This is a genomic window from Acrocarpospora corrugata (assembly GCF_009687845.1).
Taxonomy (GTDB): Bacteria; Actinomycetota; Actinomycetes; order Streptosporangiales; family Streptosporangiaceae; genus Acrocarpospora; species Acrocarpospora corrugata.
Window position 1 is genome coordinate 1 of record NZ_BLAD01000071.1, and the last position, 56,408, is coordinate 56,408.

The following is a 56,408-nucleotide window of genomic DNA, read 5'->3' on the forward strand; positions in this document are numbered from 1 at the left end:
GGAAACCGGGTCGCCGAGGTTCTGGAGCCGGACGGAGGCGCCGAAGCCATTGCCGCCTTCCCAGGTCTTCGTGTACGTCACCTGACAGGCCACCGCGGCATTCGCTGCGGTGGGACTGGCGACGAGCCCGACCGCGGCGAGTAGCGTGACCGCTACTGCCGTGAGGGCTCTTCGCCAGGAACTCTTGTGGGGTCCCATAACTGTTTCTCCTTGACGAAACTGATGACGAACCTTGGGAGCGCTCCCAACATCCGTTCGTTTCGTCTGGATGTACAGCATGTTTCCTCGCACCGGCAGAACCCAAACGTCTCACCTGCGCCTGGACTGCTCAAAGTGGTCATCTGTCCGATTAATCCGATGAAAAATTCAGAACTCGGGGCGTGACCAGTTGGTCACGGATCGCACAAATCGGTCATGCGGCTCCTCACATCGGGCGATTCCGGGTCTTGCGGTGGGCGCTCCCGGGCCTGCTGGGCGAGGTCGCGTCGGCGCAGAACGCACTGGGCGCGGGGCAGACGGTCGGCCTCACCAGCGACCCGAACGGCGGGCGGCTGTCCAACCCGGGCAAGGGCGGCTCCTGGACCGGCACAGCGCTGCCGGCGCGTTCCGGCGTCGTCGCCGCGTCGAGCGCGTTCGACACCGGGTTCGGGTTCGGATACTTCCAGAACCAGCATGTCGGGCCACGAGCTGGTACCTGATGGCCGCACTCGGGGCCAACCCGTACCGGTTCTGACCGCAGCCGAGCCGGGGGTCGCGGCGCAGACCCCCGGCTCATGCGGCGCTCTCCAGCGCGGCGCGCAGCTCCGCGGCTGTGTCGCCGGCGTGATAGCGCTGCTCGCTCGGCTCGATGCCGTCCATGAACTCCTGGTAGCGGATGGCGTAGTACAGGTGTGCCAGGGGTTGGGCCAGCGTGAGCGCCCGCGCCGGGTCCGCCGCCGGCAGCGCCTCCGCCCAGGCCCGCACCCACGTGTCGGTCACCTGCGCCCGCCGTTCCTCGGGCGCGAACTCCCGCAGCCGCAGCCCGTCCAGCGCCGGATGCCCGAAATGACAATCCGCGTAGTCGACGGCCACCGCCCTCCGCCCGTCCCAGCGCCAGTTGCCGGGGTGAAAATCCCCGTGCGTCACGGTGTACGGCAGCCCGCACGCGGCCAACTCCGCGACCATCGCGGGCAGCCTGCCGACCAGAGTTCGCGCCGCCCGGATCTCGTCGGGGGTCAGCTCCCCCGCCATCCGGTCCAGCAGCGGGGTCGGCAGACCGGCGAGCCGTGGCGGCGTTCGATCCGCCAGAGCGGCAGGCCATGGCGGCGTGCCACCCGCCAGACCGGCCAGCCGAGGCGGCGTGCCACCCGTCCGGCCGGCCTGCAGAGGGGGCGTGCGATCCGCCAGACCGGGCAGCCGTGGCCGCGTGTGATCCGTTAGCCCCGCTGCCGCATCCGCCAGCCTGAGCTGGGCTGCGACCATGCGCGGGACCATGTGGTCGATCACTTCCGGGGGCGCGTCCCAGCAGTCCCGGCCGGGGAGATGGCCCAGCAGCACCCATCGCCGCTCCGGATCCGCCGCGACCAACCGGGGCACCAGCTCTGGATCGGCGCTTCCGAAGAGGCGGATGGCGGTGGACTCGCAGGCCGCGAACTCCGGCGTCGCCTTGAACCAGACCGCCTCGTCGGGACCTTCCACACGGATCCGGAAAAGTCCGGACAGATTCCACGTCTTGACCTGCTCGACCGCCGTCGGTGTCAGCCCGGCCGCGCGGGTCTCCCCCATCGCCCAGTCCAGCCCGGCCCGCACCCCGGCGGCCGTCGCCCACCCCGACCGTTTCGCCGCAGGTTCCAGGCTCGCCCGGCGGGCGGCATCGACAGGCCCGAACACCGAAATTCCGCCATTCGCGGAGTGCAGGACCTCCGCGTGGTAGACCACGTGTCCGCCTCTGGACCAGCCCCCGCCCGTGACATCGATCAGCCGCAGTACCACCACCGGTGCCCCGACCACCGTCGTCAGCCGCGCCGAAACCGCCTCGACGTCGGCCACCACGGACTTTCCACCGGAAAGGGGCCGACCTCGCCGAGGATCTTCCCGTCGGCGGTGATCACCGCACTTACCTGACGCTCCACTGCCTCAGTTTGCCGATGCGCTCATCCCGTTGTCGTGGCATTTATCAGGACACCCGCCGGAGCGTGACGATCTCGCTGCGGTAGTCGGAACCGAGGGGTGACCAGGTGGGGATGGCGAGACCGTGGGACATCAGCGTCTGGGCGTGCCATCGGCTTCCCGTCTGTGCCTCGTCGTCGCTGGAAGTGATCTCGTAGGTCGCCGCCATGTCCAGACCGGCCAGCCGGAGGCGCCGAGGGGACTGTTTGCGCAGAGCGAAGGGGTTGTAGGCGAAGAGCACTACTTCGTCGTCCCGCGTGTACTGCAGGGCCGAGGCGGTCACGCCCGGATCGCCGACCAGCCGGTGGAGTTGCCCGTGCTGGACGATCGGGCGGATTCGTTTGTACTGGGCGACCAGGTCGCGCGCCTGGGCGAGTTCCTCGGCCGTCCAACGGGTGAGATTCCCGCCGATGCCGAGCACGCCGGCCATGGCCACATGGAACCGGTAGCGCAGCGGGACCTCGCGGCGGGTCAGCGGGTTGGGGCTGTCGGTGACCCAGGCGGACATGATGTTCGCGGGGTACAGCTGGGAGAATCCGTGCTGAATCGCCTGGCGGTCGCGGGCGTCGGTGTTGTCGGAGGTCCAGACCTGGTCGGTTCTGCGGAGGATGCCGAGATCGACCCGCCCGCCGCCGCCCGAGCAGGATTCGAGCCGGAGTTCCGGGTTGCGGCGGCGCAGCTCGTCCATGATCCCGTAGACGCCCCGGACGTGCTCGATCCAGAGCAGGTCGGCGCGCTCCCCCGCCTCGGGCCAACCGGCCTGGCTGAGGCTGCGGTTCATGTCCCATTTGAGGTACGCCAGGCCGTAGTCCCGTACAAGATCGTCGAGCCAGCCGAGAGCCCACGCGCGGACGTCTGGGCGGGCGAAGTTGAGCACCAGTTGGTTGCGCATCGTGTCGCGGCGGCGGCCCCGATAGTGCAGCACCCAGTCGGAGTGGGCGCGGTATAGATCGCTGTCCGCGTTGACCATCTCGGGTTCGACCCAGAGCCCCGGGAGCATGCCGAGCGCGCGAACCCCGTCGAACAAGCCGGACAGGCCATCCGGGAAACGCTCCGGATTCGGCCACCAGTCGCCCAGCCCGCGAGTGTCATCCATCCGGTTCCCGAACCAGCCGTCGTCGACAACGAAGAGTTCGACACCGAGTTCTGCGGCTTCCCGGGCAAGGGCGAGCTGACCGGCCTCGGTGACGTGGAACGAAGTCGCCTCCCAGGAGTTGTAGAGCACCGGACGATCCTCGCTGCCCGCCGGAAGGACATACCGGCGCGCATAGTCGTGCCACGCCCTGCTCACCGCCCCGAACCCGCCGTCCTGATACAGACCCAGCGCCGACGGCGTCGTCAGCACCTCCCCGGGATCCAGCTGCCAGCCCACTCCCTCATGCCCGAACCCCGCGCCGACCGCCAGATCCCCTTCGGGCCGGCGCTGCGCGGTCATCCGCCACGACCCACTCCAGGCCAGCGCGACCGTCCAGACCTCCCCTGCCTCCTCGATCGCCTCCCCGGAATCCACCATGATCCACGGATTGGCGTGATGCCCGGTGGTCCCCGTCCGGCTCGTCCATGTGGTCTCCCCGACCGCCAGCTCGGTCCGCCGGAGCGCGGTCTCCGCACTCCACTCCCCCGACACACCACTCGCCCGATAGCCGTACATTTCGGGAATCACCCAACTCCCCGAGTCCAACCGCCCGACCTGTACGGCTTCCGCCCCCTCATTCCGCACCGTCACCCATCGCTCGACCACGTCGGTGCCTTCGGCACAGCGCAGATGCACCCCGACGCGCAGGCCATACCCGACGTCCCGCAGCACGATCTCAAGCGCGTCGGCCTCCTGCTCCACCCCGGCGAAGGCGAGTTCGACCGACCGGACCCCGCCCGGATAGCTCACCCGCAACGACGGCACGCCCCACCGCCGCCCCCCGTCCACGGGGAGAATCTCGTCGATGTCGTACGGATCGCGGAAGCTCGCCATGAGCCTGGGCGCGGGAAACCGTGTGGTCTCGGCCAGCGCGGCCACCGGCAGCCGTGGCCCCCAGTACCACTGAACCACCCGGACATCCCCGTCGGCCCGCTCCACCCCCACCACATAAGCGGATTTATCCGTAAGGATCGCCCAGGTGTCCGGGCGTTCCGCAACCGTCACGATTGGCATCGCGCATCCTTCGTCAAGGGGTGACCACCTTGATCACGACTACGCCCCCAGGAGGCACTTCGCCGGGGAAATCCGCGCCGGTGAGCAGATCGACACCGGCGACATCCAGGGGAACCGCCCCCTCCTCATCGTGATTTATCGCGAAAAGGTAGGTGCGGCCATCCGCGTGGCTCCTGCGGACGAGTTCCAGCGGCACCCCCGATCCCGCGACCCCCGCCTCCCCGGTGATCCGCCCGAGCAATCGCTCCAGCGACGGCGGGTCAAGACGCGTGGACACATACCAGGCGGTTCCATCGCCACGCGTGTTCCGGGTGATCGCCGGATGCCCGGCCAGCCAGCGTGACCACGCGTCCTCCCCGTCCGCATACGCGGCGATCACCTCCGCCGTGGTGACCCGGCCGAACTCCCGCCAGACCCGGCCCGCCGAACCGTCCGAGAGGGTGATCGTCTGGCCATCGAGCAACGGGACGAACTCCTCCATCCGCACCCCGAGAACCTCCCGGAGCGCACCCGGGTAACCGTCGAGCACGATGTGATCGCGCTCGTCCACAACCCCCGAGTAGGCGCCAACGACCAGGGTCCCGCCGCTCTCGACATACCTGGCCAGCACATCCCGATCCACCCCGCTGAGCAGATACAGCGACGGCAACATGACCACCCGATATCCCGAAATATCAGCACCCGGGGCGACGAAGTCCACGGTGATGCCGAGCCGCCACAGCGCCGCGTGCCAGGCGGCCAGCTCGTCGGTCGCGGTCATGTCGGCGCTCGGCTGACTCGGGCGTTCCTGCGCCCACACACTCTCCCAGCTGAGCACGATCGCCACCGTCGACGACACGACCGACCCCGTCACCTCCGCCAGTTTCCCCAGGTCGGAGCCGAGTTCGACGACCTCCCGCCAGATCCGCGAATCGGTCCCCGCATGCGGCAGCAGCGCCGAATGGTATTTCTCCGCCCCCGCCTTGGAAGCCCGCCACTGGAAGAACAGCGCCCCCTCCGACCCTCGCGCGACGTGCGTCAGCGAGTTGCGCCGCATCTGGCCGGGCGTCTTGGGCACGTTGCGCGGCTGCCAGTTGACCGCACTGGTCGAGTGCTCCATCAGCAGCCACGGTTCCCCACCGGCCAGCCCGCGCGTGACATCGGCGGAGAAGGCCAGGTTCACGTGCCCGTGCGGGTCGTGCACCCGGATGTAGTGATCGTTGGACACCAGATCGACCTCAGCCGCCCAGGCCCAGTAGTCCATCTCCCAGTGCATGCCGGCCATGAAGTTGGTGGTCACCGGCACGTCCGGGGTCAGCTCGCGCAGGACGTCACGCTCGCCCCGATAACAGTCGAGCAGCTCCGCCGAGCTGAACCTGGCGAAATCCAGCACCTGGGTGGGATTCGAGAAGGCCGGGGTCCGGCGCGGCGGCAGGACCTGATCGAACGAGGTGTACTCCTGGGACCAGAACCGGGTCCCCCAGGTCTCGTTCAGCGCGGCCAGGTCGTAGCGCTCGCGCAGCCAGGTCCTGAACGCCTCGGCGGAGACGTCGCAGTAGCAGCGGGGAACGTGGCAGCCGTACTCGTTGCCGACATGCCACATCCGCAGGGCGCGGTGGCCGCCGTAGCGTTCGGCCAGGGTCCGCGCCAGCCGTACCGACGCGGTCCGGTAGCGCGGCGAGGACGGGCAGTACGCCTGGCGGCTGCCCGGCCAGAGCCGGTGCCCGTCGGCGTCCACCGGCAGCGAGTCCGGATAGGCGACGGAGAGCCACGGGGGCGGGCTGGCGGTCGCCGTGGCCAGGTCCACGCCGATCCCCCCGTCGGCCAGCAGGTCGAGGATCCGGTCGAGCCAGCCGAATTCGTACCGGCCTTCGGCCGGTTCCAGCAGCGCCCAGGAGAACACCCCGACGGTGACCAGGTTGACCCCGGCCTCCCGCATTCGCGCCACATCGTCGGGCCAGCTCTGTTCCGGCCATTGCTCCGGGTTGTAATCCCCACCAAAGAACATGAGATCACCATAAATCAACATCGTTACGAAAACATCCGTTGACTTTCCCTGTGAAGGCTTCTTCCATGTGATGAAACATGAGCGAAATCGGGGGATGTTGAGCGTTCCGGTCAGGAGGAACCACCATGATCCAACGACTGTCCCGGCGAGACCTGATGCGCGGCTCGCTGCTCGGCGCGGCCGCCTTCGGCGTTCCGGCCATCCTGGCCGGCTGCGGCAACCCGGCGGAACGCGGCGCCGCCGCCCCCGCCACCGGAGCCGCGGCCCGGGGCGTCGTCACCCTCGGCTCCAACGCCTCCGACGAGGTCCCCAAGAAGGCCCTGGACACCGTCATCAAAGCGTTCACCTCAAACGACTTGAAGATCAACACGGTCGACCACAACACCTTCCAGGAGAACATCAACCGCTACCTGCGCGGCACCCCGGACGACGTCTTCACCTGGTTCGCCGGATACCGGATGCAGTTCTTCGCCGAGCAGGGCCTGGCCGTCGACATCTCCGACGTGTGGCAGGAGATCGGCGCCGACTACACCCCCGCCTTCAAGGCCGCCTCCACCGGGTCCGACGGCAAGCAGTACTTCCTGCCGTTCACCTACTACCCGTGGGCGGTCTTCTACCGGAAGAGCCTCTGGCAGGAGAAGGGCTACGAGGTCCCCGCCACCCTGGACGAGTTCACCGCGCTGGCCCGGAAGATGAAGGCCGACGGCCTGTCCCCCGTCGCGTTCGCCGACAAGGACGGCTGGCCGGCGATGGGCACCTTCGACATCCTCAACATGCGCGCCAACGGCTACGACTTCCACGTCTCGCTGATGGCGGGCAAGGAGACCTGGACCGACCCGAGGGTCAAGCAGGTATTCGATCTGTGGCGCGGGCTCCTGGAACACCACCAGGAGGCGCCGCTGGGCCGTACCTGGCAGGAGGCCGCGCAGTCGCTCCAGCAGAAGAAGACCGGCATGTATCTGCTGGGCATGTTCGTCGCGCAGCAGTTCCCCGAGAGCGACCGCGACGACCTCGACTTCTTCACCTTCCCGGAGATCAATCCGCAGTTCGGCACCGACTCCATCGACGCCCCCATCGACGGCTACATGGTCTCCGCCAAGGCCAAGAACGTGGCCGGCGCGAAGGCGCTGGTCAAACATTTCGCCCAGGCGGCCTCACAGAACGTGGCGACCTCCCTGGACCCCGGCACCCTGGCCGCCAGCTCGAAAGCCGACACCGGCGGCTACAGCGCGCTGCAGAAGCGCGGCGCGGAACTCGTCTCCGGCGCCGCGCACATCGCCCAGTTCCTCGACCGCGACACCCGCCCGGACTTCGCCTCCACGGTGATGATCCCGGCCTTCCAGCGCTTCATCGGGAAGCCCGACGACATCGACGCCCTCCTCAGGGACGTCGAAGCCCAGAAGGCGAACATCTTCCGTTGAGCCAGAAAGCCCGCAGGTACTCCGCCCGCGATCGGGCTCTCCTGATCGCGGGACTGGGCGTGGTGATCACGCTCAACGCGGCCCTGATCTGGGGGCCGACTCTGGCCTCCGTGGTGTTGTCGGCGACTGACTGGAACGGGATCTCAGAGATTCGCTGGCTGGGCGGTGAGAATTATCACGATCTCGCCGCGGAATATCCGCCGTTCTGGACGGCGGTCCGGAACAACGTGCTCTGGCTTGGATTTCTCGGATTGCTGGCGACGCCGTTCGGGCTGTTCTGCGCGGTGTTGCTGGATCGGCGGCTGGCGCTTTCCCGGGTTTACCAGAGCGCTTTGTATCTGCCGGTCGTGCTGTCACTCGCGGTGGTCGGGTTTATCGCGCAACTGGTCTACTCGGCGGATTACGGGGTGCTCAACGCGGTCACCGGGATGCGTACCGACTGGCTCGGGGACTCCTCGATCAACATCTGGGTGGTGATGGTCGCCGCGGGCTGGCGGCACGTCGGGTACGTCATGATCATCTACCTGGCGGGGCTGAAAGCGGTCGATCCCGCCCTCAAGGAGGCCGCCGCGATCGACGGGGCCACCGAGACCCAGGCGTTCTTCCGGGTGGTCTTCCCAACCCTCCGGCCGGTCAACGTGATCGTCCTGGTCATCACCGTGATCGAGGCCCTGCGCGCCTTCGACATCGTGTACGCGATCAACAAGGGCCGCAACGGGCTGGAACTCCTGTCCGTCCTGGTCACCGAGAACATCGTCGGCGAGGCCAGCCGGATCGGCTTCGGCTCCGCCATCGCGGTCGTGCTGCTGGTCATCGCGCTGGGCTTCATCGTCACCTACCTCACCCAGATCTTCCGGGAGGACCGGTGACCCGCCCCCGGCGCCCGCTCCGTCCGCTCCGGGCGCTCCTACACCTGTTCCTGGGCGTGGTGGCCCTCGGCTGGCTCATCCCGCTCGTGCTCGCCGTGTACGCCTCGCTCCGCCCGTACGACGAGACGGCCCGCCTGGGGTACTTCTCGCTGCCGGAATCGCTGACCTTCGGCTACTACGCCGAAGCCTGGACCCAGGCCGAACTGCCCAGGTACTACCTGAACACCCTGATCATCGTCGTCCCCGGCGTCACGATCACCCTGCTGCTCGCCTCCTTCACCGCGTTCGCGATCGCCCGCCTGCGCATCCCCGGCCGCAAGGTCCTGCTGGTGGTGTTCACCGCCGGGAACCTGCTCCCGCCGCAGGTGCTGATCACCCCGCTGTACACCATGTACACCTGGATCGAGCTGCCCGCCTGGCTCTCGGACTCCCTCTCCCTGTACGACTCCTACCTGGGCCTGATCCTCATCCACGTCGGCTTCCAGTTCGGATTCTGCACGTTCGTGCTGGCCAACTTCATGCGGACGATCCCGGTGGAGATCGGCGAGGCCGCGCTGGTGGACGGCGCGAGCGTCTGGCGGCGCTACTGGCAGCTCACCCTGCCGCTGTGCCGCCCGGCCCTGGCCGCGCTCGGCACGCTGCAGTTCACCTGGATGTACAACGACTTCCTGTGGGCCCTGGTGCTGATGTCCTCCGGCGACAAGCTGCCGGTCACCTCGGCGCTGAACAATCTGCGCGGTCAGTTCTTCACCGACTACAACCTGCTGGCGGCGGGTTCCGTGCTGGTCGCCCTGCCGACGCTGATCGTCTTCCAGCTGCTGCACAAACACTTCGTGGCCGGGCTCACACTCGGCTCCACAAAAGGCTGAAGGGCACCCGCCCCTGGTCGGATGCCCTTCATTCTCGCTGGTCAGGCGTTTGGCGCACGCCACATCGGATACATCACCGGTCCATCCGGCAGCCGGAGCAGTTCCGGCATGTCCACATACCCGTGCCGGAGGTAGAGCCGCCGGCTCGCCTCGCTGCTGGCCTCCAGGTAGGCGGGCATGCCCTCGGCGTCCAGCCGCTGGTGGTGCTCCCGGAGCAGCCGGCTGCCGAGCCCCCGGCCCATCCGCCCGTTCACCAGCGCGATGAACGCCAGGTAGTGGTGCGGCTCGTGCGGGTGCAGCTTCTCCATCTGCTCGCCGAGGATGCCGAAGCGCCCGGCGTGCTCCCCCGCGAACGAGGCCACCGCCTCATCATGTCCGGGAATATCGGGAAAAGGTGCGGTGAACCAGACCGCGACTCCGGCCAGCTCCCCCGACTCGTAGATGCCGTAGACATCGCCGTGTTCGAGGGCGTGAGCCGCGTGCAGGGTGAAGAAGGCCCGCTGGATCGGCGGGCGGTCCTCCACCCGCGGGATCATCCAGGTCGAGATGGCGTCCATCCGGAAGGTGTCGGCGATGACGCCGCCGACCACGGCCGCGTCCGTCATCCGGGTGATCTCGGCGGTCACTTGGTGGCTCCGGTGACCGCCCTGGCGCCCAGGCCGATGTTGGCGTACACCTCCGGCTTGGTGGCCTTGAGCACGCGCGCCCAGATGACCCCGAAGATGATGGCGACCACGAAGATACCCGGCAGCACCCAGCGGATCGGCTCGTCCGGCGCGACCCCGAGGACCGTGTCGAAGTTGACCAGCGTCAGGCCGATGATCGTGCACAGCGCCAGCGCCGCCAGCGCCGGAGCGATCTTCGTCCGCCAGGCCGTCTCGCCGCCAGGACGGCGGGCGAAGAACGCGATCACCGCGATCGAGGTGACCGTGAGCAGGGTCAGCAGGCCGAGGCCGCCGAACGCGCCGAAGGTGAAGAACAGCTTGGTCAGCGGGTCCAGGCCGAGCACCGCGTAGATCACGATCACGATCAGGCCCAGCGCCGTCTGCAGCAGCGAACCGGCCACCGGCGCGCTGGTCCTGGCCGACGTGCGGCCGAACAGCGACGGCAGCACGTTCTCCCGGCCCAGGGCGAAGATGTAGCGGGCGGTGGTGTTGTGGAAGGCGATCATGCAGGCGATGCTGCTGGTCACGAAGAGCACCGAGCCGACCGTGGCGACCGCCGAACCCATGTGGGTGGCCGCCTGGTTGAAGAAGAGCATGGTGCCCTGCTCGGTGGAGGCCTTGACGATCCCGTCCACGCCGGTCGGCACGGTCTGCGCCCAGGCCGAGAACGCGTACAGGATCGCGATGATCGCGATGCCCGCGTAGGTGGCGATGGGCACAGTCCTGTTGCGGTCCTTGGACTCCTCCGCGAAGACCACCGACGACTCGATGCCGGCGAACCCGGCGACCACCGTGGCCAGCGCGGCGCCGACACCAGGGACGATCAGGGCGCTCGGCGAGAAACCCTCGAAGCTGACGCCGCTGGGCCCCGCGTTGAACAGGTTGGCGATGTCGAAGACGAGGACGACCGCGATCTCAGCGACCAGCAGGACCGAGAGGACCCGGCCGTTGACATCCACCCGCAGCACGCCGAGCACGCCGGTCAGCGCCCAGGTCGCCAGCGCGATCACCCACCAGGCGGGCGAACTCCCGAACCAGTCGATCAGCAGCGGCTCGGCGGCCAGTCCGATGATCCCGTAGAGCCCCAGTTGCAGGGCGTTGTAGGCGAGCAGCGCCACCCAGGCGGTCGCCACCCCCGAAGTCCGGCCGAGCCCCTGCGCGGCGTAGGCGTAGAAGGCCCCCGCGTTCACCACGTGCCGGGCCATCGTCACGTACCCGACCGCGAAGAGCGCGAAGATCGCGCCCAGCAGCAGGAACGCCAGCGGCACGCCGATGACGCCCGTCACGGTGTACGCGGTCGGCACCGAGCCGGCCACCACCATCAGGGGCGCCGCCGCCGAGACGACGAAGAACACGACAGACGGCACACCGAGCCGGTCCTGGGCCAGTGCGGCGGATACCGCGCTCGGTCTTGACTGTGTGAGGGACATCCAGAACTCCGTGAATATTGGGGGGTAAGAGGCGATGTTTCTGGAGCGCCCGCGAATCGTGGGGGATGGTGGTTGACGCGGGATGGGGCACACGAGCCATGACGAAGAGCCGATCGTCAGCCGACGATCGGCGAAGAAGATCCTCTTCAGTCACGAACGGCGATGCTATAGGCGAAATGCTAAATTTGTCATTAGACACAGCAAATTCTATTTGCACGCCTATGTAGGGCCGCTGTACCGGAATGTGGTGGCCACGCACAAGAGAAACAGAGCGCCATCGCCCCGCGACACAATGTCATTCAGGCAGGGCGAGTACGCGCTGGGTTAGCAGATGCAGGTGTTTGCGGAAGCGGGCCAGTTCCTCCACCGAGTCCGGTCCCACCCGCTCGCCCTCGCCGTCCAGGACGCCGCCCTGCACGAAACCGTGCACGCACCAGACGAGGGTCCACACGCAGTACTCCAGATCGACGCCCTCGCTGATGAAGCCCGCGCTCATCGACTGCTCCAGGACCCGCGTGGTCATGATGATCAGCGGCTGGGAGAACTGGCGCTCCAGGCCGGTGAGGTCGGCGGCGTCGTAGAGCCAGCGGTGGATCCACAGGGCCGGGAACTCGGGGTGGGCGACGCAGAAGTCCAGATACCGGTCCACGATGGTGTGCACGCCCGCCGACGCCTCGGCCGCGTCGCCGATCACGAGCCCCCTGATCGCGGGGGTCATGGCCTCGCACTCGATCCGGTAGGCGCGCTCGATGACCGCGAGGTAGAGGTCGCGCTTGTCCCCCGTGAAACCGACCGAGACCGGGTCGATGCCGAGCGCGTCGTAGATCTGCCTGAGGGTGGTCGAGTCGTACCCGAGCGCGGCGAACAGTCTCGTCGCGCCCTGTAGAAGCGTCTCCATTTGCGGCTCTTCGTCGATCATCCTGCCTCCAGTCCACCACCCAAGCGGTCACGCCACGGCAAACCGGCACCCTCCGGGTCATCAACCCTCGTTCCCCCGACCCGGCGTGGCCTCGATTCGGGGTTCCGCTTGGGAGTTCGCCGCTGCTCTTGGGGGACGAAGGGAGATCTTAAGGGCGTTTTGGGGTGTTTCATTTGCTCTGTCATGGTGTGGTGGGTAGAGTCCGTTTGTTACTGAGCGGTGACCTCCCCACGGGAGCCGCTTGGTGCCGAGTCCGGCAGAGCCGTACCAGCCCTGCCGGAGCCGGGACCCGCAGCCGGACGCGTCCGATGCGTCCTCGCGCGGCGAGGCCTCCCCGGTAGGCAAGCCCCGTGCCCCCTTGGCCCGATCGGAGCGCACGCGGCGACCCCTGTCGTCTCATGGAAGACCCCTTCATGAACCGCATCTCAGACCTGTTCAAGCACCCTGCCCTGCGCGAGTTCGCGGACAATGTCAAGAACGCGGACCTTCGCGAGCGGCTCCGCGACACCGATTGGCGTGAACTCGCCAACCGGCTCAGGACCGCCGACTGGCGCGCCATCGCCGACCGGCTCAAGACCGCCGATCCCCTCGGGATCGCCGACCCGCTCGCGAACCTCTCCCGCCCCCGGAACGCCCGCGGCACCGCCGCCATCGCCGCCGCCGCCGGCCTCGCCGTGATCGGCGTCTCCGCCCTCGGCGTCGCCGCCAACGTCCCGGCCTCCCATCCCGCGTACGCCAAGAGCTCCACCCACGTCGCGAAGACCGGAAAACTCGCCGAGGCCGCCAAGTCCGGCGCCGCCGTCAAGGCCCTGCACCAGGGCCGGACCATCGCGTCCTACTTCTGGGACGACGCCTCCGGCCGGGCCGGCGACACCGGCATGCCCGCCATCGGCAAGCCCATGCAGCGCGGCCTCGCCGCCAGCCCCAGCTGGCCCCTCGGCACCGAGGGCTACGTGACCTACAAGGGCAAGACGGCCAAGTTCTTCATCGGCGACCGCGGCCCCGGCAAGCCGTCCGAGCGCGGCATCATGCTCGACCTGGACGCCAAGACCTTCGCCGACCTGACCCAGGGCGACTTCGACCCGATCACCCTGATGGTCAAGAACAACGGCGGCCACGGGCACATCGACATCACGTACAAGATCACCAAATGGGGCCCCGGCGTGGGCAAGAAGGGCGCTCCCGTCCCGTTCTCCCACGGCGCCTGGAACGACTGACCCCACCCCACCGGCGATCCGCGCCGATGTGCGGCCACCTCCCGGGGCTGCTATCGTTACGGACGCAAGCGCCGCTAGCTCAGTTGGTTAGAGCAGCTGACTCTTAATCAGCGGGTCCGGGGTTCGAGTCCCTGGCGGCGCACCCAAGAAGAAACCCCAGCTCACCTGCCGTGAGCTGGGGTTTCTTTGTTTCGTGATCGACTTTGCCAGGCCAGATCGGGTTCCTGCGGGCGTTTTCGATCTTCGGTGTGCTCCGGGTGTGCTCGAGCGCATCGATGTCGCATTCCCGAGATCATTGATCTTCACGCCTCAGAGCAGCAGGTCGAAGACGCGTATCGTGCGCTCCCACTGCTCAGTCGCGGGGTTCTTCACATCCGGATCCACGATCTTGAAAGTCTGAGCCAGTGCCACTGACAGGCCGCCGACGATCTCGGGCAAGCGGCCGACGGTCTGCTCGCCGACCGACAGGTCGAGCGGAGGCAGCGCGGCGAGCTGCTCCAGAATGGGTTTCAGCTCGATATCCTCATCGAGGAGGCGGAACCGGTGGATGTTCTCCTGAAGGCCCTTGGTGAGGGGTAGATCCCAGGGTTCGATGATGTCGCGACGGTTCGCCTTGGCGTGGGCCTGGCCGATCACCAGAAGGTCGTAGACCTTGTCGTTCACGAAGCCGCTGTAGCGCCGGAGGTCGTTCTTGTCGACGTCGACACCTGCGGCGCTGCGGAAGAAGCGTTGGAATCTTGACACCGCCATGAGAACCATGGAGGTCTCCTTCCTTCCGGCCTGGAATCATTCTCCAGCCTGGAGGTAGTCGTGGATCAGCTGTACGGCCATGGCGCCCTCACCGACCGCCGAGGCCACCCGCTTGACCGACCCGCTCCGCACGTCCCCGGCCGCGAACACGCCCGCCCTGCTCGTCTCCAGCGGGTACGGCCGGCCGGCGGAGTCGGGCGCGCCTTGCTTGCCGGACCCGGTGGCGTCCGCGCCCGTCAGTATGTAGCTGTTCCTGGACAGCGCGTCCTCCCGCACGAGCAGCCGGACGCAGGCGGCGTGCCGGGCCAGGAATAGGCTGGCCTGGCCGGCCGAGTTGCCTCCTCCCACGACGATGATCGGGCCGCTCGCACATCTGGGCCTCGAACATGGTCGCCGCGTAGTAGACGCTCGTGGGCGCCAACCGTTCCAGGTTCTGGACGTCGAGCCTGCGGTAGCGGACGCCGGTCGCGATGATCAGGCTGCGGGCGTGGATCGTGCCGCCCTCTCCTACGGTGACGATGTGATCGCCCGCGTTCAGGTGCAGTCCGCATGCCTGTGCGGGGACGCAGAAACCGGGTCCCGAGATCCTCGACGCGCGGGAAGCCCAGCCGGGCGAGCACGGCCACCGCCTGGTCGCGGACGGCGCGGACGCCTTCGATGAGCCGCTGTTCCTGGCCATCCTGACCGTGTTCGCCCGTCCCCCGCTCGCCAAGCGCTCTTTGCCCTTCCATGACCGGCGCTTGGGCGGATCCCGGGAAGGGAGATGCCATGGACACAGTACGGGTGGGCCGCACGGAGCTCCAGGTCAGCCCGATCTGTTCCGGCACCTGGCAGTTCGGCGGCGACTGGGACGAGGTAGGCGAGTGCGCCACCGTCGCGGCCAGCGATCTGGGTATGCCGACGTACGGCCTCAGCGGCGGGTCCGATGAACACACCGCGTTCCCGGTCGGCCACTGGCGCTCGCGCAGCCCCGAGTTCACCGGCGTGGGCTTCCGCCGCGACCTCGCAATGGTGGCCGAGCTGAGCCGCTTCGCCGAACGACCCGGCACGACGATCGGTCGGTTCGCGGTGGCATGGGTGTCGTCCGAACCCGGCCGTCCAGGTCGCCACCGTGCTGCGGAGTTTGACGCCATCGTGTCCGGCACCGCGCCGGTGACCGGGCCCACGCCGGAGGGCGTGTGATGACGGCCGTCTCCGTACTCGGAACCGGCCTGATGGGCTCGGCGATGGCCCGGCACATGGCCGGACAGGGCCTGGACGTGCGCGCCTGGAACCGGACAGCGGACAAGGCGCTGGCTCTGCGTCCTGACGGGGTGCATCCGGCGGCGAGCGTCGAGGAGGCCGTGCGCGGCGCGGACGCGGTCATCACCATGGTGCCCACCGGTGACGTGGTCGCCTCGCTGGCGGCCCGATTCCTGCCCGCGATGCCCGCCGAGGCCGTCTGGCTGCAGATGAGCACGGTGGGCGGCGCCTGGACCGACCGGCTCCTCCGGCTGGCGGCGGACGCCGGCCGCAGGATGCTCGACGCACCGGTCTCGGGCAGCAGCCAACCGGCCGAGCAGGGCGAGCTGGTCCTGATCGTCTCGGGGGCGTCGCAGGTGCTGGAGCGGGCCAGGCCCGTCCTGGACGTGCTCGGCTCCCACGTGGCACACGTCGGGACGGCCGGGGAGGCGTCTCGGGTCAAGGTGATCGTCAACAGCTGGATGACGGCCTCGGTCGTGGCCATGGCCGACACGATGCTGGCTTGTGAGCAGCTGGACCTGGATCCCGTTCACGTCCTGCGGGTGCTGGAGGACGGGCCGCTGGGCATGCCGTACGCGCTGCAGAAGGCCGGCGAGATCCGCGCCCGCGCCTACCCGGCCGGGTTCCCGCTCAGCCTCGCGCTCAAGGACCTTGGCCTGCTGGCCGAGGAGCGCGACCGGCCATCCCGCCTGAGCGACACGGTGCGGGAGATGGTACGGCGGGCCGTCGAGGCCGGCCACGGCCGCGAGGACGTGGCCGCCGTGGCCGAACTCCTGCGCCGGGAACTACTCTGAAGCCTCCATCCGCGCCCGGTCCAAACGCTCTGAGGCCGCGGTGACCCGTGGGCGGTATCGGCTTTCAAGCACCGCTGAGCGCTCCGGCGAAGCGATCCACCTGGGCCACGTCCGAGGCCCAGCAGTAGAACATGATCTCGTCGGCGCCGATGTCCCCCATCCGGATGGCCGTGTCGCGGATCTGGCCGGAGGTGGTGAGCATGCTCGCCGCCGCGCCCTCCGCGAAACCCGCCGGCAGGTTCATGTAGTGGGGGCCGCTGTAGTAGTCGTACAGCCGGTCGCGTGCCTCCTTGATCAGGTGATCCGGCCCCAGGGCGGCGTTGAACTGGGCCACCAGCCGGGGACGGCCCGTGCGTCCCTGAGCCTGCCACTCGGTCTCGGTGGCCCGGAACAGACTCTCGGCGTCGGAGAGGTGCGCCGCGCACAGGAAGCCGTCGCCCAGGCGGGCGGCGCGACGGATCGCGGCCGGGCTGAAGGCGCCGAACAACATTTCCGGGCCGCCCCGGCGGCCGGGCTCGGGCCCGATCGGGCCGATCCCCTCGCCGTACGGCTCGCCCGACCAGACGCGGCGCATCACTTCCAGCATCTCCTCCAGCCGCGCCCCCCGCCGGTGCACGTCCACACCCACGGCCTCGTAGTCGTCCCGACGCGCTCCCAAGCCGATGCCGAGCGTGAAGCGCCCTCCCGACATGCGGTTCAGGGTCGCGCACTGCTTGGCCAGCAGCGCCGGCTCGCGCAGCGGAGCGAGCAGCACCTCGGTCTGCAGGCGGATTCTGGCGGTCGCTCCCGCGAGCATGGCCAGGGCCACCAGGGGCTCGGGATTGTCGTAGACGAGGCGGTCCAGCAGGCCGAGCGTGCTGAACGGGCCCTGGTCCGCGCCCCGAGCCCACTCCAGCAGGGCCCCAGGTTCGCTGATGGGCAGGCCGAGACCGACTTTCACGAGTCCCCCCGTGGTTCTCCCCCGTGGTTCTCACCGTCGGCGAGCCGCCGCCGGTTGCGCCGCGTTTCCCGGTGACCGTGCCCGCCACACCGCCGCTGACGCCCGTGTGGCGCATCTCTGGCCACAACCTTTGCGCCCCCTTGGAGCGGTGGTCACCGAGTCCGGCTCTGTTAGTTGGCGCCGACGACCTTGAAGTCCTGGTTGACGAAGATGTGGTGCGGCCAGTTGACGCCGACATTGTGGACCTGGTAGTCGCCGTTGCTCAACTCCACAACACGGTTGACCACGCCCCCCTGGTAGGTGGCCAGCGCGGCTTCCGCCGCCTTGATCGCTGTAGTTCCGCTGACGATCGTCCCTTCGCCCTCGGTGTAGTTCGCCGGGATCTGACCCTCCTGCTTCGCCGCGGACGGTGCGCCGCGCTGGAAGGCGACCACCTGTGCCGGGGAGTAGGTCGCAGATCCGCCCCCAATCGGTTGGACGATGACCTGCGTGGCCGTAATGGCCGTTCCATTGACCGTCCCAAGTACCAGGACGGGTTCACCTGTTGCGACGGCACTCGCCGAGGCCGAGTTCGTCCCCTTCTTGTACGTCGTGGAGGACGCCTCGGTGATGATCACCTGCTGATCCCCTGACGTCGACAATGTGAAGCCCGACGTGGACACACTGCTGACCGTACCGACTGCTCCCCCTGCCGCCGGTCCAGACCGAGCTTTGGATCCCCCGCCGCCGGATCGGGAACCGCCGCTGGGAGGCGCTTCGTGCCCTGCCGCTGGGGAGGAGGACGTGGCCGCTGTCGAGGGAGGCGTGGCTGTTACCGAGGGGGACGTGGCGCAACCGGCGGAAAGTCCGATCACCGCAGACATCAGCGCAGCGGCGAGTTTGCGGGAAAACATGGAGACCACTTCTTCCGTTCGATGGGAACACACCCAGCCTCGCAAGTCACGCTTCGGCTTCCCCAAGGAAAGGATGAAAGATTCCTGTATAAGAGACGGCCCTCCGCTCGGGTCGCTGTCACCCGGGGCAAGGGGGTCGAACAACATCTCCGCACCGTGCGCGACAAGGTGAGCGCGCTGAAGAAGGGCGCAGCGCCGCTTCTCCCAGTTCCGGGTGGATGGCGGCGACGCAGTCCTGGGCCACGCGGACATGGAACTCGTGGACGTAGGCGTCCAGGGCGCTGTACAGCACGCATTGTTCGGTCACCTGGCCCGCGAGGACAACGGTGCTGATCTCCTGACAATGAAGCAGATATTCCAGCGGCGTGCCGAAGAACGCGCTGTGCCGGACTTTCGCGAGGAAGGCGCAGTCGCCGGACGGGAGGAACGGCTCGACGAGATCGGGGCCGTCCATCAGCGCCGTGGAGGGGCCAGCTTTAATGATCGGCAAAGTTCTTTCAGTTTGTCGCATTCGTCGAATCACTCTCGCGACGCCGGGCACGCTCTCCGGCGAAACGTCCTCAAGCGACGGACGCTTTCGATTCGGCCGACGTGCGCCGGAGGATTCGCGGCCGAGTCTGTGGGCAGCCGACGGTCTCGCGTTCCGCCTAACGATCTTGGAGGGATCGTGGAAGAGACCAACCCCATCGCCAAAGCCGTCGACAAGGTCATCGACGCGGTAGCCGAACGAAACGGCGGCTCGGAGATCCCCGGCCGTCCCGGCGTCGAGCCGCCGACGATCGCCGAACCCGTCGAGCCGCGCGACCCTCTGCCGCCCAAGGCGGACCAGCGTGGCCCCGACCCGGTCACCGCCACCGGGCAGCCGTCGGGCGAGACGACGGAGACGCGCGGCCAGGGTGGCCCGTTCCTCACCACCGCGACCGGCACCCGCCTGCCCGACACGGACCACTCACTCAAAGCGGGCGCGCGTGGCCCCGTCCTGCTGCGCGACCACCATCTTCGCGAGAAGATCACCCATTTCGACCACGAGCGCATCCCCGAGCGGGTCGTCCACGCCCGTGGAGCCGCCGCGCACGGCGTCTTCCGCGCGTACGGCACCGCGGCCAACGTGACCAAGGCCGCGTTCCTCGTCAAGGACGTGGAGACCCCGGTCTTCGTACGCTTCTCCACCGTGCTCGGATCGCGGGGATCGGCTGATGCCGTACGCGACACGCGGGGATTCGCCACCAAGTTCTATACCTCCGAGGGCATCTTCGACCTGGTCGGCAACAACATCCCGGTGTTCTTCATCCAGGACGCGATCAAGTTCCCCGACGTCATCCACGCCGGCAAGCCGCACCCGGACCGGGAGATCCCGCAGGCCCAGAGCGCCCACGACACGTTCTGGGACTTCGTCTCCCTGCACACCGAGGCCACCCACCACACGCTCTGGAACATGTCCGACCGCGGCATCCCGCGCTCCTACCGGATGATGGAGGGCTTCGGCGTCCACACCTTCCGCCTGGTCGCCGCCGACGGCGCCACCACGCTGGTGAAGTTCCACTGGAAGCCCAAGCTGGGAGTGCACTCGCTGGTGTGGGAGGAGGCGCAGATCATCAACGGCGTCGACCCCGACTTCCACCGGCGCGACCTGGCCGACGCCATCGAGGCGGGCGCCTACCCCGCGTGGGAACTGGGCATTCAGATCTTCCCCGACTCCGGCGACCAGACATACGAGGGCATCGACCTGCTCGACCCGACCAAGATCGTTCCTGAGGAGCTGGCACCGGTGCAGCCGATCGGCCTGCTGACGCTCGACGCCAACCCGATCAACTTCTTCGCCGAGACCGAGCAGGTCGCCTTCCACGTGGGGCACCTGGTGCCCGGGATCGACGTGACCGACGACCCGCTGCTGGCCGGGCGGCTGTTCTCCTACCTGGACACGCAGATCACCCGCCTGGGCGGGCCGAACTTCGACCAGCTTCCGATCAACCGCACCCACGCTCCAGTCAACGACATGCTCCGCGACGGCATGCACCAGACGGCCGTGCACCCGGGAGCCGCGCCGTACCGGCCCAATTCATTGGACGGCGGCTGTCCCTTCCAGGCTCCCGACGGTTATGTGGAAGTTCCCTTCCCGGTCGAGGCGGGAGCCCGCGGCCGGGTCGCGCCGGCTTCCTATGACGACCACTTCAGCCAGCCGCGCATGTTCTGGCTGAGTCTGTCGCCGGTGGAGCAGGAGCACGTGATCGCCGCGTACACATTCGAACTGAGCAAAGTGTACGAGCCGGCGATCCGGGAACGGCAGCTCAAGGTGCTGGCCCAGATCGATCCTGTGCTCTGCGAGGAAGTGGCCGCCGGGCTCGGCCTGCCGGTGCCCGACGGCAAACCGGAGACGATCGTCGACCCCAGCCCCGCCTTGTCGCAGGTCGGCCGCACTTGGCCGGTGGCCGGGCGCGTCATCGGCCTCGTCGCCGGTTCCGACATCGACGAGATCCGCACGTTGCGGCAGGCGATCCTCGACGCGGGAATGGTGCCTCTGGTGATCGCACCCACCGGCGGGGTGCTGCCCGGTGAGGGCGACCAGGTGACCGTCCAGCGAACGTTCGCGGCGGCGCGCTCGGTGGAGTTCGACGCCATCCTCGTCGCGGGCGCACCGGCGCCCGGCGCCGACGCCGTGGGTGGCAGGGACGCCAAGGCGGGAGTGCCCGGACCAGTAGACCCCCGAGTGACGCTCATGATGAACGAGGCCTACCGGCATGCCAAGCCACTGGGCGGGTGGGGCGAGGCCGACGCGACGTTCACCGCGGCGGGGATTCCCGCCGACGCGCCCGGGGTGGTCTCGGGCACCGACCCCGCGACGGTGCTCAGCCAGGTCACCGACCTGCTGGGCGGGCACCGGGTGTGGGACCGATTCCCCAGTGGGCTGGCCTAGTTACGCTGCCGCACGTTCATGGCGCTCCGTCTTGCTCATGGACGATCTTCCGGGTACGTCCAGGCGCTCGCGACGTCATAGAGGTGCTGCTTGGAGGCGTTGGCGTCCACGCCCTCGGCGGTCTTGCCGGGCTTGGGGTGCTGCGGGCGGCCTGTGCGTCCGAGGGTCCTCGCTTGGCCTTGGGCTCCCAGTGATCGCCGACCTTCTCAAAGGAGTGCTTGAGCGCGGAATCGGCGGTCCGGTGGGCGCGTTCGCCCTCGCCGTACTGCTCGACGGCCGAGTCGTGCGCCTTGATCCACCTCTCCTGGGCCTCACGGTGAAGGGTCAGTCGGTAGTCAGTGCGTCCATCAGATCGCCGACCGAGGTGTCGGGCAGTGCCCGGGCCACGTCGGCCAGTGCGACCATGCCGACCAGGGTGTAGCCGTCGATCACGGGTAGCCGGCGAACCTTGTGGGAACCCATCGCGCAGGATCTCGCGGGCGTCGTCATCGGCTCCGAGGGCCCTGCGGTGGCGCGAGGCGTTCTTTCGTTCCTGGCGCGTGCGAGGAGGATCATTCCCCTGGGGGGATGGACGCCAGGGCCGTGGCCCGGCTGCTGTGGATCCGCATCCGGCTGTCCAGGTCCAGTAGCTGGAACAGCCGGGCCACCCGCGGGATGAGCCCGCACAGGGCGATCCGCTCGCCGTCCCATCCCAGGATTTGATGGACGCTGATGATGACCTTCAATCCGGAGCTGTCGAGGAACGTGAGGCTGGTCAGGTCCAGTAGCAGCCGGGCGCCAGGGTCGGTGAGCACCGTCTGGGTGATCGAGAGGAGATGGGCGCCGGTGAGCGCGTCAAGCTCGCCGGTCACCGTGATGACGGTGAGGGGCCCGTACCGTTCGGTGGTGACCTGGAAGTCTGCGGGCATTGAGCCACCCCCGTCTCCGACACGAAGCCGCCCAGGAAGAACAGGCTGAGCGCGGGGGACCGATGCAGGAACAGAGTGTCGCCCGCCAGTCGAACCTGGGCCTCATTCCCCCACACCACGACCTCCCCCGCCCTCCCTGCGCCGGGCAGCCGCAGCTCCAGCAACGCGCTGGCGCACGCACCCCCGGCCGGAGCCAGCGACTCGGCTGCTGACGCCGTCAGCAGCGCACACGCCTTGGTCCCGTCTCCGCCGCGCACGGCCGCGTAGAAATCGACAGCAGTCCAGCACGCCCGCGCGCCTGCTCATTTTCAGTCGAGCCTGTCCCCTGTCTCCGGGTAACCCGTGCTCATCTCAGCCGAGCGCAGGCTGAGCAGGTTCAGCAGGAACGCCATCCGTGGTGGGACCTCGCGCAGGTGGACGCGGGCGCGGTCATGGACGAGGGCGGTCAGTGCCCGGACGCCCGACAGGTCGACGAAGGTGACCCGGCTGACGTCGACGACGAGTCGGGCGTCCTGATGGCAGACGCGGGTGAGGGCGGCCAGAACGGCGGCGCTGTTGGAGGCGTCGAGTTCGCCGGCGAGCCGTACCAGCGACGAACCGGACGGCATCACGACGCAGGTGATGCGCAGGATGGAATCCCCGTAGAGGACCTGCACACCCATCGATTCCCCGGCGACGTGGGTCACGTCGGGGGTCTTCTGCCAGCTATCGAAGGCCATAACGCCCCCAAGCATCGGAAACGGATGATTCCTAGTCACGATGATCTCGGTGTGGTTCGCAACGAACCCGGGCACTTCACGATAACACCACACCTATATTACCGGAATAGTTTTTCGGTATAAGATCTGCCGCTATAGTGTGGATGCTGAGCCCATGGACCTGTCAGGTCCCAGCGAAAGGAGCACAGCCAGGTATGGGCGACACGGGCGATCGGCATTCCAGCTGGACTTTTCTCACCAACCACGCCCGGGTGCTGCTGATCATCACGGCGGACCCGCAGACACGGATCCGCGACATCGCCGCTGTCATCGGCATCACCGAACGTGCCGCCCAGGGCATCGTCACCGATCTGGAAGACGCCGGCTACATCCAGCGCGTGCGGTCCGGACGGCGTAACCATTACACGATCAAGTCCGGCCAGCACCTGCGTCACCCCACCCAGACCGACATCCCCGTGCAAACGCTGATCGACATCTTCACCACGCGCGACCTGCCGGCAAAGGATCCGGCTTCCCCGCCCTTCCCTGTCGGCGAGGGAGATCCGCAAACATGACATGCGGTCGGCGACGCCCCTTGAGGATGTCGCGCAACTAACCCCAGCTCACATGCATTTAGCTGGGGTTTCTTCATGGCCAGACCGTGACGGAGGAGTGACCGTTTGGCCGTCCGCGGCCGGGCAGTGGTCCGGTATGACTGTCACACGATTCCAGGACCTGCCGCTGGCCGACCGCTCCCGCGAATGGGACGGCGCCGCGGCTGAGAGCCGCGTGCGTGAATGGGCCGACGCGGAGGACGCCCCCGACTCGGCCTACCGCGACGCCCACCTCTGGTACGACGGCGACGAACCCCAGAACTTCGGCAGCTACAAGCTCCTCATCGCCGACGTGATCGACGGGAAACTGCACGTCGTTCCGCGCGCGGTGATGGCGGCCGGAGGGGTCATGCAGGGAGCCCGGGGCGGGGTCGACATCCCGAAGGATGATGTCGGCCGAGTCAAGGCGCACTTGGCCAAGTACTACGACAAGATGGGCGAAACCGCTCCGTGGGATCGTTAACCCAGCCCGACCGGTTACGGAGATGAAGGGCCGGCAGCTGACGCGGCCGGGGCAGTCACCGGGTGACCGCGCTGGCCAGCCAGGCCACCCCCGCCAGCCCCGCCGCCACCCCCACGGTCGCCAGGCGGCGATGCTGTGACAGCCACACCTGCGGGCTCACCCTGTGCGCCCGCGCGTCGAAACGTCCGTGCGCGCCGAAGTCATGGCCTTCCTCGTCGTCCACCGGCTCCCACAGATTCGCCGGTTCGCGCGGGTCGCGCTTCTCGCCGGTCTGCTGGGACGCGTACCCGGTGGCCGCCAGATACCGATCCACCAGCGCCGGAGCGAGGCGGTCGGCCAGCAGGGTGGCGACCGTCATCGCCCCGACCCAGAACTCCTTGCGCTCGGGATGATCGGCCGCGAACACGATGGCCCGCGCGGCCACCTCCGGCTGGTAGATCGGCGGCACCGGCTGCGGCCGCCTCGGCAGCCGCGACTTCACCCAGTCGAACTGCGGTGTGTTGAGCGCCGGCAACTGCACCATCGTCACCTTGACCCCACTGTCCTGATGCAGCAGTTCGCACCGCAGCGACTCGGTGAACCCCTTGATGGCATGCTTGGCCGCGCAGTACGCCGACTGCAGGGGTATCGCCCGATAGGCCAGCGCCGATCCCACCTGCACGATCGCGCCCTTCCCGCGCGCAAGCATTCGGGACAGGGCGGCCTGGGTGCCGTGCACGAACCCCAGATAGCTCACCTCCATGACCCGCCGATACTCGGCCGCGCTGATCTCCGTGACCGGCGCGAACACGGTCGCGAACGCCACGTTCACCCACACGTCGATCGGCCCCAGCTCCGCTTCCACCCGCTCGGCAGCCGCCTCGACCCGCTCCGCGTCGGCCACGTCCACCGGCAGCACCAGCGCCCGGCCGCCCAGCGCCCGAACTTCCTCGGCGGCGGCCTCCAGCCCCGCCTCTCCCCGCCCCGGCAGCGCCACCGAGTCTCCGCGCCGCCCGAACATGCGCGCCGCCGCCCGGCCGACCCCGGCACTGGCTCCGGTGATCACCACGGTCTTCGCCATCTCCAGCCCTTCTTTCCTCCGAGATTTCCTGAGAGAGCGTTCGGGCATCAGTTCCCCTCACCGGTCATCGCATGCGGCGAAGTTTGACTCCGGCGACCCCGCTGCCACAGAAATCGGCAAACGACTCGGCCCGTGTGTCGGCTCGAACCGTACGGGTACGGGGCAAGTGTGGCAGTCGGTAATAGACAGCGAGTGGGGTGAGGTGAGGACCATGCCACGGGGTTCCAGCCGTAAGCGGGAACGGCAGTACGAGCACATCAAGGACAGCGTCAAGAAGCGCGGCGAGAGCGACGAGCGCGCCAAGGAGATCGCCGCCCGCACGGTGAACAAGGAGCGGGCCCGCTCGGGCGAGGCCAAGACCAAGAGCCGCACCTCCATCGAGGACATCTCCTCCTCTCGCCGCGGCGGACTGCGCTCTCACTCGGGCGCCGGTGGCCGTACCAAGCCGCAGCTGTACGCCGAGGCCCAGCGCCGCAACATCAAGGGCCGTTCCTCCATGACCAAGGCACAACTGGAGAAGGCACTCGGCTGAGGCCATGAGCTCAACGGCTTGGATCCGGGACCGCCGCAAGCCCGGTTCCAGCCGTTGACTCCAGGTTCGAGGTCACGACCTTGAGCTCATGGCCTGCGGATGCTCTGCCGGCAGGTCAGTTGCCCATGGCCTTGCGGATCGCGTCACGGGCGCGGTCCATGATCGCCAGCGGTGGGCCCATCAGCAGGTTCTTCGTCATCGACTCGGCGCCCGGGTGCGGGTGGGTCGGCGCCAGGCCGCCGATCCCGACGAGATCGCGCCGTCGCATGTGTTCTTCGCCGCAGGGCGGTTGTCGTCGTACTACACCGGCGAGGTGCTGGCGCCCATCGGCGGCGAAACCCTGCCGGGCTGACATGACCGATCTGCGGCCCAGTGATCCGGCCGGACCCGCCACCACCCGTCGGCGGCGCGGGCGGTCGTTCTCGTACGCCTACGCCGACGGCCGCGCCGTGAAGAACCGGCGTACCCTGCGCAGGATCAAGGCGCTGGTCCTGCCCCCGGCCTGGCGGGACGTGTGGATCTGCCGCGACCCGGACGGCCATATCCAGGCCGTGGGGACCGACGCGGCCGGCCGCCGCCAGTACCGCTACCACGACGTACTCCGTTACGAGCAGGACGGCGCGTGGATCGACGTCAAGAGTGATGACATCAACGCCTACCTGCGGGACCGCTTCGAGACCGAGGTCAGCGCCAAGGACTTCCGGACCTGGCACGCCACCGTCCACGCGGCCGTCGGCCTGGCCGTCTCCAGACGGGTCCGCACCAGAACCGGCCGCCGCAAGGCGATCACCCGGGTCATGAAGGAGGTGGCCGACCACCTCGGTAACACTCCCGCGGTCGCCCGCGCCTCCTACGTGGACCCCCGCGTGATCACCGCGTACGAGAAGGGAAAGACCATCGAGCGCGCCCTGACCGACCTGGGCGCGGGCGACGGCCCGGCCACGCACGGCGCGGCCGAACGCGCGGTCGTCGCCCTGCTCAAACGCACGCCGAACCAAGGGGCGCCGACTTCCGCCGCACCATCCGGGCAACGGCCGCCAGCAGACCCGCGACCGCGCAGCCGGCTCCGGCGACCGCCGCCGCGTGGGCCAACCTCCCCGGTGGCGCGGGCCTGGGCGCGCAGGTGCGTTCGGGAGCGACACCGGGCGGCCGCGAGTCCCGGCGCAACCCGGCCGCGACCAGCTCGGCCAGGTGCATGCCTTCACGGCCGCTGTCGAGCTGATGGATCTGGTTACGGCAGCTGAACCCATCGGCGAGCACGGCGGCCTCCGGGGTCGCCTCGCGCAGCCGGGGCAGCAGGACGCGTTCCGCGCAGGCTTCGCTGACCTCGCGGTGACCGCGTTCGAAGCCGAGGTTCCCGGCGAGCCCGCAACAGCCGGAGTCCAGGTGCTCCACCTCGACGCCCGCCGCCCGCAGCAGCTCCTGGTCGGCGTCGAAACCCAGCACGGCGTGCTGGTGGCAGTGCACCTGGGCCAGCGCGCTCCAACCGAGGCGTGGCGGCCGGTATCCCGGCGTGTGCCGGGTGAGCAACTCTGGGCGCGCAGCCTGCGCACGTCCTGGGCGGCCGGAAAGAGTTCGGCGGCGTCGCCGCGGAACACCGCGGTGCAGCTGGGTTCCAGCCCGACGACGAGCCCGCCGGCCCGCAGGTGCGCCGCGAGCAGGCGCACGGTACGGGTGAGCACCCGTTTGGCGGTGTCGAGCTGCCCGGTGGAGATCCAGGTCAGCCCGCAGCACACCGGGCCGGTCGGCATGGTGACCCGCCAGCCCGCGTCTTCGGGGACCTCGACGGCGGCCTGCCCGATGTGGGGGTGGAACCCGTTGGTGAACGTGTCGGGCCACAGCAGCACGGTCCCCCGGGCACCGTCCCCACGCGGGGTACGGCGGGCGAACCAGTGCTGAAGTGTCTCCCCGGCGAACAGCGGAACCTCGCGGGCGGCGATCCCCGCCACGGCGGTCGCCAGCCGGGACAGCCCCGGAGCATGGTCACGGCGTTGACCAGCGGGCCGAGCCGGAGCCTGCCGACGAGTTGGGCGATGAGGGGGAGCCAGCCCATGGTCAGGCCGGAACGCGGCCGGCGCCACTGGCGGCCTTCGTAGTGATGCGACAGGAATTCCGCCTTGTAGGTGGCCATGTCCACGTTGGCAGGGCAGTCGCTTTTGCACCCCTTGCAGGCCAGGCAGAGATCGAGGGCGTCCTTGACCTCCGCCGAGCGCCAGCCCTGGCTGATGGTCTGGTCACCGTGCCCGTCGAGCATTTCGAACAGCAGCCGGGCGCGCCCCCGGGTGGAGTGTTCCTCCTCCCCGGTGACCTGGTAGGACGGGCACATCACCTGATCCCCGCCGGTGGCGTGCCGGCGGCACCGGCCGACACCGACGCAGCGGTTGACCGCCTGGCTGAACGAGCCGCCGTCATCCGGATACCTGAACCGCAGATCCTGCGGCTCGGCGGGCGCCCAGCGCGGCCCGAGCCGCAGATTCTCATCCAGCCGGTACGGCGCGACCACCTTGCCGGGGTTCATGCGGTCAACGGGATCGAAGATCGCCTTGAGCTGGCCGAAGGCGGTGACGATCTCCTCGCCGAACATCCTGGGGAGCAGTTCGCCCCGGCTCTGGCCGTCCCCGTGCTCGCCGGAGAAGGAACCGCCGAATTCGGCGACCAGATCGGCGGCCCGCTCCACGAACCGGCGATAGGTCGCGACCCCGTCGGCGGTGTAGAGGTCGAAGGGGATACGGGTGTGCACACAGCCCTGCCCGAAGTGCCCGTACAGGGCGGGGCCGGTGTCGCTGGCGTAGCCGAATTCCTCATACAGCTCCCGCAGCCGGCGCAGGTACTCGCCGAGCCGGTCTGGCGCGACCGCGGAGTCCTCCCAGCCTTCGAAGGTGTCGGGTTTTCCAGCGAGGTGGGCGGTGACGCCGAGCCCGGCTTCTCGTACCCGCCAGAGGTCGTCCTCGCGGGCGGGGTCGCCGAGGAACTCCACGTCGGCCCGGTTTTCGGTGTCGTGCAGGTCGTCGAGGAGGGCGTGCGCCCGGGCGTGGACCTCCTCGGCCGTGGCACCGCCGAACTGCACCAGGAGGAACGCGCGGCCCGCGGGGAGCTCGTGCAGGGCGTGGGGGTTGAGGTGTTTGATCTGCTCGTCGCGGATCAGCTTGTGGTCGACGCCCTCCAGGGCGATCGGGTCGTGCGGCAGGATCGCGGGAACCGCGTCCGCGGCGGTCGCGATGTCGGGGTATCCGAGCACGACGAGGGCGCGTTCGGGCAGCACGGGGACTAGCTCCAGTTCCGCGCGCAGCACGGTGACCAGGGTGGACTCGCTGCCGACCAGCAGCCCGGCGACGTCGAAGCCGTGCTCGGGCAGCAGGGAGTCCAGGTTGTAACCGGAGACCCGCCGGGGAATGTCGGGAAGTGCCGCCGGATGTCGTCGGCGTAGGTGTCACGCAGCGCGCGCAGTTGCCGGTAGATCGCGGCGCGGGAGTCGCCACGGCGTTCGATCGCGAGGTACCGCTCGTCGCTGGTCTCGCCGCACCAGAAGCGGGTGCCGTCGTAGAGCACCACCTCCAGGCGGGCGATGTTGTCGACGACCTTGCCGGTGCGCTGCGCCGTGGCGCCGCAGGAATTGTTGCCGATCATGCCGCCGAGCGTGCAGTTCATGTGGGTGGCGGGCTCCGGACCGTAGCGCAGACCCTCACCGGCCAGGAGCCGGTTCAGTTCGTCCAGGACGATGCCGGGCTGCACGACACAGGTACGGCTGCCGACATCGACGGACTCCAGCGCGGTGCAGTACTTCGACCAGTCGATGACCACGGCCGTGTTGGCGCACTGCCCGGCCAGGCTGGTGGCGCCGCCCCGGGACAGGACCGGGGCGCCGAAATCACGAGCCACGGCGACCGCTTCCGCGCCGGCGTCGGGGGTGTGGGGCACGACGACGCCCAGGGGCACCTGGCGGAAGTTGGAGGCGTCGGTGGAATAGGCGGCACGGCTGCCCGCGTCGAACCTGACCTCGCCGTCGACCCGGTCGCGCAAGGCCGACGCCAAGGCCGCCAGATCGACATCCGGGTTCGCGCGGGGCCGGACCACCGGCGCCGGCAGGTCTGTGATCGCCATGGTGTCCTCCTCGGTCGTTCCCCAGTGCGGAGCCTGATCTCGGTCAGGTTCCGACCGCATAGCGCTGTGCGACGTCCTGCCTGATCGACAGTCCGTGGCCGGCGACCGACAGGGACGGTGTGACGGTGCCGCCCGCGTAGCCGTACTCACCCGCCGCCACGTCGGCGGAGCATCAGCCGTGTCTCTTACCGGGCAGGAACTCCTGCGCCTTGGTCTTGATCCCCTGCGCCACCAGATGGAACGCCTCAGGGTCGCCCTTGAGCACGGCCTCGGTCACCGACTTGATCTGGTCGAAGGTCGCGTGCGGCGGAATCGGCGGCACCTCCGGATCACAGTGCACGTCCAGCACCGTCGGAACGGTCGACGTGAACGCCCGGTCCCAGGCCGGCCCCAGGCTCTCCGGCTCGGCCACCGTGATCCCCTCCAGGCCGAGGGAACGGGCGAAACCGGCGTAGTCGACGTCGGGGAGGCTCTGCGACTCCTCGAACTTCGGCGCCCCGCCCATGGCCCGCAGCTCCCAGGTCACCTGGTTGAGGTCGTTGTTGTGGAAGACGCAGACCACCAACCGCGGATCGCTCCACAGGTGCTGGTAGCGGGCGATGGTGATCAGTTCGGCCAGGCCGTTCATCTGCATGGCCCCGTCGCCCACCAGGGCGACCACGGGCCGGTCAGGGTGGGCGAACTTCGCCCCGATGGCGTAGGGGACCCCGGGGCCCATCGTGGCCAGCGTGCCCGACAACGATCCCCGGATGCCTTCGCGCATGCGCAGGTTGCGGGCATACCAGTTGGTGGAGGAGCCGGAGTCCGCGGTCACGATCGTGTTGCCGGGGATGCGCTTGGACAGCTCCGAGACGATCCGCATCGGATTCACCGGCTTGGCCGCCACTTCGGCCTGTCGATCCATGGTGGCCCACCAGGCGGCCACGTTCTTCTCGATGTTCTCGCGCCAGGAGGTGTCGGTCTTGCGCCGCACCATCGGGAGCAGCGCGGCGAGTGTGGCGGCGGCGTCGCCGACCAGGTTGACCTCGGTGGGATACCGCATCCCGATGAACCGGCCGTCGATGTCGATCTGCACGGCCCTGGCCTGCCCGAACTCCGGCAGGAACTGGCTGTAGGGGAAGTTGGAGCCGACGATCAGCAGGGTGTCGCAGTCCCGCATCAGCTCGTAGCTCGGCCGGGTGCCGAGCAGGCCGATCGATCCGGTGACATACGGCAGTTCGTCGGACAGGACGTCCTTGCCCAGCAGCGCCTTGGCCACCCCCGCGCCGGTGAGGTCGGCGAGCCGCCGCACCTCCTCGGCCGCGCCCCGCGCGCCCTGGCCAATCAGGATGGCCGGCCGCTCTCCGGCGTCGATCACCTCAGCCGCCCTGGCGATGTCGTGGTCGGCTGCGACGGAGCGTGCCCACGCCGTGCCCGGCGGGCTGGAGGGTATCTGTTTGAACGCGTGCTTCGGCGGGACGTACTCCTCCTCCTGGAGGTCCGACGGGATGATCACCGCGGTCGGCGCGTGGGTCGCCTCGGCGATGCGGAAGGCGCGGTCGAGTGCGTTCGGGAGTTGCTCGGCCACGTTGACCTCGACCAGGTATTCCCCGGCCACGTCCTTGAACAGGGCCTGCAGGTCGACTTCCTGCTGATAGCTGCCGCCCATCGCGCTGCGGGCCGTCTGACCCACGATGGCCACCAACGGAACGTGGTCGAGTTTGGCGTCGTAGAGGCCGTTCAGCAGGTGGATCGCCCCGGGCCCCGAAGTGGCCATGCACACACCGACACGGCCGCTGAATTTCGCGTATCCGACGGCCGAGAAGGCGGCCATCTCCTCATGCCGGCTCTGCACGAACCTGGGCACATTGTCCGCCCGGCCCATGGCCGCCACGATCCCGTTGATTCCGTCTCCTGGATAGGCGAACACTTGCTCCACGCCCCACTCTTGGAGGCGTCGTACCAGATAATCGCCGACAGTCTGCGCCATGAGCGTCCCCCCGCTCTCGCCTGAACTGCGCATTTTTGGTGGCGTACCCATCTGACCGGGCTCCACACGCCTCTCTCCCGCTCGCCCTCAGCGACGCCGGGGCCTGGTGGGGCCGCGTTCCTGGCGGGTGACCAGCCATTCTCCCGTTACCAGCGCGAAGGTGACGGCGAGCCCCGTCAGGACGATACCGATGAGAAACAGAAGCCAGTACTGCCCAATTCCCGCCGCGACGGTCAAGAACAGGAACAGAATGAACGCAAAACAATAGACAATCAATCGGCCGTTTCGTGGAAAGTTCATAACCAGCCCCTACCCGCCAGGCGTGGGGCAATCGCCAGGTGGTGAATAGGAATGGTCGATCTTTACGGCGATGCCGAAGGCGGCTTCGTCCCCCGGCGTTCGCGCACGCGCTCGTCCTGGAGTCGGCGGCGACGCCGGCGATCTCCGGTTGACAGTGGGTCCGGGTTGCGAGACGAACCCCGGTCTTATCTGCGTCCGGTGCTATTGATCTCCGTGGGTGCGCTTGCGTGGTCGATGGTCAGCACGCGTTTGAGGGAAGAGCGGTCGGAGACGCCGAGTTTGGCGTAGGCGCTCTGGAGGTGGTTGTTCACCGTTCGGACTGAGAGGACCAGCCGTTCCGCGATCTGTTTGCTGGTGGAGCCCGCGGACGCCATCCGGGCGATCTCCTCCTCGCGCCGGGTCAGGCCGGGTGAGGCGAGGCGGGCCAGCGCGGGCGTGCGCAGGCCCTGGCAGCGGGCCGCCAGCATCCACGCCCTGCTGGCGGCGGCCCGCGAGAAGGCGCGGCGGCCCGCGTTCTCCCAGGCCTGCGCGGCTTGGGCGCTGGCCTCGGCCGCGCAGGGCAGCCAGCCGATTCGCAGGAAACCCGAGGCCGCCTCCTCCAGCGCGGCGCCGTCGGCGCAGGCCGCGGCGCGGGCGTGGGAGGCCAGCAGGGCGGCCAGGTCGCCGTCCTGCGCCTGGACCAGTTCCGCCAGGCGGTCGGCGGCGAGTTCGGCGTGGCCGAGCCGTACGGCCGTGTGCAGGGCCATGGTCTCGAAGGCCACCGCGCCCAGCTGCCGCGCCACCGTGGCGGTGCCCAGGGCGAACTCGACCGCGTTACCCAGTTCGCCGGAGACGGCGATCGCCCAGGGTTCGGTCAGGTAGCGCCACGAGTCCTGCAGGGCGCGGAGCCGGGTGAAATGGGCCGCGCCGGCCTCGAACGCCGCCCGTGCCGCGGGCGCGGCGTCGCACATGGCGAGCACGTGGGCGTACTCGATCTGGCAGATCCCGGCCAGAACGCTGTCACCATGCTGCCGGAGTGCGTCGCCCACGCCGTACAGCGGGTGGGCGAGCCGGACGTTGGTCCTGCGCTCGTCGGCCACGATCTGGACCAGCCCGCGTGCCTCCGCCTCCTCGACCGCCTCCGGGCTGGTCAGCGCGACCAGCGGGGCCAGGCCCAGCGGCTCGGCGAGGGCCACCAATTCGACCACGGCGGTCACGGCCGCGCCGAAACGGCCCATCCGGCGCTCGATCAGCTCGATCAGCTCGATCAGCCGGGGAGCGCGGGGAACCTCACCCCGCCAGCCGCCAGGTGCGGTCCTCGCCCGACCGCACCAGGGTCTCCCCCTCCAGGGCGGCGGCGACCAGTTCGCGTACCAGCAGCACGTTGCCCTGGCTGAGCGTGTGCAGGCGCTCGGCGGTGGCCGCCTCCACCGGGCCGCCGAGTGCGGTGACCAGCACCGTCGTCATCTCCGCCTGGGTGAGCGCGGCCAGGTCGAACCGGCGGCCGAGATCGTCCTCCCACAGCGCCCGCACCGAATCCGGGCAATCCTCCCCCGATCGGACCGTCGCGAGCACCCGCATCCGTGCGGCCAGTTGCTGGGTGAGGGCCGCGGAGGACGCGTCGAGGAGGTGTGCGTCGCCCACCACCAGCAGGGACGGCTTGCGCGCGAGGATCGCCCCGCCCGCCCACCGCAGCGGATGGGGACCCGGCTCCCCGTCAGGCAGGAACGGCGCGAAAGCGCCCAGCGGAACGGCGCGCGCGGCCTGGCTTCCCCGGACCCGGACCGTCGCGGGAAACCCGGCGGCCACCTCGGACGCCAGCCGGCTCTTCCCCACTCCGGCCGGCCCGACGATCACGACATTGCGCCCCCGAAGCGTCGTCCTGACCCAGTCCCGTTCGCTCTGCCGGCCCACGAACGGCCACACGTCCACGGCGCCTCCTGAGGCTCTCCGGCCGATAGTACGATCGCCACATCTGAGTAACGAACTACTCAGGCTGATCGCGCCGGTACGCCGGAGCGTTTGACGCATGAGGAAAACCGGCGCGGCTCTGACCGTGCTCCTTCTGCTGCTATCCACCGGCTGCACGGCTCTCGCGAAGAGCGCCAAGATCGTCGCCATCGCGGTCGAGACCATCGGCGCGGACCCGTTCTTCGAACTGCCGATCCCCGAGAAGCCCATCACCCCAGGACCCGACGGCGGCCTCCGCCCCGGCGACACCCCCGGCCTGTACGGCGGCTCGCTACGCAAACAAACCTGCGACAAAGCCCTGCTGACGAGATTTCTGACCGACCCCAAGAACCTCGCGAAGGCGACCGCCTGGGCCGCCGTACGAAGGATCCCCGTCAAGGGCATCCGCGACTACATCAGGAAACTGACCCCGGTGATCCTGCGCAACGACACCCTCGTCCGCAACCACGGCTTCGCCGACGGCGTGAGCACGGCGATGGACGCCCTGCTCCAGGCGGGCATCGGCGTGCTGGCGGACGACCAGGGCCAGCCGGTCGTCAAGTGCAACTGCGGCAACCCGCTGGCCGAGCCGCAGGCGACCCTCGACGACATCCAGCCGGACATCATCGTCCAGCCCGAGTGGAGCCTGCGGTTCGAAAAGCGCAAGGCGACCCGGGTCAAGCCGTCGAAGTCGCGGCGGATCCGCGCGTTCTCCCTGCTGAACGTGGACACGGGCAAGGGCATCCGCCGCCCGGCGGGCAGCGAGGGCCGCGACGACATGGAACTGCCCTCGGCCGCGCCTGCCATCCTCGGCAGGTGGCAGTCCGGCGAGCCCGCCTCGGTCGTCGAGGTGACGGTCACCGGCGAGAACGCCTACTCGGGCGTGCTCGCCGACGATCTGACCATCACCGACGACTGCACGGTGAGCGCGGGCACCCGGACCTGGACGGTCGAGGGCCGCGATCCCGACTACACCGGCTCGCTGTACTTCATCGACATCGACACGTTTGAGCCGCAGAACCCCGTACCGGCGCGATGGCGGGTGATCGACCAGAACAGGATCACGATGTGCGCGACGGTCCTCGGCCAGGAACAGTGCGTCGACCTCACCCGGGCATGATCGAAGTCAGCCGGCGAGTTCGGCCAGGTGGGGCAGGTAGATTCGGGCGCCGGCGGACGAGGCGGCGGCGACGGCGTCCCGGAGCACCGCGGGCGCGTCCGGATCCTGCCGTGCCACTGCCAGCGCCGCGGCCGCCCAGCGCGCCTCGTGCCGGCCGAGTGCCGGACCGGTCACCAGCGCGCGGGCGACCAGCGGGTCGGCCTCGCCGAGGCGGTCCATGCCGATGCAGGCGAGCGCGGCCCGCGCCGCCGCCCAGCAGCCGAACAGGTCCAGGTTGGCCGACAGGTCCAGCGACTGGCGGAACGCGTCCAGCGCGGCGGGCAGGTCGCCGACGTTCTGGTGGGCGATGCCGATGGCCCGCCACGCGGTGGCCGTCCAGCCGCGATGGCGCAGGCGCCGCGCGATCGCCAGCGCGGCTTGCCCGTCGGCCAGTGCGGCGTCCGGCCGGCCCAGCGCGGACAGCGCCTCCGAGCGGTGCCACAGTGCGTACGCCTGGCCTTCGGGATGGCCGAGTGTCAGTGCCACGTCGAGTGCGCGCTGGGTGTCGCGGATCCCCTCGGCGGCCTGGTCGAGCAGGACGCGGCCGTGGCCGCAGGTCGAGCGTGGGGTGACGGTGCGCATCAGGTCGCCCGAGCTCTCCAGCAGATGCGCCGCGCGATCGAGTTCAGCGACGCCTGTTTCGATGCTGCCGTGCAGGAACGCGGCCATCGCCCGGGCGTCGAGGATGCGGGCGGCGCCCCGGGAGTCGCCGGTGCGGGTGTAGATCGCCAGCGCCTCGGCGGCGCGGGTAGCGGCCCTGGCCGGCTGGTCGAGGTTCATGTCGATGACGGACGCGACCTCAAGGGCCGACGCGCGGGCGTTGTCGTCGCGGTCGGCTTCGATGAGCGCGAGTTCGGCGAGTTCGGCCGCGCGCCGCAGGTCGTCGGCACCGGAGTCGAGCGCGGCCAGCTGGGTCAGCACGCCGGCGCGGGCCGGGCCGCCCGGGTAGCCGTCGAACGCGGCCCGGAGATCGTCCCGGGCGGCGGCGATGTCGCCGCGCCGCCGGCGGGCCTGGGCGCGTGCCTCCAGCAGCCGGGACCTGACCGGCCCGTCGGCGTCGCAGGCGGCCAGGCCGGCCTCGGCGAGTTGCTCGGCCTCGGCGTCGGCCACCTGGTCGAGGGCGCAGGCGGCGGCGCGGACGTAGGTCTCCGCCGCCTTCGCCGTGTCACCGGCGCCGAGCCAGTGCCGCGCCTGTTCGGCGGCGTCGCCGCGCTCCAGGTCGAGGACCGCGGCGAGGCGGGAGTGCAGCCGGGCGCGGGTCCCGTCGGTCAGTGCGGCGACCACGACCTCGGCGACCATGTCGTGCGCGGTCCGCCAGCCGTGCTCGCCGAGGCGGACCAGGTCGGCCGCGGCCAGTTCGTCAAGCAGGCCGAGAACCTGCGGCTGCGACACGTCCGCGGCGGCGGCCAACGTCCTGGCCGGGGCTTCCCGCCCCAGCAGCGCCAGGAGGCGGAGCACGGTGGTCGCCGGGCCGTCGTGGGCGGCTGCCCGGTTCGCGATGGCGCGGCGTTGGCCGGCCCGGCCGACCTGGCGGGCCCTTCCGGCCGCGTCCGGCGAGCCGGCCCGCCACCGGCCGTCGCCGCGGCCCGGCTTGATGTGGCCCTCCGCGTGCAGGACGCGGAGCACCTCGGCCACCGCCATCGGCGTCCGGTCGGTCTCGGCCGCGATCGCCGCGACGATGTCGCCATCGTCGACGAGGTCGGCCAGGGCCGGTTCGAGGAGCCCGCCGAGAGTGATCGCCGGCTGGCCCGGCAACCGGCGCAGCAACTCCTCGGTCCCGGCCGCGGTGAGTTCGTCCGGCCGGTACGCGACGATCAGCCGCGGCCCGCCGTCACGGTTGGCGACCCCGCCGAGCAGGCGGACACTACTCGGATCGGCCCATTGCAGATCGTCGACGATGACCACCCGGTCCGGTATGCCGGTGAGCAGCCGCCGGGCCGCCTCACGGATCAGCGCGTTGCGCGTCTCCGGGTCGAACCCGATGACCGGCTGGTCGAGCTCGGGTAACAGCTGGGCCAGGGCCGCGCGCAGCCGGTCCGGCAGCGCGTCGAGCCCCGACCCACCCTGCGCGAGCAGTTTGCGGAGCAATGTCCGCCCCAGCGACCACGGTTCGTCCCGATCGGCCCAGTGCGCGGCCACACTCACCGCCGGTACGGCCGCGGCGATCGCCTCCAGCAGGCGGGACTTGCCGGTGCCGGACCGGCCGACGATCCGTACCACGCCGGCCGACAGTCCGGTGACGGCCTGACGGATCACGGCGTCCCGCCCGACGAAGCGCGGCACCCCGAACTCCCCCGCCGCGGCGGGCTCGCGCTCCGGGCTGAGCTGGACGTCGGACCGGAGCACGAGCCGGTGCAGTTCCACCGCCGCCGGCGACGGGTCGAGGCCGAGCTCTTCGGCGATGGTCCGCCGGTACCGGTCGAAGCAGGCCAGGGCGGCGGCCCGGTCGCCGACGGCGGCCAGCCCCCGCACCAGAGCCAGCGCGGCGCTCTCGCGCAGCGGCTCGGCGGCGGCTGCGGCTGTCGCGTACTCGACCGCCAGCGCCGGTTCACCGAGGTCGACGGCGAGCGTGGCCGCTCGCTCCCATCCGGTCTGCCGGGCCTGCGCCACCCTAGCCCGGTACGGCTGGCACCAGTCCGCGTACATGTCCTCGGCCAGCGGCTCGGCCACCGACGCCAGCGCCGCACGGTAAGCCGCCAACGCCGCCGGTCCGGGCAGCCGACCGGCGTGTTCCATCACAGCCAGGAAGACCTCAGTGTCCACGATGCAGTCCGGCGGCCCGGCCAGGGCGTAACCGCCGGGTCCGGTACGGATCAGGCCCGCCCACCCGACCGCCCGCCGGGCTCGATTCACCAGCACCTGCAGATTGGCGGCGGGACTGGCCGGCGGCCGCTGCGCCCACAGCGCCGCCGTGAGCACGTCGTTCGGCACGAACTGCCCCTGCCGTACGGCCAGGACACGCAGCAGCACCCGGACCTTGCGGCCGTGGTACGCCGACTCCGCCACCTCCTGGCCATCGCGAACCACCGCGAACCGGCCCATCAGGCGCACTTCTACCCGTACCGGACCTAAGGCCGGAACATCAGCTAGATTCCCGCCAGATGTTTGCAAGGCCGCGCTCCTAGCGTCGAGGCGACGGAAGCACCGAAGACCAGGAGGGCACGATGTCCGAGCAGACCACTCAGCATTTTACGTTCACTGATCCGGCCCGGCAGCTGTACAGCCGAGCCGTGGCCGCCTTCGACACCGCCCTGCGCGCGGTGCCCGCCGACCGGTACGCGGCGCCGACGCCGTGCGCCGCCTGGGACGTCCGGGCGCTGGTCAACCACGTGGTGGGCGAGGACCTGTGGGCGGCCGAGCTACTCGCCAGCCGGACCATCGCCGACGTCGGCGGCGACCTCGACGGCGACCTGCTCGGCGCCGATCCGGTCGCCGCCTGGTCGATCGCGAGTGCGACGGCCGCTCGGGCGGTCGACGCCGTGGGCGACGACGGCTCGGTGGCGCTGTCAGCCGGGCCGACGCCCGTTGAGGAGTACCTGCGCCAACTCGCCGCCGACCATCTCGTCCACGCCTGGGACCTGGCCCTGGCCGCCGGGGCGAACCTGCGCCTCGACCACGACCTGGTCACCGCCGTCACCGCGTGGTTCGCCCCGCTGGAACAGCTCTACCGCTCTCACGGGATGATCGGTCCCCGGCCGCCGATGACCGACGAGGACGAGCCGCAGGCCCACCTGCTCGCCATGTTCGGCCGGTCAGAGGCACTGGCCGCCGTCGACCGGTTCGGCCGGGCGTTCGACGCCGGGGACGTCGACGCGATCATGGCGAACATGACCCACGACTGCGTGTTCGAGTCGACCTCACCCCCCGACGGGGAACGCCACGTCGGCGCCGACGCCGTCCGCGCGGCCTGGCACCGTTTCTTCGACGCGGCCGGCGACCACCGCTTCACCACCGAGTCCCGCTTCGCGACCGGCGACCGAGTCGTCGTGCAGTGGCGCTACGACTGGTCGAACGGCTACGTCCGCGGCGTGGACCTGTTCCGGATCCGGGACGGCCTGGTCGCCGAGAAACTCGCGTACGTCAAGGGTTGACCACCCGCCGCACCGTTGGATTCCGGTCGAGCTTGGGCGATCAGGGATTCTCGTTCGCCCTGCCGAATGTGACATCGGTGATCTCGCGACGCGGTTCTTCGCGCCCGATCGCTTGTTCGTCGCGCATTTCCCGGAACCTGGTGAGGAGTTCGTGCAGCACGGCCGGAGGCAAGGTCTGCGCCATGGCGGTGATATCGCCGCCGATCACCTGGGGCCATTTCATCTGGGCCACCGCCTCGATCGCCTTGATCATGGTGACGTTCTCCGCACCGAGCGCCTCGACGTGGGCTCTGAATTCGAGTGCGGCCCCGAGCACATCGGCATGGGCGCGGGCTTCGGCTATGCGTGTCTCGTCCTCCAGGGACGCGGTCACCGCGGCCAGGGTGCCCTGCCGGATCTGCGCGTCGGCGGTCTCCTTGAAGCGCTCGTTGAGCGCGGGGTCCTCCGCCTCGAACCGGCCCAAGTTGGATTCCAGCGCCTGGACATCCCAGCCTTTGAGCGCTTGGGCCACCTTGTCCGACAGATTGGTACGGGTGTCGTGATACCCGCTGATGAAGTCCTCGACGGTACCGGCGGCGGCGATGCCCGCGAAGTACGCCGCGACGGTGTCTCCGAGCACGTTGTCCACGAACCGCTGAATGGGCAGCGGATCGTCGACCAGCCCGCCGAGCGCGGAACGACCGGTGCCGCCGAATTTGCTGACCAGAACCGGCGCGGCCTTCTCCAGGATCTGTACGCTCTGGCTGACCTCAACGTGAATTCGGTAACCCTGCACGGTCACGGTGATGCGGTCCAGTCTGGCGTCGAAATTACGCCTCTCGTCGGCGCTCTTCTCCTTCCACTCCAGAATGATCACTCTGGTGGGGATGAGAACGACCCGGACGAACCAGGGATTGAGCGCCAGCACGGAGTTCTCCCGCAGCGTCGTCTGCTGGACTCCGCGCACTCCATCGTTCTCCAGGAACACCCAGGGCATGCGGAAACTGCCGTGCCCCGCCACCGGTGGGCCGATCTTGGTTTCGCCGGCGGGCTCCGCGCCGTCCAGCGTGACGACGACCCCGGTGTAACCCATCGGGATGGCGATCTCCTGGAGATGGGCGGCGGTCAGGTCGTCGGTGGAGGCGGCGACGTTGTCCACCGTGATCACGTCGAAGAGGTCGGGGTGGATGTCGTAGGAGGCGCCGCCGCCCAGCACCGCGAGTTGCCGGCCCTGCTCCCCGCCCTGGTCCAGGAACTCCTGACCGTCCTGGAAGTCGTCGCACTCGACGTGCCTGCCGAACGGCCGGACCGCCGGGCGGATCTTGCCCAGCTTGGCCGTGACCAGTCCGAGCGTGCCCGGAGGGACATACGTGGCCGGGACCAGCCGTACGTCGAACAGGGCGGTGTTGATCAGATAGGAGGCGTCGCCTTCCAACGTGGCGATCTGCAGCCCTTCCTCGCCGCCGTTGCGCAGGAAGGCCCGGCCGTCCTGGAAGTGGTCGCATTCGACACGCCGGGCGATCTTGGCGCGGGCCGGCTTCCGCGCGCCCTCGCGCGCGGTGACGACGCCGATCATGTCGCGGGGCACGTGGGTCCTGGCCACGAAATCGACCGAGTACAGGTAGGGCTTCAGCCAGGCGACCTGGCCGGGACGCAACGTCCTGGCCTGCACGCCCTTGGTGTCGCCCAGCGCGACCCGGTCAAAGGTGTCGTCCTTGGGTCCCCAGCGCCGGGTGATGATCCCGACGTGGCCCTCGGGCACCACGATCCTGCCCCGCCAATAGGCCAATCCGGTCACGACCGCGCCCAGCGTCAACGCAAGCACCACGATGTAGATCATGACGGCGAGTCCTTCCAGTCACGTAGGCGGAGGTGGACCGCGCGCACGGTGTCGGTCCAGCGGTCGTACCAGTTGAGATGGCGTTCGCTGTGCGGGTTGCGCAGCGTCGGGAAGAAGCCGGGCCACCCGTCGGCGCGCTCGGCGAAGCGGCCGTAATGCCGCTCCACCGGCTCGTTCGAGGCGTCCCGCCAGCCGAGGGCTCGCTGGAGGCGCCGTACCTCGGTGTGCGTGTCCCGGCTCATCTCGGCCTGCCGACGCTGCCGCCGGAACCCCTGCGCGCCCTGGGTGTGCTCGGCCCACAGCGCGTCGATCCCGGCCAGCACCCGCAGCGGGATCGACCGGCCGTCGCGCACCTGGAGAAAGCCGCTGTCGAGCCGGTCGGCCGCGTCCAGCAGGGCCACCGTGGTGAACAGGTCGGCGCCGAGAAGATCACCGTCGGCGAGCAGCCGCGCCAACCGGCTCAGCGACGCCGGCAACGGCAGGCGCACGGTCGCCACGGCCGGTTCTGCGAAGGGCGGAGGCAGGACCTCACCCGGCGCCACCGGAGTGCCCCTCACGTCGGCCTCGTGCAGCTGCCGCAGGATCGCCAGTTCGGCGGGCCCGGGAAGCTCGCCGTGCCTGGCGTCGAAGTACCACAGATGCGCGAGCTGGTAGTGGCGCGGCCCCTTCAACAGGATCGGGACAGGATGCCGGGCGTGCAGCTCCGCCTCGATGATCATCCGGGTGATCTCGTCGGATCCCTGAGCCGCGGGCGACATCAGCACCAGCACCGCGACCGCGTGGCGTAGCTGCCGTCGAATCTGGGTGAACCGCACGTCCCCCGGCCGAAGGTCGCCCCGCCACCACACCGGCAGGCTCTCCGCCCGCAGCAGGCGCACCAGCCGATCCGCGTAGTCACGGTCGGCCCCGACATGGCAGACCACGAGGTTGTGCGGGTCCGGCTCGGTCAGGCCCGATCCTGGCTCCAGTTCGTCCTCGGGCCGGGGTCCGGGACTCGGCGAACGGCCTTCGACGATGTCGGCCAGTTCGTCCGCCCGCGCCGCGAGTTCGCGGGGGGACAGCCCACGCAGGTCGCGCCAGACTCGCTCATGGGCGAACGGCGGCAGCTCGGCGTTGCCCACCAGCACGGGGATCAGCCGCAGTCCCCGGCTGGTCGACGCGGTCAGCAGCGCCGCGTACTCCTCCATCGCCCGTGGCGAACGCAGTGCCGCCTCGCTGATCACCACGATCCCGTTGCGCGACTCGCGCAGCGCTTGTTCCAGGCGGTGGACCACGATCTCACCGGGTCCGATGTGCCACTCGTCCAGGAAGACCGTCAAGCTCCGCTCGACCAGTCGCCCCGCCAGGATTTCGGTCACGGCGGCGTCCGCACGTGCGTACGAAACGAAAATGTCGATCATGTCAGCGTGAACCCCGCTTCTCCCGGCCCGTTCCCCCGATACGCGCCGCCCGCGTCGAATTCGGTCACGCGGATCGAGAAGCGCTGGCCGGGAAAGTGCGCGAAGAAGCCGGCGTTGGGGATCGGCAGCCTGGCGCGGAAGCACCCATCGGCAGTGGTACGGGCGAAGCCCATGCTGCTGGCGTGGAAGTACACCTGCACCCGGCCGTTGGGCACCACCCCTCTGCCCCGGACGGTGAGGATGGAGCCCGGCCCGCCACTACGCGGCGAGACCGTCAATCCGACTCGCGACGGGCAGACCGCCGCCGGGCGCTTGGATGGGCTTTTGGAGGGCTTCTTCTTGGTTTTGGGCGCGGTGTTCTGCGTGCGGGTCTCGGAGGCCGCGGCGCCGGCGGCCGAACTCGCGGGGCCGTCTCCTCGCGTGATCACGAAAATCAGCCCGACCAGCACTGCCATGACGGTCGCGGCCAGTATTACTGCCCGGATTGCACTGCCCCTGCCGGGCACGGGTACGGGTTCCCCCGGCTCCTCGACGTGTTCGGCTGGAAGAACCGGCTCGCTCAGTGGGCGCATCGCCGGCGCCAGGCGCCCGACCTCCCCGGCCAGGTGCGCGGCAGTGCGACGGTCCGCCGGGTCTTTGGCCAGTCCGGACGTGACGAGATCGCGTACTTCTCCGGGTACGGCTTCGACGGGGATGGGGAATGTCCGATGCCGTCCCATGGCGCTGAACGGGTGGGAGGCGGCGTAAGGGGGACGGCCGGTCAACCACTCGAAGAACAGGCAGGTAGCGGCATAGACGTCGGACGCCGGCGAAGGCTCACCACCGTCCCACAGTTCGGGGGCGCGAGCCATCGCATCGAACTGCCGAAAAAGCCCCATACCGAAGCCGGTCAGCTGAACTCGCCCATCCCTGACGAGAACATCGGTTTCCCGCAGATCCCCGTGCACAACGCCTGCGGCATGAGCCGCGGCCAGCCCGGACAGGACGTCGCGGAATGCCGCCAGCGCCTCAGGCTCGGCGAGACGCCGGCTCCGCATCGGCTCACCCGTGAGATCGGTGACCAGCGCAACCCCAGCGCCCACAGGCCCGTGCCTCCCCGGACGTTCGAGGTACTCCCGCAACCGTAAAACGTTGGGATCAGACACCCCGGCGAGCGCCCGCATTCGCGCCTCGAACATGCGAGCGCGCTCACGATCGACGAACCATTTGGCGTCCAATAGCCAGATCGATACTCGCGCCCCGGACGCGGAACGAGCCTCGACGACCTCAGGCGCGGTTTGCCGAATCGCCGTATAGTCTGATGGCCACCAAGGGTATATGCGGAGAATCCCGCTCTGCGAGCCAATGGACATTTTTCTCCGCACGATGGTCTCAGAAGCCGTCGCTTGCCGCACCAAATCCAAGGCCGTCCGACCGTTTGGCGAGAGTGGTCATCTATCGGCCGCCGTCCATCGTGCCGCGACTCACGCCGTCTGCCGCAAAGCGGTCACCACACGCGCCAACTCGGTCTTATATAACCGTCCGGATCCGAGATTTACCGGCTCCCGAATCTCCGCGAAGGCCGGTAGCTCCACATTATCCGTACGCACCGGAATCAGGAGCCGCCGCCGCTCAGTTCCTGCCAGGTAGACGTTACGCAGAGCCGCCGCATAGTCCTCCAAGAGCTGGGTATCCCGAACCGCGGTTTCACTGAATACCAAAATCCCATTAACGGACGCCAGAATCCCCTCTCCCCGGCGCAACTCACGCACCGTCCCCGGGAGATTCGCCCAGGCTGGGAGAAAAACCTCGAAGCCATGCATATCTCGCAGATCACGGGCAATCCTGCCAGCGATCTTCGCGTCCTTGGGGGCATGCGCGACGAAGACATCGAATCGCTCGCCCGGATCGGGCGGCAGCACCTGCGGCCCGGGTCTGCGTGACCTCAATAAACGCGCAGAAAACCGCCTGAACTCCGGCACTACCGCGAGCGCGGCAAGCGCACCGACGACACCGGCGATCACCCCGACCTCAGCCCACATAACCGCAGCCTACATTCGCGGCCGTAACAGTGAGCGCGTTCGATTTAGGCCGATTGCTCCAGTGACTTCCTTGCGTGTAGAGCGGCCAGCAGGGTTTCGCGTGCGGGAAACGACTTTCGTCTTCGCATCTGGTGCGAGTCCACGCCAGCCTGTTCAAAGCGATAACGACCGCAGGCGTTACGGGACCCTTCTGGCGCAGCGCTTCAGTGCCTTCGCCGATACCTGTACACCTAAGTTCTGCGTGCCAGCACAAGCCGACCCCGCGGACTGCCGTCCTCGCGTCGACCCAGGGCCGTTAGCGGGACTGTCGTCACGGTGAATCCGGCTGCCGTCAGGTCATTCCGAACCGCGTGCAGCGGGCAAGTGCCGTAGTACATGACGAATGGGGGACGCCACACGGCATTTCGCACCTGCATGGCCAGATCGAATCCGAGCAACGTCCAGTACCGGCCCGATGCGATGGGCGGCGGCGCACCGATTGGGAAGGCGAAGAGCCCATCAGGCCGTAACGCGCGGTACACCCCAGCGAAAAGCGCGGGCCGCTCGGCGGGCAGAAAGTGTCCGAGCGCCCCGAAACTGACCGCGAGGTCGAACTCCCCGGCGAACGGCAGCGCCCGAACGTCAGCCTGTACCCACTCGGCGTCCGGGTGCGTTGCGCGCGCCTGCGCGAGCATGCCGGCGCTGAAATCGACGCCCGTGATCCGCCCTTCGCACAAGGGTTTGAGGATCCGCAGGCCCGCGCCGGTGCCGGTGCACACGTCCAGCCCCTGCCCGAAGGGCCCGAACGGACGCAGCGCGTCGGCGGTCGCGTCGAGAACGCTGTCGGGCGTACGGAAAGGCGTGTGGTCGAACTTCGGGGCGAGCAGGTCGTAGCCGCGTTCAACCGAGGACAGCGCCTGAACCGTCAGTTCACGCAGCGAGGGACCTTGGGGCGAGAACACCAGTCAAGGGTACTTCTCGGATGCCAGGCGGGCGTCGCCAGCGCACCTGCCGCAGTGCGACCCCTACTCAGTACGTGACGGGAGATCCCCTTCCGCCCGCGATACCGTCTAGCATCCGAACATGGCCGCAGAGATCGATGTCGTGGCTCGTGTGTTGGCCGTGTTGGGGCTGCTGACCTCGGCCACTTCGCTGATGTGGCAATTCGTGAACCACCGCCTGACCGGCGCACGCATTCGGTGTGAACTTCGGTTGGCGCTCTACGATGAGGCGGATCCTTCCGGGACCCTGGATGTTCCCGCTCACCGATCACACACCGATCTGGCGTGGGTCCTTGAGGCCGATCGTGAGGAGTTTCCCCATGAAGGGGCCCTCATTACCGTACGCAACCGTGGTCGCACCGCGGTGAGTGTCCACTTCCCGGTCCTCACGTGGGATGGGCATCACTACAGCGGTGTGGGAACGCAACCGCGTGGCTTTGACATGCCGACCGGATTCTGCCGGCTCGAACCGGGTGAAGCCAAGCAATGGCTAACGCCTATCTGGGCATCACTTCATGACTATCGGACGGCCAACCCAGAAGCGCTCGTGACCGTTCGAGCGGCGGTGCAGCTTGGCACCGGCCGATGGTGTCGCTCCGCCCGTCGGAACGCGTGGATTGTCCCGCCCGGCGTCACGAGTTTCGGGCAAACCACCGCTCGTGGGGGAACCGTCCCTCCGTGAGGCGCTGCCGCGCCTGCTCGAGTTCGTACCTGATCCGCGCGGCCCTGGTGGCGAGAAGTGTCAGGGACGAAATACACAAATCCGGGAGTATCGGTGCCGTATTCACGGAGAGCGTCGCGGGCGGTGCGGCTGGAGCGGCGGCCAGGAGAGACCGCCGCTCCGGGGGCCGTGAGGGTTCTCAGCGGGCGTGTTTGATCGCCCAGTCGAGGGCGTAGTCGGCCACGGCCTCCCAGCCGGGGGCGCCGCAGGTCCAGTGGTCGCGGCCGGCGAACTCGTGGTATTCGGTCAGTGCGGGCGAGTTCTTGTAGTGCTTGGCGTTCGACTTGTTCACCGACGGCGGCATGATGTGGTCCTTCTCGCCGCCGATGAACAGTAGTGGAGCGCGGTCGGCGTCGTAGTCGACCCAGGTGTCCTGGTGCCCGGGTTTGAAGTTGGCGAACAGGCCGTACTCCCACACCCAGTGGCCGGGAGCGGCGATCGCGTAGCGTTCCCAGACCTCACGGGACTGTTCTTCGGTCAGGGTGTTGGTGAAGGCGTAGTGGAACTCCTCGGGAGTGAAACCGACCGCGCGGTGCCGGTTGGCGGGGTTCTTCAGCGCCGGGAACAGCGATCTGGCCTGCGACAGCGGGTTGACCCTGACCCCCTCGGTGGGCGCGGAGTTGATCACGGCTCCGGCCGAGCCCAGGCCCTTGGCCAGCAGAAGCTGGGTGAGAACGCCACCGAACGAGTGGCCCATGATGATGGGCGGAGTGGGCTCGGCCTGGATGACCGAGGCGAGGTGGTCGACGGTCTCCGGGACGGTCAGCCGCGCGATGATGTCGGGATTCTCGCGCAGCGACTCGACCTCGACCTCGAAGCCGGGATAGGCGGGGGCAACCACCCTGACGCCTTTGGCCTCGTAATGGGCGATCCAGTTCTCCCAGCTCCGGGGGGTTACCCACAGGCCGTGGACGAGGACGACAGTGGTCATGAGACGAACTCCAGAATGTCGGCGTGCGGGCGGGCGCGGTCGGTGTCGGGCAGGGCGTGGCCGCTGGCTGCGTAGATCTTCAGGACGGCGCCGTCGATCATGGAGCGTTCGCCGCCGACCTCGAACGGCACGATCCGGGCTCCGTCATCAGCGGCGGCAAAGGGCACCGTTGCCTCCTTCGGCTCGATTGGCTAAATCGACCGTGCCCCGGGAGCGGGCGCCCGCGTACCACGTGATTCACGTAGTCGTTCAGCCGGCGGCCAGTTTGTCCGCGAACGGGTCAGGCCGGTGGCCGCGGCCTCCCGTAGCGCCGTCTTGCCGATCCCCGGCTCCCCGGTGATCAGAAGTGACCCGCCCGCGACCATCGCGCGCGTGGCCGAGCCGCCGCTGTTCGTCTTCACGACCGAAGAGACCGTGCACGGGACGGCGTCAGGCCGACTCGGATGAAGAGCACCAGACTACGGAAAACACGTGGTCCGGGTGACGAAGGGTTCAGAGCACGATGTGCGGGTCGTCACGACCCAAGGAGAAACATGTCCCGCTTGATCAGGACACTCACCGCCGCCTTCCTGTTAGTCGGCCTCACCTTCGCCACCCCCGCCCAGGCCGACAGGACCCCCGCGCCCAAGCCCACGATCGTTCTCGTGCATGGTGCGTTCGCCGACTCCAGCGGCTGGAACGCGGTCGCCGCCCGGCTGCTCGCCACCGGCCACAAGGTCGTCGCGTTCGCCAACCCGCTACGCGGCCCGCTGGCCGACGGCGAGTACCTCCGCCAGTTCCTGACCACGATCGACGGCCCGATCGTCCTGGTCGGCCACTCCTACGGCGGCGCGGTCATCAGCAACGGCGCCACCGGCAACCCCAAGGTCAAGTCCCTGGTGTACGTGGCCGCGTACGCCCTCGAAGAAGGCGAGAGCGTGGCGGCCGCGAACCAGCTGGGCGGCGGCCACACCGAAGTCACCGACCATCTCCAGGTACGGCCCTACCCGGGCGCCACCGGCGGCGACGGCGACGCCTACATCGACCCGGCCCACTTCCATCGGCTGTTCGCCCAGGACCTGCCCCGCGGCACCACCGCCGTGATGGCCGCGACCCAGCGGCCGGGTGCGCTGGCGGCACTGGTCACCCCGTCCGGGCCGCCGGCCTGGAAGTCGGTGCCGAGCTGGTACCTGGTCGCCAAGCAGGACAACATCATCCCGCCGCAGGCCGAGCGCGCGATGGCCAAGCGCGCCAAGGCCACCACGGTTGAGATCAACAGCTCCCACGTCGCGATGATGAGCCACCCCGACGTGGTCACCTCGCTGATTCTGCGGGCAGCGCGTTGACGATCAACGGAGTCAAGGGCGGTTGATCACGTAGGGCCGCTGACTTGATCAGCGGGTCCGGGGTTCGAGTCCCGGGTGAAAGACCCCAGCTCACAGGCCGTGAGCTGGGGATCTTCGCTTCATGATCGACTTTGCCAGATCGGAGGGCGATCAGTCGGGCTCCGCCGGGCGGAGGAGAATCGCTTCGCGGGGGCAGCACTCCGCGACCTCCTCAGCCAGCGCGATGTCGGCCGGGTCCGTGAGTTCGTGCTCACGCGGGACGGCATGGCGGTCCGGGCCGAGCATGGCGGTCCGGGCCGAGGGTGAACAGCTCGGGTGCGGTCGCGGAGCAGAGCCCGGTGCCGAAACACAGGGCTCGGTCCACCTCCAGATGCCAGGCCATCAGAGTGTGACGGGTAGGGCACGGTAGTCGTTCAACGCCCAGACCTCGTGACGGCGAATCTCCTCCCGCGGTATGGCGAGCCGCAGGTCCGGGAAGCGCTCGATGAGCGTGGCCAGGGCCATCTCGCTGATCAGTCGGGCGACGGCGGCGCCGAGGCAGTTGTGGATGCCGTGGCCGAGGCCGAGGTGGCGCGATCCGGTCCGGGTGAGGTCGAGGCGATGCGGGTCGTCGAAGACGTCGGGGTCGCGGTTGGCCGACGCGATCATGACCATGACCGGCTCACCGGGCGCTATGTCCACCTCCCCCACCCGTACGGCCTCGGTGGGGAAACGCCAGGGGACCGAGGCGACCGGAGACTCGTAGCGGAGCAGCTCCTCGATGCCGGAGGCGGCCAGGATGGCCGGGTCGTCGGAGATCATCTTTCGCTGGTCGGGATGGTCCAGCAGGGCGAGCATCGCGTTGGTGATGAACATCTTGGTCGTTCCGACACCTGCGATGATCATGATGATGACCAGCGCGACCAGCTCGTCCTCGGTGATCCGGCCTTCCTCGTCAGCCGCCCGGATGAAGGCGGAGGTGAGGTCGTCGCCCGGCTCGGCCCGCTTCAGGGCGACGAGTTCGCGCCCGTAGTCGCAGATACGCTCCCGTGCCCCCGGAATCCGCGGGAAATCCGCCGGGTTCGTGGAGATGAGCAGATCCACATCTCTGGCGAGCTCTTCCCGCCGATCCAGTGCGAATCCGAGACGCGTCGCGATCACCGCGGGCGGGATCAGCGCGGCGAACTCCGCCACCAGGTCCTTCTCCTGTCCCAGCTCCCAATCCTGAATGGTCTCGTCGATGACGCGCCGGATGTCCTCCCGCCATCTGTCGACGTTGCGCGGAGTGAACCCGCTCATCGCGCAGCGGCGCACCCTGGTGTGCTCGGGTGGGTCCAGGCCGGGAATGGTCTGCGCCAGGATCGTGCCCCCGCTCACGGACAGCCCCGATGCCTGGAATTCGGCGCTGCCACGCCACTCCGCCGTGCTGAACCGCGTGTCGGCGAGGATGGCCATCGCGTCGTCGTACCTGGTCACGACCCACATGGGGACGTCGCCCACCGGAAACACGTACCGGTGGACGGGTGAGTTCACTCGCAGCCAGTCGAGTGCCGTATACGGATCGCGGAAATAGTCGGGACTGAATAGCTCGAACGGAACGGCCGTATTTGACATACGAGGATTCCTCCCGCTGTTTTACGTCGTCCGCATCGTACCTATGTGTATCCGTCGTCAAACATGAATAATCAACACACTTGGCGGCGGGCCGAAATATCACAGCCTGCGAACGCAATTTGTCAGGAGGGCTGAGCTGGGGTTTCTTATTCGGCGCCCCGGGGTGCGTAGTTGATCGCGGTGAAGGGCCACGCCGAAGTTAGCCAGGTCAGCACTGCGGTGTGGAGGGGCGCGTCGAGGTGAGCGCGATCGGCGCGGACCCAGGACAGCACGTCGACATCCGAGCCGGCCCGGCTGGGCGGTTTGAGGTAGACACAGCCGATGACCTCACCGGTCGACGGATCGAGCACGGTGTAGGTGAACGCGGTCCGGCTGACGAACTCATCAGCGTGACGTCGCAGGTCGCCAAGGTTGAGCCCAAGCGCCATTCCACCGATCGGCGGCCAGTCCCTGCCCACGAAGCCGGGCGTCCGACGAATGTGCTCGATGCTCCCCATCCACGCCGCATGATCGGACACGTTGTGCTCAGGTTGAAGCGGCACCAGGCGGAAATCCTCCGTCACCAGCGCGAGTGGCGGAACAAAACTGTCAGGCACGAGGGCAGGACGCGAATCCGCGTCACTCCGGATGTGCGCGGGGACCGGATGGTGGCCCTTCTGAACATCGGAATAATCACGCGCCTCGCTGACGAGCCCATCGGCGTCAAAGACCAGAATCGTGACACCGGAGACGGTCACCGGGTCCCCATTGAACACGCAGTGCGCCCAATACTCAGCGGAAGCACCGGCCTCAGAGACCGCCGGATCGGCGAACCAGCACCGGGCGGGGACACTCTCTTCCTCAAACGACTCGGCCAAATAGCTCCGCAACCCCTGACGGCCCCGGTACGGACGAAACATGGAGGCCCAGTGAATCCCGTCCTCCGTCTGGAGCGCCACAAGGGCATCGATGTCCTGCGCCGGCCAAGCCACCGCCCAAGTCCGCACCCAACGCAAAGCAGCTTCCCGAACGTCCATGCCGGCGACGCTACCGCTCAGCACTGACAAACCATCGGCCTGACCGATGCGCGCCACCACAAAGCTCGACCCGAACGCCGGACTACTACCATTCCGTGTCGTCTTCGCCGTCGGATCTGCGCGTCAGTCCAGCAGGCCAAGGTACTGAGCGAGTCGTCCCTGTACCTGCGTCAGCAGGTCCTCATCCAAACTGCCACAGCGATCCTCCAGGACAGACTTCATCAGGGGCTGCAAGCCGGGATCCGGATCCAACATTTCTTGAGCACCCCACCTTGCCCCTTCGCGAGTTGCACATCGAAGCGCGTCCGCCGCGAGGTTGACCCAGACATCGGGCAGACAAGAACGAAGGGCCAGTCAGGGTCGCCCATTGGAGTCCACACCGGTCACTACGACGACGGGACGGCGTTCGTCGTGTACGACCCGCTCCTCTTCGGGGATGAGGCGAAGTGCCCTATCGCTGACCAGATAGACGCCGCCCGCGAGGTACGGACCCGGCACTATTCCTCCAGTAGGTGCCGAGTCGCCTCAGCGCGATGGTCAGCAAGGTCCTGGCTTTCGCCTACGAGGTCGTCAATGCCGCCCGGCTCATCCTCAGGCAACGGATTGCGTTCAAGCCAGCGACGCAGTCGGGCCAATCGAGGGCCCAGGTCAGGCAGCGGCGGCCCGCCGGCAAGGTCGAGGCGCGCTTCACGCCGATTTACCTTGATCGCCGCCTGCATCGGCGCGGTTTGATACGTGAGGTCCCGCAATTGCCCGGCCGACCACTGACCGTACTCGGCGAGGACGCCATCGACGATCCGAGCGAACTCTGCGTCGATGACCACCTGCGGCGCGTCCACCAGGTGAATGACGCGTTCGCGGTAACCGGCGTAAGGGTCGACGCTCTCCTCCACGACGATCAGGCCCGCCGCGCATAGATCACGCTCGACCTCGCCGAGCCGAAGACTGTGCGGGCCGTAATGCCGCCACCGCCATTCCACGCCAGAGCCGGATGAGATTCCCTGCTCAACAGCACGGAGGTCGGCCAGGTAGAGGAGTTTGGCTAGTTTTGTGCGGTTTATCCGGACGCCGTAGGTCCGAGCGGTCGCCAAAAGGTAGGCGATAACCGCCGCAGAACCGCGAAGAGGCACAGAGCCCGCCACAGGATCAAGTGTATGCATCCAACTACGCACGCCGACACCACCCCCTACCCGAGTTCGAATGCTTGTTCCATAATACACTCGCTGCCCCACCAGCACTACCGTCCGTGACCGGGATGAGACACGCAAATCCGGAGAGTCCGCCGCCCTCTTGCTCGCCAAGCGACCTTGGCGGCGGGCTCGTGGCCCTTCCAGATGGCGTGTCGATCTATCCCGCATCCTCTGGAATCGTTCAGGTGACCTTGATGGATCGGGTCGCGCTGAAGCAAGGGCAATACTGGTCCGACCCGACGAAGTACACCCGCCACTCGGCCTTGTGCTGGCGGCCGGAGGGCATGTTCGGTTGGGTGGCTTTGGTGGTGAAGTTGATTTCGCCGCGGCCGTTCGTCGTCGCTCGGCCGGTCGCCTTTTTCCAGCTCTTGGTCGGGCCGGCTGTTCGGTGGTAGGCCTCCAGTTGGCCGTCCGGGTACGGCTCGTAGCGCGGCAGACCCGGTTCCGGCGTGTCCCGCGTGTGGGTGACCAGTCTTTTCAGTACGCCGGTGTGGCGGACGTTGCCGCTGGCGGCTACGGAATCCTGAATGTCATACGCCGGGATCTGCGTTTCGAATCTTTTCGCGTGCCGCCAGTTGACCAGGAACTCGATGGCCTGGCTGGTCGCGGCGTGGCCCCGGTTGTCGGGGAACGTCTCAGCGAAATAGTGGCCGGTCTCCATGGCCTGCGTGTCCGCGTGAAATTGGCCGACGCCGTCAGTCCTGGCCGCCGCGACTCCGAGCAGCGTGCCGGTCTCCTCGAATCGGAGAAACAGGTCCACGGTCTCGCCTGGATAGCCGGTCCAGCCGTGCTCCGTCCTGATCTCCAGCCGGCCGGAGAGCCGGACGGGCGAACCGACCTCGCCGGAGTCGGGGGAGACGGCCAGGCTCAGCCGGGTTTCGGCGCGGGCGCCGGGTGCGTGGAGGGTGAAGTCGACCGTGTCCTGGAGCTCTCCGACGGTGATCGTGAGGGTCTGGACGCCTGGCGGGGTGGACGGCGGAAAGGTGTGCCGGGCCTGCCAGGATCGGGCGTCCTCCCCGCCGGGGCCCCGCTCGAACGACAGCTCCGCGCCGGTGGCCAGCCGACCGGTGATCGCGTGCGCGTGCCTGGTGGCGACCTCGACGGTGATGGTCAGCCCGGTCGCGGGATCGATGATCATCGGAATGGGCGTGACGCGGATCGACTCGATCTCGGGGGGCATGTCAGCAGACCTTTCGGTACGGCGCCTCGGGGATGAGACTGGCCCAATCGGATTCCGACAAGGTGGTGCCCGCCCTGGCGCAGACTGCACGTTCTGCCAGGTCAAGGCTGATGGGGTAACGGTGAAGCGTCCCGTCCTCGCCGATACTGCGTAGTTCGTCCTCGGTAAAGGCGAGCGCGCGGACGGGTCCGGAATGCCGCCCGTACGGCCTGCCCACGGGCATGCCTTCGGCGACGTCCCAGATCCGTACCAGTCCGTTCTGGCTGCCGGTCGCCAGGTAGGCGCCGTCCGGGGTGAAGGCCAGCGCGACGATGGGGTCGGTGACCTCGGATTCCAGCCGGGCGCGGGAGGTGAGGTGCCGGATGTCCCAGAGGGCGGCTCCGCCTCGGGAGAGTCCGGTGGCGATGACGGAGCCGTCGGGGCTGAAGGCCAGGGCGCGTACCCCGTCGAGGAAGGGGCCGAATGGCGTTATTTTCGCTTTGCCGCCCGGGAGGTCGACGAGGGCGTTGTTGTCGCCCCCGATGCCCAGGGACCGGCCGTCGGGGCGGACCGCCATGATGTCGCCGCCGGGGGCGGCCAAGGTTCGGATCGGGCGGCGTTTCGGCACGTCCCAGAGTTGGACGCGGGTGTAGGTGCCGTTCCAGGGGGTGAGCGCGAGGGTGCGGCCGTCCGGGGTGAAGGCCAGGCCGGCGACCGCCCAGCCTGGGCCGGTCAGCTTGAGGGCCCCCACCTGGCGTTGTCCGGAAATATCCCACAAGGTGATGGTGGGGGTGTTGCCGTGGCCCACCGCGAGGATGCCGGAGTTGAAGGCGAGTGCGCGGGCGTCCAAGATCTCCGGCGCGCGAAGGGGGCGCCACCGTGCCACGTCCCAGATCCGCAGGCGATCGGCTTGAAACGCCACCGTCCGCCCGCCCGGCCCGAATTCGGCGGCGCCGATCTTCGCTGTGGTCAGGCGCGGCGGGTGGATGTGATCGCCGATCTCGAACGTGGCCACGTCCGCACCGTCGCGTACATAGCGGACAGTCCGCCCGTCAGTGCTGATCCACATATTGAGCACGGCCAGGGCCCGCGTCAGCTCCTGTTCCAGGAGCAGCTGCCCGTCAGCGGTCCGCAGACCCAGCTGGGTGCCGTCGAATGTCAGCAGATGACGACCGTCGTCGGTGTATTTCATCCAGACGACGCCCTCCGCCGCGACCGTGCGCTCACCGATGACGATGTTCTTCCCGTCGCTGACCGCGATCGCCCGATTGCCCGGATTGAAGGCGACCGCGTCAGCCCGTACCACCGGAAAATCGATCTTTCTCCCGCTGGGGAGCTCCCGCAGTTCGAAGCGCCGGTCCCGGAACACGACAGCGGCGGATTTCTCGTCCGGTGACACGTCAACGCTCTCGACGATCTCCGGCGATTCCACCAGCGGGACGTCTGCCCCGACCTGCCAGATCTGCCATCCGCGCTCGCCCACCGAGACCAGCAGCCGGCCACGTGGGCTGAACTCAAGCAGCCGGACACGGCCCCCGAAAGGCGGGCGGATCGCCCTCCCGCTCTTGGTGTCCCACAGCCCGATCTGAGCCCCGCCGATCGCCAGGGTCGAACCGTCCCGGCTGACGGCGACCGCCTGGGCAGGAAAAGCGAACTCGGCCGTCCGGCGATCACGGATCAGATCCCACACGAACACCCGATCACGATTGGCGACGGCCGCGAAATCACCGTTCCAGCTCAGATTGACCTCAACGGGTCCGGACAACTCGGGCCAGCGCGTCACATGCGACTCCCGCTGGGCGAGCGAGGTGTAGAGGGCCGCCCGCGTCTCCCGAACTCCGGCGATCCGCCAGCTCGCCACGCTGAGCAGCATCGCCCGCACCGGATCGGTGTCCCTGATCGCCTCCGCCCGCGCCGCCGTCTGCCGCGCCACCCGCATCTCGTTCTGGTACGCCTCCATCGCCGCCTTGTCCACCGCCACCCCGCCGGCCCCAACCGCCGCCGTCAGCAGTAACCCGAGCACCCCCGCCAGCACCCGCAACCGTCGCGCCCGGCGAATCCGCGCCGCAGTGGCCGCCGCCAGGAACTCCCCCGCCAGACCGGGCGGCGGGCTGAGCGCCTGCTCGACCCTGGCCAGCCGGAACCCCCGATAGAGAAACGACGGATCACGCTCATGCCCGAACCACTCATCCGCGTCGTCCAGCAGCTGGCTGTACAGGATGCGCTCGGTTTCGTCCTCACGCAGCCACCCGCGCAGACGCGGCCAGGCGCTCAGCAGCACATCGTGCGCGATCTCGGCCTGCTCGTCGTGCAGAATGACCAGCCGCTTCGCGGCGAACGCGGCCAGCACCGCCGTGACCTCGGCCGTCTCCCCCAGCTCCACCCGCCGCACGGTACGGCGAACCCCCCGCCCATCCCGCGCCACCCCGGTCATCCGGAGGATCACCTGCCGCGCGACCTCCTGCCGCCCGGCCGGGAGAGCGTGATACACCGCGTCCGCGCTGGTCGCCACCACCAGATCGATCCCGCCGGAGCGCGCGTACCCCCGGCTGGTCAGCCGGTCTTCTTCGCGGTGTTCCCAGGTGACGAGCATGGCCTGGGACAGCAGCGGCAGCGCGCCCGGCCCGGTCGAGCGCAGCCGGGCCAGGATCGTCTCCGTCAGGCCCGGCTCGACGGTCAGCCCGGCGGCGGCAGCGGGGCCGGTGATCGCCTGGCGCAGTTCGGGCTCGGTCATGGGGCCGACCACGAACTGGCCTTCCTGGAGGGCTTTCACCAGGGCGGGGTATTCGGCGCAACGATCCAGGTAGTCGCCGCGTACGCCGAGGACGACCAGAGCTGATGCCGTCATCAAGGACAGGATCTGGATGAAGGTGTCGGCCGTGCCGAGGGTGAACACCTCCTCGAACTGGTCGACCACCAGGATCAGGCGTTCGGAGGATCCCGCGGTGAGCAGGGCCTGCCGTACGGTCAGGTCGGCGTCGGCGGGGTGGTCCAGCAGGGCGCGGCGGACGGCGGCGGCCTGCGAGCCGGCCAGGGCGGCGAGGTGGGTGGCCAGTTCGCCGAGCGGGTCGCGAGTGGGAGTGATCGTTATGCGTGGCCAGGTCGCCGAGCCCGCCGTCAGCGAGCCCCGGGCCAGCGCGGGCAGCAGCCCCGCCCGGAGCAGCGACGACTTACCCGCCCCCGAAGCGCCGGTCACCACGACCATCCCGCTCCCGGTCACCG

52 protein-coding genes, 1 tRNA gene and 3 pseudogenes (1 of these 56 running past the window's edge) are annotated in these 56,408 nt (G+C 68.8%); 18 read left to right on the forward strand and 38 right to left on the reverse strand.

Translation table 11 applies throughout. From position 1 onward, the window contains the following. Positions 1 to 198: pseudogene (locus Acor_RS43475) on the reverse strand (cellulose-binding domain-containing protein); the annotation flags it as partial. A 248-nt stretch (positions 199 to 446) separates the two neighbouring features. Between Acor_RS43475 and Acor_RS28145 the strand changes: the two are divergent. Then, the gene (locus Acor_RS28145; RefSeq protein WP_174876206.1) at positions 447 to 698 is read left to right on the forward strand and encodes a hypothetical protein; all 252 of its coding nucleotides are present in this window, start codon (positions 447 to 449) and stop codon (positions 696 to 698) included. 73 nt (positions 699 to 771) lie between these two features. On the opposite strand, the gene Acor_RS28150 is transcribed toward Acor_RS28145, so the two are convergent. From Acor_RS28150 to Acor_RS28160, 3 genes are all read right to left on the reverse strand, one after another. Further along, positions 772 to 2,028, reverse strand: coding sequence for a phosphotransferase (locus Acor_RS28150; RefSeq protein WP_218034533.1), 1,257 nt, complete (start codon positions 2,026 to 2,028; stop codon positions 772 to 774). A gap of 127 nt (positions 2,029 to 2,155) precedes the next feature. Continuing rightward, complete coding sequence (locus Acor_RS28155) at positions 2,156 to 4,297, reverse strand: alpha-galactosidase (RefSeq protein WP_155339787.1); 2,142 nt, start codon at positions 4,295 to 4,297, stop codon at positions 2,156 to 2,158. Between the two features lie 13 nt (positions 4,298 to 4,310). Beyond that, the gene (locus Acor_RS28160; protein WP_246239198.1) at positions 4,311 to 6,284 is read right to left on the reverse strand and encodes a beta-galactosidase; all 1,974 of its coding nucleotides are present in this window, start codon (positions 6,282 to 6,284) and stop codon (positions 4,311 to 4,313) included. A 125-nt stretch (positions 6,285 to 6,409) separates the two neighbouring features. Between Acor_RS28160 and Acor_RS28165 the strand changes: the two genes are divergently transcribed. The 3 genes from Acor_RS28165 to Acor_RS28175 are packed head-to-tail and all read left to right on the forward strand — an operon-like array spanning position 6,410 to position 9,443. Next, the gene (locus tag Acor_RS28165) at positions 6,410 to 7,705 is read left to right on the forward strand and encodes an ABC transporter substrate-binding protein (RefSeq protein WP_155339789.1); all 1,296 of its coding nucleotides are present in this window, start codon (positions 6,410 to 6,412) and stop codon (positions 7,703 to 7,705) included. Continuing rightward, on the forward strand, positions 7,702 to 8,574 hold the full coding sequence (locus tag Acor_RS28170) for a carbohydrate ABC transporter permease (RefSeq protein ID WP_155339790.1): 873 nt from the start codon (positions 7,702 to 7,704) through the stop codon (positions 8,572 to 8,574). Before Acor_RS28165 ends, Acor_RS28170 begins: the two co-directional genes overlap by 4 nt. Next, on the forward strand, positions 8,571 to 9,443 hold the full coding sequence (locus tag Acor_RS28175; protein ID WP_155339791.1) for a carbohydrate ABC transporter permease: 873 nt from the start codon (positions 8,571 to 8,573) through the stop codon (positions 9,441 to 9,443). Before Acor_RS28170 ends, Acor_RS28175 begins: the two co-directional genes overlap by 4 nt. A 41-nt stretch (positions 9,444 to 9,484) precedes the next feature. On the opposite strand, the gene Acor_RS28180 is transcribed toward Acor_RS28175, so the two are convergent. The 3 genes from Acor_RS28180 to Acor_RS28190 form a co-directional block, all read right to left on the reverse strand. After that, positions 9,485 to 10,069 carry a GNAT family N-acetyltransferase gene (locus Acor_RS28180; protein WP_155339792.1) on the reverse strand — a complete coding sequence of 195 codons (585 nt, stop codon included), beginning with the start codon at positions 10,067 to 10,069 and terminating at the stop codon, positions 9,485 to 9,487. After that, complete coding sequence (locus Acor_RS28185; protein ID WP_155339793.1) at positions 10,066 to 11,538, reverse strand: APC family permease; 1,473 nt, start codon at positions 11,536 to 11,538, stop codon at positions 10,066 to 10,068. Before Acor_RS28185 ends, Acor_RS28180 begins: the two co-directional genes overlap by 4 nt. Before the next feature lie 295 nt (positions 11,539 to 11,833). Then, the gene (locus Acor_RS28190; RefSeq protein WP_170317113.1) at positions 11,834 to 12,436 is read right to left on the reverse strand and encodes a TetR/AcrR family transcriptional regulator; all 603 of its coding nucleotides are present in this window, start codon (positions 12,434 to 12,436) and stop codon (positions 11,834 to 11,836) included. Positions 12,437 to 12,870: 434 nt separating this feature from the next. Between Acor_RS28190 and Acor_RS28195 the strand changes: the two genes are divergently transcribed. Beyond that, positions 12,871 to 13,674: a hypothetical protein gene (locus tag Acor_RS28195; protein ID WP_246239199.1), complete on the forward strand. Its 804-nt coding sequence runs from the start codon at positions 12,871 to 12,873 to the stop codon at positions 13,672 to 13,674. Positions 13,675 to 13,742: 68 nt separating this feature from the next. Next, positions 13,743 to 13,816 (forward strand) — tRNA-Lys (locus Acor_RS28200). 167 nt (positions 13,817 to 13,983) lie between these two features. Here Acor_RS28200 and Acor_RS28205 read toward each other — a convergent pair. Beyond that, positions 13,984 to 14,433, reverse strand: a complete 450-nt coding sequence (locus Acor_RS28205; protein WP_155339795.1) for a DUF1931 family protein — start codon at positions 14,431 to 14,433, stop codon at positions 13,984 to 13,986. 27 nt (positions 14,434 to 14,460) lie between these two features. Next, positions 14,461 to 14,772 (reverse strand): NAD(P)/FAD-dependent oxidoreductase, encoded by a 312-nt coding sequence (locus Acor_RS28210; RefSeq protein ID WP_155339796.1) that lies wholly within the window; start codon positions 14,770 to 14,772, stop codon positions 14,461 to 14,463. A gap of 420 nt (positions 14,773 to 15,192) precedes the next feature. On the opposite strand from Acor_RS28210, the gene Acor_RS28215 reads away from it, so the two are divergent. Both Acor_RS28215 and Acor_RS28220 read left to right on the forward strand, forming a co-directional pair. Next, a complete protein-coding gene (locus tag Acor_RS28215; protein ID WP_155339797.1) occupies positions 15,193 to 15,606 on the forward strand; it encodes an aldo-keto reductase family protein in 414 nt (137 codons plus the stop codon). Further along, positions 15,606 to 16,460 (forward strand): NAD(P)-dependent oxidoreductase, encoded by an 855-nt coding sequence (locus tag Acor_RS28220; RefSeq protein ID WP_155339798.1) that lies wholly within the window; start codon positions 15,606 to 15,608, stop codon positions 16,458 to 16,460. Before Acor_RS28215 ends, Acor_RS28220 begins: the two co-directional genes overlap by 1 nt. A 64-nt stretch (positions 16,461 to 16,524) precedes the next feature. Here the strand turns inward: Acor_RS28220 and Acor_RS28225 are convergent, their stop codons facing one another. The 3 genes from Acor_RS28225 to Acor_RS28235 all read right to left on the reverse strand — a co-directional run bounded on the left by Acor_RS28225 (position 16,525) and on the right by Acor_RS28235 (position 18,783). Further along, complete coding sequence (locus Acor_RS28225; RefSeq protein WP_155339799.1) at positions 16,525 to 17,400, reverse strand: LLM class flavin-dependent oxidoreductase; 876 nt, start codon at positions 17,398 to 17,400, stop codon at positions 16,525 to 16,527. Positions 17,401 to 17,570: 170 nt separating this feature from the next. Next, the gene (locus Acor_RS28230) at positions 17,571 to 18,017 is read right to left on the reverse strand and encodes a hypothetical protein (protein WP_155339800.1); all 447 of its coding nucleotides are present in this window, start codon (positions 18,015 to 18,017) and stop codon (positions 17,571 to 17,573) included. 394 nt (positions 18,018 to 18,411) lie between these two features. Then, positions 18,412 to 18,783, reverse strand: a complete 372-nt coding sequence (locus tag Acor_RS28235; protein ID WP_246239200.1) for a cysteine hydrolase family protein — start codon at positions 18,781 to 18,783, stop codon at positions 18,412 to 18,414. A 177-nt stretch (positions 18,784 to 18,960) separates the two neighbouring features. On the opposite strand from Acor_RS28235, the gene Acor_RS28240 reads away from it, so the two are divergent. After that, positions 18,961 to 21,207, forward strand: a complete 2,247-nt coding sequence (locus Acor_RS28240) for a catalase (RefSeq protein ID WP_155339802.1) — start codon at positions 18,961 to 18,963, stop codon at positions 21,205 to 21,207. Here Acor_RS28240 and Acor_RS28245 read toward each other — a convergent pair. The 4 genes and pseudogenes from Acor_RS28245 to Acor_RS28260 all read right to left on the reverse strand — a co-directional run bounded on the left by Acor_RS28245 (position 21,208) and on the right by Acor_RS28260 (position 22,834). Next, a pseudogene (locus Acor_RS28245) lies at positions 21,208 to 21,535 on the reverse strand (ChaB family protein). It lies immediately after the preceding gene. Then, positions 21,532 to 21,696 (reverse strand): CBS domain-containing protein, encoded by a 165-nt coding sequence (locus Acor_RS28250; protein ID WP_218034534.1) that lies wholly within the window; start codon positions 21,694 to 21,696, stop codon positions 21,532 to 21,534. The pseudogene Acor_RS28245 and the gene Acor_RS28250 overlap by 4 nt, the downstream one beginning before the upstream one ends. Positions 21,697 to 21,758: 62 nt before the next feature. Next, positions 21,759 to 22,115, reverse strand: a complete 357-nt coding sequence (locus Acor_RS28255; protein WP_155339803.1) for an STAS domain-containing protein — start codon at positions 22,113 to 22,115, stop codon at positions 21,759 to 21,761. A 308-nt stretch (positions 22,116 to 22,423) separates the two neighbouring features. After that, complete coding sequence (locus Acor_RS28260; RefSeq protein WP_170317114.1) at positions 22,424 to 22,834, reverse strand: STAS domain-containing protein; 411 nt, start codon at positions 22,832 to 22,834, stop codon at positions 22,424 to 22,426. A gap of 194 nt (positions 22,835 to 23,028) precedes the next feature. Here Acor_RS28260 and Acor_RS28265 point away from each other — a divergent pair, with 194 nt between their 5' ends. After that, positions 23,029 to 23,388 carry a helix-turn-helix transcriptional regulator gene (locus Acor_RS28265; RefSeq protein WP_155339805.1) on the forward strand — a complete coding sequence of 120 codons (360 nt, stop codon included), beginning with the start codon at positions 23,029 to 23,031 and terminating at the stop codon, positions 23,386 to 23,388. A gap of 136 nt (positions 23,389 to 23,524) precedes the next feature. Next, a complete protein-coding gene (locus tag Acor_RS28270) occupies positions 23,525 to 23,890 on the forward strand; it encodes a hypothetical protein (RefSeq protein WP_155339806.1) in 366 nt (121 codons plus the stop codon). A 55-nt stretch (positions 23,891 to 23,945) separates the two neighbouring features. On the opposite strand, the gene Acor_RS28275 is transcribed toward Acor_RS28270, so the two are convergent. Then, the gene (locus Acor_RS28275) at positions 23,946 to 24,950 is read right to left on the reverse strand and encodes an SDR family oxidoreductase (RefSeq protein ID WP_155339807.1); all 1,005 of its coding nucleotides are present in this window, start codon (positions 24,948 to 24,950) and stop codon (positions 23,946 to 23,948) included. Between the two features lie 211 nt (positions 24,951 to 25,161). Between Acor_RS28275 and Acor_RS28280 the strand changes: the two genes are divergently transcribed. Continuing rightward, positions 25,162 to 25,482 carry a plasmid stabilization protein gene (locus tag Acor_RS28280; protein ID WP_155339808.1) on the forward strand — a complete coding sequence of 107 codons (321 nt, stop codon included), beginning with the start codon at positions 25,162 to 25,164 and terminating at the stop codon, positions 25,480 to 25,482. Positions 25,483 to 25,597: 115 nt separating this feature from the next. On the opposite strand, the gene Acor_RS28285 is transcribed toward Acor_RS28280, so the two are convergent. Beyond that, positions 25,598 to 25,750, reverse strand: coding sequence for a hypothetical protein (locus Acor_RS28285; RefSeq protein ID WP_246239215.1), 153 nt, complete (start codon positions 25,748 to 25,750; stop codon positions 25,598 to 25,600). Here Acor_RS28285 and Acor_RS44720 point away from each other — a divergent pair. Both Acor_RS44720 and Acor_RS28295 read left to right on the forward strand, forming a co-directional pair. Then, positions 25,718 to 25,834: pseudogene (locus Acor_RS44720) on the forward strand (NAD(P)-dependent oxidoreductase); the annotation flags it as partial. The gene Acor_RS28285 and the pseudogene Acor_RS44720 overlap by 33 nt on opposite strands. A 1-nt stretch (position 25,835) precedes the next feature. Further along, complete coding sequence (locus Acor_RS28295; protein ID WP_218034535.1) at positions 25,836 to 26,726, forward strand: hypothetical protein; 891 nt, start codon at positions 25,836 to 25,838, stop codon at positions 26,724 to 26,726. Positions 26,727 to 27,202: 476 nt separating this feature from the next. Here Acor_RS28295 and Acor_RS43480 read toward each other — a convergent pair whose 3' ends face one another. The 6 genes from Acor_RS43480 to Acor_RS28320 all read right to left on the reverse strand — a co-directional run bounded on the left by Acor_RS43480 (position 27,203) and on the right by Acor_RS28320 (position 33,763). After that, on the reverse strand, positions 27,203 to 28,774 hold the full coding sequence (locus Acor_RS43480) for an FAD-binding and (Fe-S)-binding domain-containing protein (RefSeq protein WP_218034540.1): 1,572 nt from the start codon (positions 28,772 to 28,774) through the stop codon (positions 27,203 to 27,205). After that, on the reverse strand, positions 28,750 to 29,583 hold the full coding sequence (locus tag Acor_RS43485) for an FAD-binding oxidoreductase (RefSeq protein WP_218034541.1): 834 nt from the start codon (positions 29,581 to 29,583) through the stop codon (positions 28,750 to 28,752). The genes Acor_RS43480 and Acor_RS43485 overlap by 25 nt, the downstream gene beginning before the upstream one ends. A gap of 172 nt (positions 29,584 to 29,755) precedes the next feature. After that, positions 29,756 to 31,552 (reverse strand): thiamine pyrophosphate-requiring protein, encoded by a 1,797-nt coding sequence (locus tag Acor_RS28305; RefSeq protein ID WP_155339809.1) that lies wholly within the window; start codon positions 31,550 to 31,552, stop codon positions 29,756 to 29,758. Positions 31,553 to 31,639: 87 nt separating this feature from the next. Then, a complete protein-coding gene (locus tag Acor_RS28310) occupies positions 31,640 to 31,852 on the reverse strand; it encodes a hypothetical protein (protein ID WP_155339810.1) in 213 nt (70 codons plus the stop codon). A gap of 185 nt (positions 31,853 to 32,037) precedes the next feature. After that, a complete protein-coding gene (locus tag Acor_RS28315; RefSeq protein WP_155339811.1) occupies positions 32,038 to 33,069 on the reverse strand; it encodes a helix-turn-helix transcriptional regulator in 1,032 nt (343 codons plus the stop codon). A 52-nt stretch (positions 33,070 to 33,121) separates the two neighbouring features. Continuing rightward, positions 33,122 to 33,763, reverse strand: coding sequence for an ATP-binding protein (locus tag Acor_RS28320; protein ID WP_155339812.1), 642 nt, complete (start codon positions 33,761 to 33,763; stop codon positions 33,122 to 33,124). 97 nt (positions 33,764 to 33,860) lie between these two features. Between Acor_RS28320 and Acor_RS28325 the strand changes: the two genes are divergently transcribed. Further along, complete coding sequence (locus Acor_RS28325) at positions 33,861 to 34,901, forward strand: DUF6777 domain-containing protein (RefSeq protein WP_155339813.1); 1,041 nt, start codon at positions 33,861 to 33,863, stop codon at positions 34,899 to 34,901. Positions 34,902 to 34,907: 6 nt separating this feature from the next. Here the strand turns inward: Acor_RS28325 and Acor_RS28330 are convergent, their stop codons facing one another. Then, a complete protein-coding gene (locus Acor_RS28330; RefSeq protein ID WP_155339814.1) occupies positions 34,908 to 37,982 on the reverse strand; it encodes an ATP-binding protein in 3,075 nt (1,024 codons plus the stop codon). Between the two features lie 122 nt (positions 37,983 to 38,104). Between Acor_RS28330 and Acor_RS28335 the strand changes: the two genes are divergently transcribed. Further along, complete coding sequence (locus tag Acor_RS28335; RefSeq protein ID WP_155339815.1) at positions 38,105 to 39,031, forward strand: TIGR03086 family metal-binding protein; 927 nt, start codon at positions 38,105 to 38,107, stop codon at positions 39,029 to 39,031. 40 nt (positions 39,032 to 39,071) lie between these two features. Here Acor_RS28335 and Acor_RS28340 read toward each other — a convergent pair whose 3' ends face one another. The 5 genes from Acor_RS28340 to Acor_RS28360 form a co-directional block, all read right to left on the reverse strand. After that, positions 39,072 to 40,850 (reverse strand): SPFH domain-containing protein, encoded by a 1,779-nt coding sequence (locus Acor_RS28340; protein WP_155339816.1) that lies wholly within the window; start codon positions 40,848 to 40,850, stop codon positions 39,072 to 39,074. Then, the gene (locus tag Acor_RS28345; RefSeq protein ID WP_155339817.1) at positions 40,847 to 42,250 is read right to left on the reverse strand and encodes a TIR domain-containing protein; all 1,404 of its coding nucleotides are present in this window, start codon (positions 42,248 to 42,250) and stop codon (positions 40,847 to 40,849) included. Before Acor_RS28345 ends, Acor_RS28340 begins: the two co-directional genes overlap by 4 nt. After that, positions 42,247 to 43,467, reverse strand: a complete 1,221-nt coding sequence (locus tag Acor_RS28350) for a protein kinase domain-containing protein (protein WP_170317115.1) — start codon at positions 43,465 to 43,467, stop codon at positions 42,247 to 42,249. Before Acor_RS28350 ends, Acor_RS28345 begins: the two co-directional genes overlap by 4 nt. Before the next feature lie 246 nt (positions 43,468 to 43,713). Further along, complete coding sequence (locus Acor_RS28355) at positions 43,714 to 44,271, reverse strand: toll/interleukin-1 receptor domain-containing protein (protein ID WP_155339819.1); 558 nt, start codon at positions 44,269 to 44,271, stop codon at positions 43,714 to 43,716. 230 nt (positions 44,272 to 44,501) lie between these two features. Beyond that, complete coding sequence (locus Acor_RS28360) at positions 44,502 to 45,212, reverse strand: class I SAM-dependent DNA methyltransferase (RefSeq protein WP_155339820.1); 711 nt, start codon at positions 45,210 to 45,212, stop codon at positions 44,502 to 44,504. A gap of 121 nt (positions 45,213 to 45,333) precedes the next feature. Between Acor_RS28360 and Acor_RS28365 the strand changes: the two genes are divergently transcribed. Next, positions 45,334 to 45,933, forward strand: coding sequence for a hypothetical protein (locus tag Acor_RS28365; protein ID WP_155339821.1), 600 nt, complete (start codon positions 45,334 to 45,336; stop codon positions 45,931 to 45,933). A gap of 178 nt (positions 45,934 to 46,111) precedes the next feature. Here Acor_RS28365 and Acor_RS28370 read toward each other — a convergent pair whose 3' ends face one another. Then, entirely contained in the window at positions 46,112 to 46,903 is a 792-nt protein-coding gene (locus Acor_RS28370; protein ID WP_155339822.1) for an alpha/beta hydrolase, read from the reverse strand. Continuing rightward, entirely contained in the window at positions 46,900 to 47,070 is a 171-nt protein-coding gene (locus Acor_RS28375) for a hypothetical protein (protein WP_155339823.1), read from the reverse strand. The genes Acor_RS28370 and Acor_RS28375 overlap by 4 nt, the downstream gene beginning before the upstream one ends. 366 nt (positions 47,071 to 47,436) lie before the next feature. Between Acor_RS28375 and Acor_RS28380 the strand changes: the two genes are divergently transcribed. Then, positions 47,437 to 48,228: an alpha/beta fold hydrolase gene (locus Acor_RS28380; RefSeq protein ID WP_155339824.1), complete on the forward strand. Its 792-nt coding sequence runs from the start codon at positions 47,437 to 47,439 to the stop codon at positions 48,226 to 48,228. 150 nt (positions 48,229 to 48,378) lie between these two features. Here Acor_RS28380 and Acor_RS45605 read toward each other — a convergent pair whose 3' ends face one another. The 6 genes from Acor_RS45605 to Acor_RS28410 form a co-directional block, all read right to left on the reverse strand. Beyond that, on the reverse strand, positions 48,379 to 48,513 hold the full coding sequence (locus Acor_RS45605; RefSeq protein WP_281353272.1) for a hypothetical protein: 135 nt from the start codon (positions 48,511 to 48,513) through the stop codon (positions 48,379 to 48,381). Positions 48,514 to 48,609: 96 nt separating this feature from the next. Beyond that, positions 48,610 to 49,821, reverse strand: coding sequence for a cytochrome P450 family protein (locus Acor_RS28390; protein WP_155339825.1), 1,212 nt, complete (start codon positions 49,819 to 49,821; stop codon positions 48,610 to 48,612). Between the two features lie 146 nt (positions 49,822 to 49,967). Beyond that, positions 49,968 to 50,894, reverse strand: coding sequence for a nuclear transport factor 2 family protein (locus Acor_RS28395; RefSeq protein WP_155339826.1), 927 nt, complete (start codon positions 50,892 to 50,894; stop codon positions 49,968 to 49,970). Positions 50,895 to 51,334: 440 nt separating this feature from the next. Next, the gene (locus tag Acor_RS28400; protein WP_155339827.1) at positions 51,335 to 51,979 is read right to left on the reverse strand and encodes a Panacea domain-containing protein; all 645 of its coding nucleotides are present in this window, start codon (positions 51,977 to 51,979) and stop codon (positions 51,335 to 51,337) included. A 229-nt stretch (positions 51,980 to 52,208) separates the two neighbouring features. Beyond that, the gene (locus tag Acor_RS28405; protein WP_155339828.1) at positions 52,209 to 53,207 is read right to left on the reverse strand and encodes a hypothetical protein; all 999 of its coding nucleotides are present in this window, start codon (positions 53,205 to 53,207) and stop codon (positions 52,209 to 52,211) included. Position 53,208: 1 nt separating this feature from the next. Continuing rightward, positions 53,209 to 56,408: the 3' portion of an AAA family ATPase gene (locus Acor_RS28410; protein ID WP_155339829.1), read on the reverse strand. 772 nt of this gene lie beyond the right edge of the window; the window shows 3,200 of its 3,972 coding nt (coding positions 773–3,972); the start codon falls outside the window, past its right edge — the gene reads right to left on this strand; the stop codon is at positions 53,209 to 53,211.

What these genes read in the sequence shown, in the direction of transcription:
- Acor_RS28330 (WP_155339814.1), bottom strand. Translation starts at nt 37,982, where the DNA reads ATGGGCCGGTTCGCGGTGGTTCGCGATGGCCAGGAGGTGGCGGAGTCG.
- Acor_RS28280 (WP_155339808.1), top strand. Translation starts at nt 25,162, where the DNA reads ATGCCACGGGGTTCCAGCCGTAAGCGGGAACGGCAGTACGAGCACATC.
- Acor_RS28405 (WP_155339828.1), bottom strand. Translation starts at nt 53,207, where the DNA reads ATGCCCCCCGAGATCGAGTCGATCCGCGTCACGCCCATTCCGATGATC.
- Acor_RS43485 (WP_218034541.1), bottom strand. Translation starts at nt 29,583, where the DNA reads ATGGCGATCACAGACCTGCCGGCGCCGGTGGTCCGGCCCCGCGCGAAC.
- Acor_RS28160 (WP_246239198.1), bottom strand. Translation starts at nt 6,284, where the DNA reads ATGTTCTTTGGTGGGGATTACAACCCGGAGCAATGGCCGGAACAGAGC.
- Acor_RS28155 (WP_155339787.1), bottom strand. Translation starts at nt 4,297, where the DNA reads ATGCCAATCGTGACGGTTGCGGAACGCCCGGACACCTGGGCGATCCTT.
- Acor_RS28190 (WP_170317113.1), bottom strand. Translation starts at nt 12,436, where the DNA reads ATGGAGACGCTTCTACAGGGCGCGACGAGACTGTTCGCCGCGCTCGGG.
- Acor_RS28370 (WP_155339822.1), bottom strand. Translation starts at nt 46,903, where the DNA reads ATGACCACTGTCGTCCTCGTCCACGGCCTGTGGGTAACCCCCCGGAGC.
- Acor_RS45605 (WP_281353272.1), bottom strand. Translation starts at nt 48,513, where the DNA reads ATGCTCGGCCCGGACCGCCATGCCGTCCCGCGTGAGCACGAACTCACG.
- Acor_RS28325 (WP_155339813.1), top strand. Translation starts at nt 33,861, where the DNA reads ATGAGGAAAACCGGCGCGGCTCTGACCGTGCTCCTTCTGCTGCTATCC.
- Acor_RS28305 (WP_155339809.1), bottom strand. Translation starts at nt 31,552, where the DNA reads ATGGCGCAGACTGTCGGCGATTATCTGGTACGACGCCTCCAAGAGTGG.
- Acor_RS28255 (WP_155339803.1), bottom strand. Translation starts at nt 22,115, where the DNA reads ATGCCCGCAGACTTCCAGGTCACCACCGAACGGTACGGGCCCCTCACC.
- Acor_RS28335 (WP_155339815.1), top strand. Translation starts at nt 38,105, where the DNA reads ATGTCCGAGCAGACCACTCAGCATTTTACGTTCACTGATCCGGCCCGG.
- Acor_RS28285 (WP_246239215.1), bottom strand. Translation starts at nt 25,750, where the DNA reads ATGCGACGGCGCGATCTCGTCGGGATCGGCGGCCTGGCGCCGACCCAC.
- Acor_RS28205 (WP_155339795.1), bottom strand. Translation starts at nt 14,433, where the DNA reads ATGGTTCTCATGGCGGTGTCAAGATTCCAACGCTTCTTCCGCAGCGCC.
- Acor_RS28215 (WP_155339797.1), top strand. Translation starts at nt 15,193, where the DNA reads ATGGACACAGTACGGGTGGGCCGCACGGAGCTCCAGGTCAGCCCGATC.
- Acor_RS28380 (WP_155339824.1), top strand. Translation starts at nt 47,437, where the DNA reads ATGTCCCGCTTGATCAGGACACTCACCGCCGCCTTCCTGTTAGTCGGC.
- Acor_RS28265 (WP_155339805.1), top strand. Translation starts at nt 23,029, where the DNA reads ATGGGCGACACGGGCGATCGGCATTCCAGCTGGACTTTTCTCACCAAC.
- Acor_RS28220 (WP_155339798.1), top strand. Translation starts at nt 15,606, where the DNA reads ATGACGGCCGTCTCCGTACTCGGAACCGGCCTGATGGGCTCGGCGATG.
- Acor_RS28310 (WP_155339810.1), bottom strand. Translation starts at nt 31,852, where the DNA reads ATGAACTTTCCACGAAACGGCCGATTGATTGTCTATTGTTTTGCGTTC.
- Acor_RS28345 (WP_155339817.1), bottom strand. Translation starts at nt 42,250, where the DNA reads ATGATCGACATTTTCGTTTCGTACGCACGTGCGGACGCCGCCGTGACC.
- Acor_RS28250 (WP_218034534.1), bottom strand. Translation starts at nt 21,696, where the DNA reads ATGACGACGCCCGCGAGATCCTGCGCGATGGGTTCCCACAAGGTTCGC.
- Acor_RS28260 (WP_170317114.1), bottom strand. Translation starts at nt 22,834, where the DNA reads ATGGCCTTCGATAGCTGGCAGAAGACCCCCGACGTGACCCACGTCGCC.
- Acor_RS28185 (WP_155339793.1), bottom strand. Translation starts at nt 11,538, where the DNA reads ATGTCCCTCACACAGTCAAGACCGAGCGCGGTATCCGCCGCACTGGCC.
- Acor_RS28315 (WP_155339811.1), bottom strand. Translation starts at nt 33,069, where the DNA reads ATGGGCCGTTTCGGCGCGGCCGTGACCGCCGTGGTCGAATTGGTGGCC.
- Acor_RS28165 (WP_155339789.1), top strand. Translation starts at nt 6,410, where the DNA reads ATGATCCAACGACTGTCCCGGCGAGACCTGATGCGCGGCTCGCTGCTC.
- Acor_RS28365 (WP_155339821.1), top strand. Translation starts at nt 45,334, where the DNA reads ATGGCCGCAGAGATCGATGTCGTGGCTCGTGTGTTGGCCGTGTTGGGG.
- Acor_RS28295 (WP_218034535.1), top strand. Translation starts at nt 25,836, where the DNA reads ATGACCGATCTGCGGCCCAGTGATCCGGCCGGACCCGCCACCACCCGT.
- Acor_RS28195 (WP_246239199.1), top strand. Translation starts at nt 12,871, where the DNA reads ATGAACCGCATCTCAGACCTGTTCAAGCACCCTGCCCTGCGCGAGTTC.
- Acor_RS28275 (WP_155339807.1), bottom strand. Translation starts at nt 24,950, where the DNA reads ATGGCGAAGACCGTGGTGATCACCGGAGCCAGTGCCGGGGTCGGCCGG.
- Acor_RS28270 (WP_155339806.1), top strand. Translation starts at nt 23,525, where the DNA reads ATGACTGTCACACGATTCCAGGACCTGCCGCTGGCCGACCGCTCCCGC.
- Acor_RS28355 (WP_155339819.1), bottom strand. Translation starts at nt 44,271, where the DNA reads ATGTGGGCTGAGGTCGGGGTGATCGCCGGTGTCGTCGGTGCGCTTGCC.
- Acor_RS28340 (WP_155339816.1), bottom strand. Translation starts at nt 40,850, where the DNA reads ATGATCTACATCGTGGTGCTTGCGTTGACGCTGGGCGCGGTCGTGACC.
- Acor_RS28390 (WP_155339825.1), bottom strand. Translation starts at nt 49,821, where the DNA reads ATGTCAAATACGGCCGTTCCGTTCGAGCTATTCAGTCCCGACTATTTC.